Origin of the sequence: Paracoccus sp. PAR01 (assembly GCF_014851995.1) — a bacterium.
In the GTDB taxonomy this organism is placed as follows: Bacteria; Pseudomonadota; Alphaproteobacteria; order Rhodobacterales; family Rhodobacteraceae; genus Paracoccus; species Paracoccus litorisediminis.
In genome coordinates this window covers 394,092-449,133 of sequence record NZ_JACVAW010000002.1, presented here as the reverse complement: position 1 = coordinate 449,133, position 55,042 = coordinate 394,092, and the positions used below count along the sequence as shown (strand labels likewise).

The window sequence follows — 55,042 nt, the reverse complement described above, 5'->3', positions numbered from 1 at the left end:
GCAGCCCTTTGAATCGCTGGGCGTCGAGGTGATTCCGGGCAAGGATGGCTTCGTCAAGACCGGCGGCATGAGCATCGCCGTCCTGAATGCCGAGGCCCGGGTCCGTGTCCGCGAAAAAATCGGCGTGGTGGCCTTTGTCGATGCCGGGCGCGTCTGGGAGGAAAGCGGTTTTTCCGGTGGCAGCGGCTGGCATGCCGGGGCCGGGGCGGGCCTGCGCTACGACACGCCGATCGGCCCGATGCGCTTTGACATCGCCCATCCGCTGGGTGGCGGTTACAAAGACGACGATGCCGGCACTCAGCTTTACATCGGATTGGGGCAGGCCTTCTGATGAAACTGCATGATCTGATCCCCCGCCTTCTTGTCGTGATCTGGCTGGCTGCCATGACGCCGCTTGCGGCCATGGCGCAGGAGACCGGGACGACCGACGACAGCGCCGCCCAGATCTCGGAAGAGGTCGAGGATGACCGGGGCTTCATCACTCGCTTCCTTGAGGAAAAGCTGTCGGGCGCCGGGCGTCAGGTGGTGATCGAGGGATTCCAGGGGGCACTGTCCTCGCGCGCGACATTTACCCGGATGACCATCGCCGATGATAACGGCGTCTGGATCACGCTGGAAAATGGCGCGATGCAGTGGCACCGGGCGGCATTGCTGCGCGGGCGGGTCAATATCGACGAATTGTCCGCGGATCGCGTGATCCTGCCGCGTCTGCCCGCAGGCGGAGATGACGCCGCCCCCGCCCCCGAGGCGCGGGAATTCTCGCTGCCGCAACTGCCGGTGGGCGTGCATATCGCCAAGCTCAATATCGGTCGGGTCGAACTGGGCCAGCCGATCATCGGTCAGGAAGCGGTTCTGTCGGTCTCGGGCGCGATGAACCTTGAGGGCGGCGAGGGCGACACCAACCTGACCATCAACCGCGTCGACGGTCCGCGCGGCCAATTCGGGCTGGTCACCTCGTTTTCCAACGAAACCCGCATCCTGAAGCTGGACCTGAAGCTGGACGAGGATGCGAACGGGCTGTTCACCAATATCGTGCGGATGAACGGCCGTCCCGCCGTCCGGGCCGAGATCACCGGCAACGGCCCGGTGTCGAATTTCGACGCCGATATCAAGCTGGATACCGACGGCCAGCCGCGCGTGGCGGGCAAGGTCTCGACGCGCGAAGAGGCGCGCGGCGAAGCGCAGGGCATCGCCTTTCACGCCGAGTTGACCGGCGATGTCGCGCCGCTGATCGCGCCGGGCCGGCAGGAATTCTTTGCCGGGCAATCGGTGATCCGTGCCGATGGCTGGCGCGGGCAGGATGGACGGCTGGTCATCCCCGAGCTGAAGATCTCGACCGGGGCATTGGACCTGCAAGGCGCGGTCGAGATGAACAGCAAGGGCGCGCCACAAAGCGCCAACCTGACGCTGCTGCTGGGCAGCGATGCCGGGGCGACACAGCTGCCGGTGACCGTCCCCTTCGGTCAGGCGCAGACCACCGTCAGTTCGGGCAATATCCGCCTGCAATATGATGCGAAACAGGGCTCGGGCTGGAGCCTGAGCGGGCGTGTCGGCGACTTCAAGCGACCGGACCTGAGCCTGTCCGAGGTTCGGCTGGACGGGCGTGGGCGGGTGAACCTGACCCCCGAACAGGCGCTGCAAGAGGTGCGCGGCTGGGTTGCCTTTGGCGCGGATGACATCCAGCCCAGCAATCCCGGCCTAGCCGATGCGATCGGGGACACGCTGAACGGCGGTCTCAACTTTGCCTTCACCCCCGGCAATGCGATGAAGCTGTGGGGGATGAACATCAATGGCGATGAGTTCCGGCTGCAAGGCGCGCTGGACGTGTCCGGGCTGCGCACCGGGATCGCGCTTGCGGGCGACATCACCGCCCAGCATCTGAACATCACCACGCTGTCCAAGATCGCCGAACGCGATCTGGGCGGTAAGGCCGATGTGCATCTGAAGGGGCGCTATGTCCTGCTGAGCAAGGCTTTCGATGTCGATGCCAGCATCGAGGGCAACGATATCAGCGTCGGGCAGGAGCAGGCCGACCGGATGCTGGCTGGGGCGTCGCGCATCGAACTCAGCGCCAAGCGTGACGGTTCGGGCATCCAGCTGCGCCATCTGCGCGTCAATGCCCAGAACCTGACCGCCGAGGCACAGGGCTTTATCAGCAGCTGGGCCAGTGACGTGACCGCCCATGTGGTGATGCCGGACCTGTCGGTGGCCGATCCGAAATATGCGGGCGCGCTTAGTACCGATCTGAAGCTGACCGGCGCAGCGCGGCAGCGCCTGCTGAATGTGACCGGTCAGGGGCAGGACCTGATCCTTGGCATCCCCGAGGTGGACGGGCTGTTCAAGGGCCAGACCCAGCTGAACATCGACCTGATGCAGGTAAACGGCGCCTATGAGTTGCAGAAATTCGCCCTGTCGAACCCGCAGGCCACGGTCGAGGGCTCGGGCCGGTTCAGCCAGACGGCGCTGGACGGCAATCTGAAGCTGTCGATGCCCGATCTGGCGGTGCTGGGTCGCGGCTTCTCGGGCGGGTTCACCGCCGAGGGCACGGCCTCGCAGCAAGGGGATACAAGGCGGCTGGACCTGACCGGGCAGGGCAAGGACCTGCGCTTTGGCCAGCAGGATGTGGATGGCGCGCTGACCGGTGCGACCGACCTGAAGCTGACAGTTCAGCAGCGCGGCAAGGAAATCACCGTCGAGCGTTTCGATCTGTTGAACCAGCAGATGACTGCCAAGGTGCAGGGCAGGATCGCCGAGACCGGGACCAACATGACCGGGAATGTGGACATCAAGTCTTTGGCCAGCTTCGGGCGCGGCTGGCGCGGGTCGCTGGTGGCGCAGGGCAGTTTCAAGGATGATGGCACCGGGGCGCGGCTTCTGGACGTAACCGGGACCGGGCGCAACCTGTCCTTCGGGCAGGCGCAGGTCGATGGCGCGCTGGCCGGGGAAACCCGGCTTGCCGTTCGCGGTACCGAGCGCAATGGCGTCTTTGCGATTGAGACGGCGCGGGTGGAAAATCCCAGACTGAACATGGCGGCCACCGGCAGGGTGGGGGCGGGCGCGACCGATCTGCGCGCCGACCTCCGCGCCGATGATCTGCGCTTTCTGGGTCGCGGCTTCCGTGGCGCGGTGCGCATGCAGGCCACGGTGGCCGATCAGCAGGGCGGGGCGCGGGCGATCACCGCCAATGGCTCGGCGCGCGGGCTTGCCATCGGCAATCCCAAGGCCGATGCGGTTCTGGCGGGCGAGACACGCTTTGATCTGGCCGCCAACCAGCGTGCCGATGGCAGCTTCACCATCAACCGGTTGCAGGCCGATAACCCGCAACTGCGCATCACCGGCGATGGCAGCCCGACCGAGGGCGTGAACCTTGACGCAAGGCTGAGCGATCTTGGTCTGCTGGTCGCGGGTTTCCCCGGCCCGGCCGAGGTCAAGGGCCGCATTCGCAATACCGGCACCGGCTATGACGTGAACCTGAACGCCACCGCGCCGGGTGATACTACCGCCCGGATCAGCGGCACGGCGGCGGCGGATGGCTCGACCATGGATCTCCGGGTCGAGGGAACCAGCAACGCGGCGGCGGCGAACCCCTTCCTGCGCACCCGCAGCATCGAGGGACCGCTGAATTTCGATCTGCGCATGAATGGCGCGCCTTCGCTTGAGGCGCTGAGCGGGCGGGTCGGGCTGGCCAATGGCCGTCTGGCCGAGCCTCGGCTGGGGCTGGCTGTCGACAATCTGAATGCCAATGCCGATTTCAATGCGGGCCGGATCAATGTCGATATCAACGGCAATGTCGAGGCCGGAGGTTCGATCAGCGTGCGCGGTCCGATTACGCTGACCGGTGACCGCGCCATGGATCTGGACGTGCGCGTGATGGATGTCGTGCTGCGCGACCCGAACCTGTACCAGACGCAGGCCAGTGGCACGATCCATATCGGCGGCTCGCAAAGGGCGGGACCGCTGGTTCAGGGCCGCATCAACCTTGGCCATACCGAGTTCCGCATCCCCTCGACGGGGCTTGGCGGGGCAAGGGCCATTCCCATCATCATCCATCGCAGCGAGCGACCGCCGCAGCGTCAGACCCGCGCCAAGGCGGGGTTGCTGGAATTCCCCAGCGATGCTTCGCGCCAGGTGGGGATGAGCGCGCCGCCCGCGACGCCTCCGGCGGTGCCGGCCCGCTTTGATCTGGTGCTGTCGGCACCCGATCAGGTGTTTGTCCGCGGTCGTGGCGTCGATGCCGAGTTGGGCGGCGAGATCCGCCTGACCGGCAATGCCCGCCAGCCGATCCCGATCGGCTCACTGGAGCTGATCCGGGGACGGGTCGATCTGCTGGGCAAGCGCTTCGACCTGACCGAAGGGCTGATCGAGATGCAGGGCAGCCTGATCCCGGTGATCCGGTTGGTCGCCGAGTCCGAACAAGACACCATGACCGCCCGCATCATCATCGACGGCGATCTGCGCAATCCCGACATCACATTCGAATCCTCGCCGGAAATGCCCGAGGAGGAGGTGCTGTCGCAGCTGCTGTTCGGGCGGGGTCTGGACAATATCAGCGGGTTGCAGGCGGCGCAGCTGGCCAGTGCCATCGCCACGCTGGCGGGGCAGGGGGGTGACGGCATTGTTGCGCGGCTGAGGAAGTCGACGGGTCTGGACGATCTGGACCTGACCACCGACGATCAGGGTCGGGTCTCGGTCCGGGCGGGGAAATACCTGTCCGAGAACGTCTATACCGACGTGCAGGTGGGCGACGAGGGCAAGACCAAGCTGAACCTGAACCTCGACCTGTCGAAAAGCCTGACGGCGCGGGGGTCGGTGGCCAGCGATGGTGAAAGCACGCTGGGCCTGTTCTACGACCGCGATTACTGAGCCTGAGTGCAGGCAAGAAAAAGGCCGGGCATCGAGCCCGGCCTTTTTCTTTTGGCGCCTCTTACATCGGTCGGGGATCAGACCTCGGGGACGAGGACTTCGCGCTTGCCGACATGGTTCGCGGGGGTGACGACGCCCTGTTCCTCCATTTGTTCAACCAGTCGCGCGGCCTTGTTATAGCCGATGGCAAGCTTGCGCTGGATGTAGCTGGTCGAGCATTTGCGGTCCTTGGCGACGATCGCCACGGCCAGATCGTAAAGCTCGGCATCGCCACCTTCGCCCGAGGACAGGCCCAGCACTTGATCGATGCTGTCGGCGCGTTCCTCGTCCGGGCCTTCGACGACGCCGGACATGTAGCTGGGCGGGCCGAAGGATTTCAGGTGGTTCACGACCTCTTCGACTTCCTCGTCCGAAACGAAGGGGCCGTGGACGCGGGTGATTTTCGAGCCCCCGGCCATGTAGAGCATGTCGCCCTGGCCCAGAAGCTGTTCGGCCCCCTGTTCGCCCAGAATGGTGCGGCTGTCGATTTTCGAAGTGACCTGGAAGGAAATCCGGGTCGGGAAGTTTGCCTTGATCGTGCCGGTGATGACATCGACGGAGGGGCGCTGCGTCGCCATGATCAGGTGGATGCCCGAGGCCCGCGCCATCTGTGCCAGACGCTGGATGCAGGCCTCGATTTCTTTGCCCGCGACCATCATCAGATCGGCCATCTCGTCGACGATGACGACGATATAGGGGAAGGTCTCGGGCTGGAATTCCTCGGTCTCGAAGATCGGCTCGCCGGTATCCTCGTCGAAGCCGGTCTGGACGGTGCGCTTGAACATCTCGGACTTGTCCAGCGCCTCGCGGACGCGGCCATTATAGCCCTCGATATTGCGCACGCCCATCTTGGACATGCGGCGATAGCGTTCCTCCATCTCGCCGACGACCCATTTCAGCGCGACGACGGCCTTTTTCGGATCGGTAACGACGGGCGAGAGCAGATGGGGGATGCCGTCATAGACCGACAGTTCCAGCATCTTGGGGTCGATCATGATCAACCGGCATTCCTCGGGCGTGAGCTTGTAGAGAAGCGACAGGATCATGGTGTTGATCGCGACGGATTTCCCCGAGCCGGTGGTCCCTGCGATCAGCAGGTGGGGCATCTTGGCCAGGTTGGCCACGACCGGGCCGCCGCCGATATCCTTGCCAAGCGCCAAAGGCAGCGGCTGGGTGCCGTCGGCATAGGACGGGGCCGAGAGCAACTCGCGCAGCACGACTTTCTCGCGGCGGATGTTCGGCAATTCGATCCCGATGACCGAACGGCCCGGCACGGTCGACACCCGCGCCGACAGCGCCGACATCGAGCGCGCGATGTCATCGGCCAGACCGATCACGCGGCTGGCCTTCAGGCCCGGTGCCGGTTCCAGTTCATATAGCGTGACGACGGGACCGGGGCGAACATCGGTGATCTGTCCCTTGACGCCGTAATCATCCAGCACCTCCTCGAGCAGGCGGGCATTCTCGGCCAGCGCCTCGGGCGGAAGCTGGTGGCGCTCGACGGTCGAGGCCGAGGCCAGCAGCGACAGGGGCGGATGTTCGTAGTCATTCGCGGCGAAATCCGAGGGGCGGGATTGCGGACGCTTCTGTGGCGCTGCGGCGCGGGTGGGCGCGGGCGCGGGGATATAGGCGTCCTCGTCGTCCTCATCCTCATCGTCGGTCAGCGGCGGCTCGATACGCTCGGGCGCGGGGCGGGTCCCGGTCAGCTTGGCCGTCACCGCGGACAGGACCGAGCCCTTCTCGACCGGGTGTTCGGAACGCTGGCGCAGCACATCGGTGATGCGGGCCGAGATCTCGTCATCCGAGGGCGGCATGTCGTCATCGGCGTAATGGGTTTCGGGCTCGATCAACTCGGGCTCGGGCGCATAATCGCCATGGACCGGCGGCGGGGCACGGCGGCGCGGCGCGGGTGCGGCGCGGGAATCGGCAGGCAGGCTGGCGGAGCTTGCCTCGGCCAGACGGGCGCGGCGGGCCTCGGAGCGGGCCTTCATCTGATGCGCGGTGCCCATGCCAAAGCGCAGGGTCCGGTCGATCGCCAACAGCAGCAGCAGCCGCGCCGTCACCAGCCCGTCGCGCAGGAAGCGGGTGGTGACGGAAAGCTCGGCCCGGTTGAAGCCCAAGCCGTAAACGGTCAGCGCGATCATGCCGCCTGCGGTCAGCAGCGCAAGAATGCGGATCGAGATCGACGCCTTCAGCGGCATCATCGACAGCAAGCCGCCCATGACCGCATCGCCGGCATTGCCGCCCAGCCCGAAGGCATGCGGCCATGTGTCGGGCGGGGTTAGGGTGGCGGCATAGCTGCAGGTCAAAAGCAGCGCGGGCGCCAGATAGATCGCCCGCAGGCAGCGTTCGGCCCCGCGATGCAGCATCATGCGCAGACCCCAGCCCATGACGCCGATCGCCGGCAGGATCCACGTCCAGCCCAGCAGGGTGATCAGCGCCGAGGACAGCGTGGCCCCCGGACGGCCCAGCAGGTTCTGCGCGGGCTCATCCGTGGCGGAAAGGTAGCTGGGATCGTCGGGCGAATAGCTGGCGAACATCATCACGATCACCACGCCCAGCACGACCAGAAGCGCACCCATCAATTCGTTGCCGCGGCGCTTCAGGGCCGCCTGGGTGGATTGGTCGAAGAGCGGATCGCGGTGTTTCGCCTGCCAGCTCGCCATGCGGTTAACCCCCTTGGTACAAACAGTTCTTCAGCCGGTTCAATGCAGCCTCGGTCTGGTCGGCCGGATCGACCAACGCGACCCGGATATAGTCCCGGCCCGGATTTCCCGCCGCAGTATCGCGCGACAGATAGGCGCCGGGCAGGACCTGAATGCCTGCCTCGGACCACAGCTTCTTGGCCGCGTCCTCGCCGGTGCCGACATGTTCGGGCACCCGCAGCCACAGGAAGAATCCGCCCTGCGGCGCGGCATAGCCCGGCATATTGCCCAGCACACGGTCAGCCACGGCGAATTTCGCGTGGTAAAGTGCGCGGTTTTCTTCGACATGCGCCTCATCAGCCCAAGCGGCGGCGCTGACGCGCTGCACCGGCAGGGGCAGGGGGGCACCGGAATAGCTGCGCAGGCGGCGCAATTGCGCGATCTGCTCGCGCCCGCCCGCCGCAAAGCCCGAGCGCAGCCCCGGCAGGTTCGAGCGTTTCGACAGCGAGTTGAACATCACCACCCGATCGGCCAGCCCCATGCGGGTCGCCACGGCCAATGCGCCGGGCGGAGGGGCGTCGCGCCAGATCTCGGAATAGCATTCATCCGAGAAGATCAGGAAATCATGGCGGTCGGCCAAGGCGATCAGCCGCTCCAGATAGTCTTCTGAGGCAACGGAACCCTGCGGATTGGCGGGTGAGCACAGATAGGCAATCGCCACCCGGTCCAGCAGCTCCGGGGCCAGTTGGTCGAATTGCGGCAGGAAATCGGTTTCGGCGGTGGCCGGGACAAAGATCGGCTCGGCCCCGACGGCGGCGGCGGCCACGGCATAGACCTGATAGAAGGGATTCGGAATCAGGATCGCGGGGCGCTGACCCGCCTTGCTTTCCGGGCACAGCGCCAGCGCCGCGTTGAACAGCCCCTCGCGCGTGCCATTGACGGTGGTGATGCGGGCGGGCTCGACCTCGATCCCGTGGCGGCGGCCAATCCAGCCGGAAATCGCCGAGAGCAGTTCCGGAATACCCTCATTCGAGGGGTATTTGCCGAATTCGCGAATGCTTTCCGCCATGATCCGCCCGGTGAATTCGGGAACGGCGTGGCGGGGTTCGCCGATCGTCATCACGACCGGGTCCGCGGCGGGCGCGATGCCCGCAAGCAGCGTCCGCAGGCGCGGGAACGCGTATTCCGGCAGGTTCGAGAACCGCTCGGGTAGTGCCATGACTGCCTCTCATTCGGGGTCGTGCCGCCCCGTGTCCTGAAAAGGATACCGGCAAAGCCCCATTGCGTCCAGAGTTTCGGGCCGAAGCCCCCTTGTTTCGCGGGACATTCCCGCAGTTTGCGCAGATTAGTTCAGGCTGGCCTCGGCCGAGGCCGCTGCAACCAGAAGCTGCAGGTCCTTGCCCGCATGGCCCATCATCATCAGCCCGCAGGCCGGGTGGCCGGTGGGCAGGGTGATTGCGGGCAGACCCAGCAGGTTGCCGATCCGGGTATTGCGCAGCGCCAGCATGTTTTCGGTGGCGAAATAGGCCGGTTCGTTCAGCAGGCGCTGGGTATCGGGCGGCAGAATCGGCGAGGTCGGCAGGATCACCGCGTCATAGCCCGCGACCAGCCGCGCCCAATCGGCCCGCAGCCGGTCAAGCTTCTGCCAGCCCGCGACGAAATCGGCGGCGCTGGCCTCGCGCCCGCCGCGGAAGCGTTCGAGGATCGGCGGATACATCAGTTCCGGCGCGTCCTCGATCTGGTCGCGCCATGCGCCATAGGCCTCGGGGGCGAAAAGCGTGGGCGACAGCGCCATGGCATCGGTGACGCAAGGCGGCGTGGCATGGGTGATGCGCGCGCCTGCTGCGGCAAGGCGGGCCACCGCGTCCTCGAAGGCGGCGACCGGACCTTCGCGGGCGTCGTCAAAGGGCACGCCGTCCAGCACCAGAAGCCGCAGGCGGTGCGATGCGGCATCCGTCAGGTCGGGGACCGGTTGGCCGGACAGCAGGGCAAAGATTGCGGCGCAATCCTCGACCGTGCGGGCAATCGGACCGGCCACGTCGAAGCGCGAACACAGGGGCACGACGCCTCGGCTGTCGACCGCGCCATGCGTCGGCTTGAAACCCACCAGACCGTTCCACGCCGCAGGCAGGCGAATCGAGCCGCCGGTATCCGATCCGACCGCCGCTGCCGCCAGCCCCAGCGCCACCGAAACCGCCGCACCGGAACTGGAGCCGCCGGGCGCCAGCGCCGGGTCGATGCTGTTTGGCGGCGTGCGGGTCATCGGGTTCAGGCCAAGACCGGAAAAGGCCAACTCGGTCATATGGGTCTTGCCCAGACAGACCAGCCCTTGCAGCGTCGCCTCGGCCAGGATGGCCGCATCGGTTTCGGGGGTGCGCCCGGCCAGCAGACGCGAGCCTGCCTCGGTCGGGGTGCCGGCGCTGTCGATATTGTCCTTCCAGCTGATCGCCACACCGTCCAGCAGGCTGCGGCGCAGCCCGGCCTTGGCGCGATCATGGGCGGCGATCGCCTCGGCCCGCGCGCGGGCGGGCGTGGTGCGGGCATAGATGCTGCCGCCATAGGGATGGCGCGATGCGGCGTCCAGATAGGCCTCGGTCTGTTCCACGGGGCTGATCAGCCCGGCCAGAATCGCCCGGCCCTGTTCCGATGCCGATACCTTGAGCCAGTCCATTCCCGTTCCCCTTGCCGTTCAGATCCAAGGCGCACAGGCTAACCAGCCCGGCCCGGCGCTGCAATGGCGCGCAAGGGTCAGCAGCGCGCGTATCGCAATGCCGCATGGACAATACCCCGCCGGGGCGCATAGTGCGAAACCATGATTAAGGATTTCGACATCGTGATCGCGGGCGGCGGGCTGAACGGCCCGGCGCTGGCGCTGGCCTTGGCTGGCGCCGGACTGAACGTCGCCGTGGTGGACAACCGCCCCGCCGATGCCCGCGCGGGCGACACATTCGACGGTCGCGCCTATGCACTGGCCCTGGCCTCGCAGCGGCTGCTGGTGGCGCTGGGGCTGTGGAAAGGACTGGCGGACAAGGCCCAGCCGATCCTGAAGGTCGAGGCGTCGCAGGGTTTTGCCGGTGCGGGTGCAGGCCCCTTCGGCCTGCATTTCGACAGCGCCGAGATCGAGGAAGGCCGTCTGGGCTACATGCTGGAGGACCGCTTCCTGTATCGCGCGCTGCTGGCCGCGATGGAGGGGCGTGTGACGCATCTGTCCGGCGTCTCGGTCACCGGGCAGCAGCCGGGACAGACCGGCATCACCGTGGCGCTGTCGGACGGGCGCGAAGTCTTGGCCAGTCTGCTGGTCGGTGCCGATGGTCGCAAGTCAGGCGTGGCCGAGCGCGCGGGCATTCGGCGTCTGGGTCATGATTACGGCCAGATCGCGCTGGTGGCGGCGGTGGATCACGAATTGCCCCATAATGGCACGGCGCATCAGTTCTTCATGCCGTCCGGGCCGCTGGCGATCCTGCCCTTGCCGGGCAATCGCAGTTCGATCGTCTGGTCGGAAACCGCGGATGAGGCGCGGGCGATTCTGGATCTGGATGATGCGGAATTCCTGCAGGTGCTGCGCCCGCGTTTCGGAGATTTCCTTGGCGCGATCAGTCTGGCCGGGCCGCGATTCTCGTATCCGCTGAACCTGACCTTGGCCGAGCATTACATCGCCCCGCGCATCGCGCTGATCGGTGACGCCGCGCATGGCGTCCATCCGATCGCCGGGCAGGGGCTGAACCTTGGCCTGCGCGACGTGGCGTCACTGGCCGAGGTGCTGGTCGCCGCGCGTCGCCGCGGCGAGGACATCGGGACCGAGCCGGTTCTGACCCGCTATCAGGAATGGCGCAGGCCCGACGCCACCACGCTGGCCTTGGGCATGGACGGGGTGAACGCGCTGTTTTCCAACGGCAATCCATTGCTGCGTGCCGCGCGTGAACTGGGCATGGGGCTGGTCGATGCGCTGCCGCCCTTGCGGCGGGGTTTCATGCGGCAGGCGGCCGGGTTACGGCTGGACCCGATGCCGCGCCTGCTGGCAGGGCAGAAACTGTAGCGGGAACGGTCACGCCCCCGCGAGCGTTCCTGCCCCGCACATCCAAGCGAACGTGAATGTGCAACGCATTGGAGACACGGTATCATTCCGCACATGAACATCAGATCGCTCGCCCTCGCGCCCGTCCTCGCCCTCGCCATGGCTTTTCCGGCTTTGGCGGATAAGATCCCGCTGAACGAGATCTCGAATTATCTCAATAGCCTGAAGACCGCGCAGGCCGCGTTCACTCAGGTCAATCCCGATGGCAGCATCTCGACCGGGACGGTCTATATCCACCGCCCGAACCGCGTGCGCTTCGAATACAAGGGCAGCAAGAATCTGGTGCTGGCCTCGGCCGGGCAGGTGGCGGTCTATGACGGCAAGACCCGTGGCGGGCCGCAGCAATATCCGCTGTCGAAAACCCCGCTGTCGCTGATCCTTGGTCCCAATATCAATCTGGGCAAGGCGCGGATGGTCACCGGCTATGCCGAGAAGAAGAACACCACCGTGGTGACCGCGCAGGACCCGGCGCATCCCGAATACGGCAATATCCAGATGGTATTCACGGCCAACCCGACGCAATTGCGGCAATGGGTGGTCAAGGATGACGCGGGCAAGCGCACGACGGTCATCCTTGGCGACATGCGGACCGGTGTGTCGATCCCGCCTTCGAAATTCGCGATCAAGTAGAACTGGCCCGCCGCGATCCGGCGGGCCTGAATTTACCGGCAGGCGGTCAGCTGCATGCGGTAAAGTTCCGACCGCGCGCCGACCTTGTTCGCCACGCTCATCAGCCACGGCTTGCTGCGATGCGAGCCATTGTTAAAGCCCGACCGCCCCTCGTGATAGGCCAGATATTGCGAGGCGGCGTCCTGCTTCGATATCCCCAGAATCCGGGTGGTGTCGTTCATGTACCAACCCATGAAATCGGTGGCGTCGCGGATATTGTCGCGCTTGGCCCCGCGATTGCCGGTCTTGCGCCGGTAATCGTCCCAGGTGCCGTCCAGCGCCTGACTATAGCCATAGGCCGAGCTTTGCCGTCCCATCGGGATGATTCCCAGCGCATAGCGATGCGGCGTCTTGGCATCGCCGATGAATTTCGATTCCTGATGGATGGTCGCCATCTGCACATAGATCGGAATGCCCCAGCGCTTTTGGGTCGATTGCATCGCCCGGTAATAGGCGGGACGCTCGGCTGCCAGCAGGCAGGCATTTTCCAGATTGCGAGGCGCCTTGTAATTTCCACCGCCCCCACAAGAGGCGACCAGCCCGACGATCGCGAGCTTCAGAAACCTGTTCATACTGCCCTCATCCACGTTTTTGTCTGCGAGCATAACGGAATTCGCCCGCCGCGTGCAATTGACAATGGCTCGATTGGTCTAGCTGGGCAGGACCGAGACCGATTTCACGATGGCAAAACAGGCGGCTCCGGGGGCCAAGCCCAGCGTCTCGACCGAGCGGGGCGTGACCTGCGCCAGCATGCGTTGATCGCCAAGCGTCAGTTGCACCAGCCCGCCGCTGACCTGCACGACCGTCGCGGGCAGGACGTTCAGCGCCGACAGTCCTTGCGGTGGGTCGCGTGACAGGATGACCTCATGCGCAAGGACGCGCAGCCGCAATTCCTGACCGGTTGCGGCCTCGACTTCCTGCAGCAGCATCGGACCGGCGGCGGTCCTGACCCGCAGCATACCGTCGGGTTCATGACCTTCGACGGTGGCATGGATCAGCGCCCCCGCCTCGCGCGCGCCCAGTTCCGGGGCAAGCCGCGGATCGGCCAGAATCGCTTCCAGCGGGCCGGAATGGGTGACGCGGCCGCGCTGCATCAGCACCAGTGTCGTGGCAAGGCGCAGCACCTCGGGGACGGAATGGCTGACGTAAAGGATGGGCAGTCGGACCTCATCTCGCAGGCGCTCCAGCCAAGGCATGATCTCGGCCTTGCGGCTGTCGTCCAGCGCGGCAAGGGGTTCGTCCATGACCAGCAAGGCCGGATCGGACAGCAAGGCGCGACCGATCGCGGTGCGCTGCTTTTCGCCGCCCGACAGCGTGGCGGGGCGGCGCTGCAGCAGCGGCCCCAGCGCCAGCATCTCGACGGTGCGGTCGAAGTCGCGGCCCGCGCCGCGCCGCCAGCGGGCGGGGTAGCGCAGGTTCCGTTCCACCGTCAGATGTGGAAACAACCGCGCATCCTGAAAGACATAACCGATGCGGCGTTCCTGCGGCGCAAGATTGGTGCGGCCATCGAACAGCACCCGCCCATCCAGCGCGATACGCCCGGAATCAGGCCGCAGCAGCCCGGCAATCGCATTGATCGTGGTGCTTTTCCCGCAACCCGACGGTCCGAACAGCGCGGTGACGCCGACCGGGGCCTCAAAGGCCACATCCAGATCCAGCCCCGGAAAGCCATGGCGAAAGGCGACAGACAGGCTCATATCCGCTGCGCCGCCCGTCTTGCCAGCACTTCCGACAGCAACACCGCGCCCATGGCGACCACGACCGAGACCAGAACCAGCCGCAGCGCCGGTCCCTCGCCGCCCGGAGTTTCAAGAAAGGCGTAGATGGCCGAGGGCAGGGTCTGGGTCTGCCCCGGAATATTCGAGACAAAGGTAATGGTTGCCCCGAATTCGCCCATCGCCTTGGCAAAACCCAAGGTCGCCCCGGCAAGGATCGCCGGCATCATCAAGGGCAGGGTGACGGTGGCAAAGATCCAAGCGCGCGGTGCGCCCAAGGTCGCCGCGGCCTGTTCCAGCTTGGGATCGACCGCTTCAAAACCCAGCCGGATCGCACGCACCATCAACGGAAAGGCCATGATCGCTGCGGCCAGCGCAGCACCGGTCCAGCGAAAGGCGAAGACGATGCCCAAGGGCTTCAGCAGGCTGCCGACCGGCCCCTGTGTGCCAAAGGTGATCAGCAGCAGGTAGCCAGTGACCACGGGCGGCAGGATCAGCGGCAAATGGACGATGCCGCTGAGCAGCCCGTGTCCCGGAAAGCTGCGCCGCGCCAGCAGCCAGGCGAGGGCGGTGGCAAAAGGCAGGCTGGCCAGCGTCGCCACCAGCGAGACCCGCAGCGACAGGGCGACCGCCTGCCATTCCTGCGGGCCAAGCCAGTCCGCAAGACTCATGGCAGGACGGTAAAGCCCTGCGCCTCGAAGACCGACTTCGCGGGGTCGGCCTTGAGGCTTTGCAGGAAGGCCGCGGCTTGCGGCGTGTCGGCGTTCTTGGTCACCGCGCCGGGATAGATGATGGCGTCATGACTGTCGGCGGGGAAGGTTCCGACCACGCCGACCCCCGGCTCGGCCACGGCATCCGAGCCATAGACGATGCCCAAGGGTGCCTCGCCGGTCGCGACCAGCATCAGGGCGGCGCGGACATTGTCGGCTTGCGCGACTTGCGGTTCCACCTTGCTCCACAGCCCCAGTTTTTCCAGCGATTGCTTGCCATACTGCCCGGCAGGAACCGAGTTGACCAGCGCCATGGCCAGCTTGCCATCGCCCAGCAGCGCGGGCAGTTCAGTGACCTCGGCGCTTGCCGGTTTGCCGGTTCCGACCAGCACCAGCGTATTGCCCAAGATGTCGGTGCGGGTGGCTTCGTCTATATTGCCCGATTTCTGCACCTCATCCATCCAATCGGTCGAGGCCGAGATGAAGATGTCTGCGGGCGCACCGGCCTGAATCTGCTGGGCCAGTTTCGAGCTGCCCGCATAGGAAATCACCACCTTGTCGTCATGGGATTCCTGCCATTTCGCGGCAATCTCATCCAGCGCGGTCTTGAGGCTGGCGGCGGCGAAAATCGTGATCTCATCGGCATGGGCCGCGGGCGACAGGGCGATCAGGGCGGCGGCAATCAAGGGTAGGCGCATCGGAGCATTCCTTCCGTTATGTCCAGACTGACATAACCGTAAGCCCCGGATCGCTCAACCGTTATTTCGCGTCAGACATATCGGAGAGAGCGGCGCTCAGGCTGGCAAGCTCGGGCGCGGCGCGGACCAGTTCCTCGAGCCTGCGGTAATCAGCCAGCACCTTTCGGCCCAGTTCGGTCAGGGTGGCGCCTCCGCCCTTGGCGCCTCCCCGGCTGCTGTCGACAAGCGGCGTGCGGAAATGGCTGTTCATCTCTTCGACCAGCGCCCAGGCGCGGCGATAGCTCATCTTCAGCCGTCGCCCGCCGGCCGAGATTGAGCCTTCCTCGGCGATGGCCTGCAGCAAGTCGGCCTTGCCACGGCCAAAGGTCAGGCCTTGGTTGAAATGCAGCCTCAGGCTCAGACGGGGATCGTTTTCCATATGCGCATTCTCGGGAAGTAACGTGGCGTAGGCAAGCACCGGCGGGGGGTTCCGGCGCCCTGCGCAAGGCTTTAGCGTCACGGCAACAAAGGTTGGAGGACCATCATGTCACAGAATGAAATCGTCATCCTGTCCGGCGCACGGACGGCCATCGGCGGATTCGGCGGCAGTCTGGCCGCGATCACTCCGATCGATCTGGCGACGACCGTCACCCGCGCCGCGATCGAGCGCGCCGGGATTGACGCCGACCGGATCGGTACCGTCGTCTTTGGCCATGTCCTGAACACCGAGCCGCGCGACATGTACCTGTCCCGCGTCGCGATGCTGAATGCGGGCGTGCCGAACTCCACACCCGCGATGAACGTGAACCGGCTTTGCGGTTCGGGCGTGCAGGCCATCGTTTCGGCCGCGCAGGCGCTGATGCTGGGCGATGCGGATTTCGCCGTGGCCGGTGGCGCGGAATCGATGAGCCGCGCCCCTTATGCCGTCCCCGCCGCCCGCTTTGGGGCCAAGATGGGCGATGTGCAGATGCTGGACATGATGGTCGGCGCGCTGACCTGCCCGATGGGCACCGGCCATATGGGCGTGACGGCCGAGAATGTCGCGCGGGAATATGGAGTGACGCGCGAGGAGCAGGATGAGTTCGCGCTGGAAAGCCAGCGTCGTGCGGCACTGGCCATCGCCGAGGGGCGTTTCAAGGACCAGATCGTTCCGGTCGAGGTCAAGACCCGCAAGGGCCTCGTGGCATTCGATACCGATGAGCACCCCAAGGAAACCAGCCTCGACAAGCTTGCCAGCCTGAGGCCCGCTTTCCAGAAGGACGGGTCGGTGACGGCCGGCAACGCCTCGGGGATCAATGACGGGGCGGGGGCGCTGGTGCTGGCGCGGGGCGATGCTGCGCGGGCTGCGGGTCTGACGCCCGCTTTCCGGGTGCTGGGCTATGCGGTCGCGGGCGTGCGTCCCGACATCATGGGCATCGGCCCGATCCCGGCGGTTCAGGAACTGCTGCGCCGCACCGGGCTGAAGGCCGCCGATTTCGACGTGATCGAATCGAACGAAGCCTTTGCATCGCAGGCGCTTGCGGTCAGCAAGACGCTGGAGCTCGATCCCGCCAAGGTGAACCCGAATGGCGGGGCCATCGCCCTTGGCCATCCGGTCGGCGCGACGGGCGCGATCATCACCATCAAGACGATGCACGAGCTGATCCGCACCGGTGGCAGCAAGGGCCTGATCACCATGTGCATCGGCGGCGGTCAGGGCATCGCGCTGGCCATCGAACGGATCTGACCCTGATCACGGTCGGCCCTCCCTGGGCCGACCGGACGCGCCGATTGGCAGGGCGGGTTCAGCGGCTATCGTCGGACCCGCATCGCTTGGGGCCGTCAGATGAACCACAACCCATCCGCCATGATGAATTGCTCGGTCTGCGGCAGGGAGGTCGCGCGGCAGGATTTGACCGAAGCGGCGCATGTCCGTCCCTCGATCGCCGCATTGATCCGCGAAAACACAGTGGGATGGGGCGAAGACAGTCTGATCTGCCCCGACTGCATGCAGCAATACCGCCAGCTTTACCTGACCCGCCTGCTGGCCGATGAGACGGGCGAGTTGGGCGAGCTTGAGCAACAGGTGGCCGCCGCGCTGAACCGCAACGAACTGCTGACACTGCAATACGCCCCTGACGACGTAGACGAGGACCTGAGTTTTGGCGAACGCATGGCCGACCGGGTTGCCAGTTGGGGCGGCTCATGGGCCTTCATCCTGACCTTTCTGCTGGTTCTGCTGATCTGGATGGCCGCGAACTCGCTGGCCCTGCTGATGCGGCCCTTTGACCCCTATCCCTTTATCCTGCTGAATCTGGTCCTGTCCTGCGTCGCGGCGCTGCAGGCTCCGGTCATCATGATGAGCCAGCGTCGGCAAGAGGCCAAGGACCGCCGTCGCGCCGAAAACGATTATCAGATCAACCTCAAGACCGAACTGGAGCTGCGCCAGCTGCATGAAAAGATTGACCACCACCTGATGCATCAATGGCATCGCCTGCTGGAGATCCAGCGCATCCAGGTCGATCTGCTGCACGAAATGAAGCAGGGCTAGGCCGCGCGACTCGGGCAGCGATTGCCTGAAAAACAGGGCCTGAGATTCGGGCAAAAAAGCGGGCCCGGAAACCGGGCCCGCACAATGGGAACGGGCCGCTTCCTTGGGAAACGACCCGCGAGATCCACGGAGATGGTCCGGTTAGGGTTGGTGCCCACCGTCCCAGTCAGGGTTTACGACCCTTGGGGCTGCCCTCAGGCCACGGCCCCCCTGACTGTCCCGACACCTCTCTCCAATATCACTCTCGACACTGGACCACCTCCTTTCAATGTGTTGCCGTATGATCTTAGCGTGCCACAGATCAGGACTCAGTCAATGCATTTGAGCGCGCTTCTGGATCAAATTTCCGACGATGATACGGAAGGGCACCAGAGCCAGGATTGCCTGCGCCATTTTGACCATCCAATCGGCAACTGCCAAAGAAACCCACAACGGTTGCGCGGGACCATGCCCAAGCAGGGGGACCAGCTCATTTGCCCAGGAAACGTCATCAGCCGGAAACAAAGGTGTGAGCGTGGCCGAAAAGGCGATGGTGAAAAAGACGGCGGTATCGAACACCGAACCGGCAATCGTCGCGGCCAGTGGCGGCAACCACCAGTTGTATTTCCGCAACGAGTTGAAGACGGAAATATCCATCAGCTGCGCGGACAAGAACGCGGCACCGGATGCGATGGCAATCCGCAGCGTCGTCTTGTCCATGCCGGCGGCGATGATCGAACACAGCACCCCGGTCACGAAACCGGCGAAGACGACCTTGCGCGCAGCGGCCGGGCCATAAACGCGGTTCATGATGTCGGTGACAAGGAAGGCGACCGGATAGGTCAGCGCACCCCAGGTCAGCCAGCTACCCAAAAGGTGCTGGACCAGAATGTTCGAGGCCACCACGACGATGGCCATGGCGATGACGCCAGGAAGAATACGGGACATGTCGGATTCCGTTTTGACAAGGTAGCGGAGACTCGGCCCCGGCCTTCTGGGGCAGCGCCGAATACGCCCGCGTGGTTGGGCATGTCAACAGCGATGCCTATTCGGTCAGGCGGTATTCCACGATCTGGGTCTGCTGGAAGGCGTGGAAATTGTCGTCCGCGATCAGGGTCAGCCGGATCCCATTGCCATCGTCCCAGACCGACATCCCCTCAAGATTGTCATATTGCAGCGGGTATGAGGTCAGCAGCACCTGTTCCTGCGACAGCCCCTCGGCGGTCATGTCAAAGCGCCGGACGCGGCTGCGGAAACCCAGCAGCCCCATGAAATCGCGCTCAAGCAGATACAGTCGTCCATCCGGGCCGACATCGGCATCGACGGCAAGGAAGTCTCCGCGCCGGGGGATGCTGAAGGGCTGGTCCCATTTCCCGTCGCGAAAGCGCCAGACCGGGAAGGGGCGCTTCAAGCCGCCCGAGCGCTCCGGGATGGTCAGCAAGGTGTCATCCGCCATGATCGCCAGCGATTCCAGCGAGGAATTGCGCTGCAGCTTGCGAAACGCGTCGATACGGGGCAGCAGATGCGCGGGGCTGTCGGGGCTGTCGTGGCCCACCACGCGGGTCAGCCCCTCATAGCTGATCCAGATGCGACCGTCGCGGCCGATGGCCAGCCCCTCGCTGTCGCCTTTCAGGCCGGGCTGCAGTTTCTGGCCTTCGCTGTCCCGCAGCCGGGTATGGCCCTGAGTGATCAGATTGGTGATGCGACCCGCATCATCCCGCTCGATCCGGCCCCAGCGCAGGGTGGCACGGTCGGAAAGCGCGATGAAACCCGCCCCGTCATCATTGATGTGAAGGCCAGAAAAGCCGCCGAAATCGGCATCCGACATGCTCCAGCGATAGGTGCCGACATGCTCGACGCGGGGCAGGTTGCCGGTGCCCGGGCTGACCGAGCCCGCCGTGCAGGAATGCGAAAGCAGGACCGCGAGCCCCAGAAATGCAAGTGCGAGCCCGCTGAGGGCTCGCCTTGTCCATCCCCGGTGTGTCGCGCCTTGGCTTAACGTGCGGTGGCGACGGCCTGGCATTGGCGGGGCATCTCACTTAGTCGATAGCTGCGGGGGTGGCGATAATCGGGATCGGGCGGCACGGGCTTGACCCGGCTGGGATCGATGCGGTTCTTGATCCATTCGGCGGCCTCGGCGCAGCCGTCGCCTGCGGGCGGCGCATCCTGCTGCTGGCAGGCGGAACCCGCCGGGCAGCTGAGGCGGACGTGGAAATGGTACTGGTGGCCGTTGATCGGGCGCACCTTGCGCAGCCAGCTGCGGTTGCCCTTCTCCATCTGGCACATGGCGACCTTGGCCATCGGATCAATGAAGATGCGCTCGACCCGCGGATCGCGGGCGGCGGCGCGGATGATCTGCATATGTGAGGCCGACCAGTTCCCGGACAAGGCCGTGCCCTTGCCATTCGTCACCGAGACCGAGGAAATGCCTTCGCGCTGGCCGGGGGACAGTTGCAGGCTGGGCGGCGGCATCAGCCAGATATCGGCATCCAGCCCCATCTGATGGCTGGCATGGCCAGTGACCATCGGGCCCCCGCGAGGCTGGCTCATATCGCCGATATACAGCCCCTTCCAACCCGCCTGACGCGCGGCCTGCGACAGGCCGATCACGAAATTCACCAGCTCGGGATGGCCCCAGTTGCGATTGCGCGACAGGCGCATGGCCTGCCAGGTCGGGCCGGTTTCCGGCAATTGCACCGCGCCGGTGACGCAGCCCTTGGAATAGAAGCCGATGGCGGCGGGACGCCCGCCGGTCGGACCGCGGTTCGCGCCAAAGACATCCTTGGCAAGCGGATCTGCCGCAGCGGGCAGCGCAGCCGCCAGCGACAAGGCCAGCATGCTCAGGAATTTGCGGATCACTGCTCGGGTTCCCCTCTTGCTTTGACCCAGTGTAACAAAACCAGCGAAATAAGGAACATCACGATCAGCGGAGAGATGCCCAGCCGCAGGTTTCCGCTGAAATGCGTGACCAGCGCGATCAGGAAAGGTGCAAGGAAAGTCGTGGCCTTGCCAGACAGCGCGTAAAGGCCAAAGATCTCGGTCGCGCGTTCGGGGCTGGTATGCAGCACGACCAGGGTGCGCCCCGAGGCCTGCAGGACGCCGCCCGCGCCGCCGATCAGCGCCCCGCACAGGAAGAACAGCGCATCGGGCAGGCGCGAACCCTCGGGCAGGGGGAAGCCCATGATCTGGCTGCGATCCATGCCGATGACGATGGCGCAGACAAAGATCAGGGCCAGCGTGCAGATGATCGTCACCGGTTTCGGCCCCCAGCGCCGGTCGGCCCGTCCGCCCAGCCAGCAGATCACCGTGGCCGACATGGCCGCGACAATGCCGAAGATCCCCGACAGGATCACCGGCCAGCCCAGCACGGCGGCGGCGTAGATCCCGCCGAATGCATAAAGCCCGTTCAACGCATCGCGCGAGAACATCGAGGACAGCAGGAATGCCGCCAGCGAGCGGCGCTGGCCAAGGCTAAGGATCAGCTGCCACAGGTCGCGCATCGCGCCCCCGATCCGCAGCGGGCGTTTTGGTCCCGGCGTTTCGCGCACCCAAAGCGCAAAGGGGATCATGAAGACCAGAAACCAGATCGCGGTGAAGGGACCGACGGCGCGCGTTCCCTCGCGCAGCGCCGCGTCCAGCCCAAGGATCGGCGGAATGCCCAGCAGCGTCAGGCCGGTCTGCGCGTTTTCGGCCAGCAAAAGCAGCACCGCAAACAGCGACAGCACCCCGCCCAGATAGCCAAAGGCAAAGCCCGAGCCCGAGACCCGCCCGACCTCTTCCCTTGGTGCAAGGCCGGGTAGCAGGGCATTGGTGAAGATCGTCGCGAACTCCATCCCGATCAGGCCAAGGCCAAAGCAGATCAGAACCGGGATCAGGTTGGGCTGATCGGGGGCAAGGAACCACAGCCCCCAAGCACCGGCGACGTAAAGCGCCGAACAGGCCCAGACCCAGATCAGCCTGCGCCCGCTATTGTCGGCGACCGCGCCAAGGATCGGGGCCAGCACCGCGATGATGAAGCCCGAAATTGCCAGCCCGTAACCCCATAGCGATTGCGAGGCGGCGGCGGCGGCCTCGGGCGACAGGCCCTGTTGGGTGTAATGCGCCCGGGCGATTTCGGCGAAATAGACCGGAAAGATAAAGGTGGTCAGCAGGGTGGAATAGGGCTGGCTGGCCCAGTCAAAGAACCACCAGCCCCAGATCTTCTTGTGCTGCATGCCGGTCGTCCCGCCCTTGTGTCTTTGTGCGGGCATATGGCCAATGGCGGCTCAGGCTGGCAAGTCGTCTTTCGGATCGCCGGATGCCAGATCCGGCAGGACCGGAGGCCAGGGCCGCTGCGCATCCGCCGCGATCCATGCCTGCACCCAGTCGGGCAGTTCCGGGCTGGTCGTGTCGCGGCCAGCGGCCTCCATCAGCCGGGCGGGCGGGACGATCCCGTCGGCCGAGGTGATCGCGCCCCGCAGCAGCATGTGGTTGCAGCATTCGCCTTTGCGCCAGATGCTCTGCTCCATATACAGGAAGCGCGCGTCCCAGCCCAAGGTGCGCGAGACCATGGTGAAGCGGTCGAAACCTCTGACCCGGCGACGATAGCGCAGCGAGTTCCCGGCGACGGTGATGCCCCAGCCATTGTCGCGCATGGTGCCGATAATGCCGGTCCGCACCGCCATCGGCACCCGGCCAAGGTCGTAAAGCGTCAGGGTGCGGCCGTTGTTCAGCTCGATCCAGGGGTCCAGGTCCCAAGGCCAGCAACGATGGGTCGAGACATGCGGGTCAAGCACGCCAATGCGCGGTGCATTGCGGTATTTCAGCATCTCGGCGGCAAAGCGCAGGATCGGATACATCGCCCCTCCTTGTATGGAACCCCGGCTATGCGCTGGATCGGCCAAGGTCAATCGGGACGCAGCGGCGCGCAGGGTTGCGCAAGGGCGGGTGCTGCCTTACCTGTCGCTGGCATGGATTTGGCGAGGAAATGATGGGCACGCTGTTCGAAGCACTGATGCTGATACTTGACGTGGTGTGGTTCGTGATGATCGCCCATATCATCATGTCCTGGCTGATCAACTTTCAGGTGCTGAACCTGCGCCAGCCGCTTGTCTGGCAGATCTGGAACGGTCTGAACCGGGTGCTTGAGCCGCTCTATGCCCCGGTCCGCCGCATCCTGCCCAGCACCGGATCGCTGGATCTGGCGCCGCTGGTGGTCTTCATCGTGATCATCATCGCCCAGCGTGCCCTTATCAACAACGCCGGCTGGTTCTACGGGTTCTGAGCATGTCCGCAGCCCCTCTGCTGCGGCAGGTCTTCGGCTTTGACGGCTTCCGTCCGGGTCAGGAGGAGATCGTCGATGCCGTCGCCTCGGGTCGCGACGTGCTGGCGATCATGCCGACGGGCGGGGGGAAGTCGCTGTGCTACCAGCTGCCTGCGCTGATGCGGGACGGGCTGACGGTGGTGGTTTCACCGCTGATCGCCTTGATGCGCGATCAGGTCCGCGCGCTGACCGAGGCCGGGGTCGCTGCCGCAGCCCTGACCAGCGGAAATTCCGAGGATGAGAATTCCGAGGTGCTGCGCGCGCTGTCCGCCCGCGAATTGCGCCTGTTGTATATCGCACCGGAACGGCTGGCCTCGGGCGCGACCTTGCCCTTGCTGCGTCGCGCGGGCGTGCAGGCCATCGCTGTCGATGAGGCGCATTGCGTCAGTCAGTGGGGCCATGACTTCCGCCCCGACTACCTGCGTGTGGGCGAGCTGCGCCGCGCGCTTGCGGTGCCACTTGCCGCCTTCACCGCCACCGCAGATGCCGAAACCCGCGATGAGATCGTCGCCCGCCTGTTTGGCGACGCCGCGCCGCAGGTCTTCCTGCGCGGTTTCGACCGGCCGAACATCCATCTGGCTTTCCAGCCCAAGGACGGGCCGCGCCGCCAGATCCTTGATTTCGCCACGGCCCGACGCGGGCAATCGGGCATCGTCTATTGCGGCACCCGCGCCAAGACCGAAACCCTGGCACAGGCGTTGAACGAAACCGGACTGGCCGCCGTCGCCTATCACGGCGGGATGGAGCCGGATAACCGCCGCGCCGTCGAAACCCGTTTCCAGCGCGAGGACGGGCTGATCGTCACCGCCACCGTCGCCTTTGGCATGGGCATCGACAAACCCGATATCCGCTGGGTCGCCCATGCCGATCTGCCGAAATCCATCGAGGCCTATTATCAGGAAATCGGTCGCGGCGGCCGCGATGGTGCCCCCGCCGAGACCCTGACCCTTTACGGCCCCGACGACATCCGCCTGCGCCGCAGTCAGGTCGACGAAGGTCTTGCCCCGGTCGAGCGCAAGGCCGCCGACCACGCCCGGTTGAACGCGCTGTTGGGACTGGCCGAGTCCGCGACCTGTCGGCGGGTCGCGCTGCTGGGCTATTTCGGCGAAAGCGCCGAGGCCTGCGGCAATTGCGACATCTGCGATGCCCCGCCCGCGACATTCGATGGTACGCAGGCCGCGCAAAAGGTGCTCTCTGCCATTCTGCGCACCGGCGAAACCTATGGCGCGGGTCATATCATCGACCTGCTGATCGGCAACCCGACCGAGCGCATCAGCGCGCGCGGCCATGACCGGCTGCCGACTTTTGGCGTTGGCAAGGATCTGTCCCGCAGCGAATGGCAGGCCGTGGTTCGCCAGATGCTGGGCCGCGACCTGATCCGCCCTGATCCTGAGCGGCATGGCGGTCTTGCCATTACTGCGGCCGCTCATGCCGTTCTGCGCGGCGAGGAAACCGTCACCTTGCGCCGCGATCTGGTCAGCCGCACGCGACCCGCAGTCGTCGTGCGCACGCAGGTCGATGAGGAGGACGCGCCCCTTCTTTCCGCGCTCAAGGCCCGTCGCCGCGCCTTGGCCGAGGCGGCGCGCGTGCCCGCCTATGTCATCTTTCCCGACCGCACCCTGATCGAGATGGCTCAATCCCGCCCGATGACGCTGGACCAGATGGCGCGGGTGAATGGCGTCGGCGCCAAGAAACTGGAAAGCTATGGTGAGGCATTCCTGCGCGTCATCGCTGGCGAGGTGGCGCCCATGCATCCGGCCCGGAAAGCTTTGGCAGGTCGTCCCTCGGCAGAGCTGTTTGACCGGCTGTCCGCCGCGCAAATCCGCTTGCAACGTGGCGAGGACGGGACGGAAAAGCCGCTTTCCGTCGGAACCTCGACCCTGCGCCGGATCGCCGAGGATCGTCCCGATGATCTGTCTCGCTATCTCGACCTGGCAAGGCTTGACCGCTTCGGCGCGGCCTTCCGCACCGAGATTGACAGCGACTAGGCTGCCGTATTTGCCGCCCTGCTTTGCCGGGCAGGAATATCGCCCCTCGATATCGACAGATGACGCTCTGCGACATTGCTTCTGATCGCGACCGCTATTGGTAACTGCGCACCAGTGCCGTCGCCACCAGTTGCCATCCATCCACGACGACAAAGAATGCCAGCTTGAACGGCAGGGCGACCACGGCCGGCGGAACCATCATCATCCCCATCGACATCAGCACCGCCGAGACGACAAGATCGATGATGAGGAAGGGCAGCGAGACCAGAAAGCCGATCTCGAAGGCGCGCTGTATCTCGGTCAGCATGAAGGCCGGGACCAGGACTGACAGACGCGCAACGCCGCCCTTGGGTTCGGGCGACAGGTCGGCCAGCATTTCCAGCGTCTCGGGATCGGCGCGTGCCTCCATGAAGTTGCGGAATGGGACGATGCCGCGCTCAAAGGCCTGTTCGATGGTGATCTTGTTGTCGCGAAGCGGTGCCCCTGCAACATTCCACGCCTCGGTAAAAACCGGACTCATGACGAACCAGGTCAGGAACATCGCAAGCGAAACGATGACCATGTTGGGCGGCGCCTGAGAAAGGCCGATTGATTGCCGCAGGACCGACAGGACGGTTGCGATGAAGGGAAAGCAGGTCACCATGATCGCAATGCCGGGCGCCAAGGAAAGGGCGGTCATCGCGGCCAGAATCGTGATCGTATGCCGACCGACCCCGTTGCCGGCTGCCTGTGCTACCTCGCCCCAAGGCGCCGTTTCTTGTGCGATACCCACCTGGGGAAGCAGAACGGCAATCGTCAGCAGAAGCAGCCTGATCATGACCGTTGTGCGGTCCCAAGAATACGGACGCAAAGCCGGTTGTCGCTTTCCCCGCCCGAGGTCAACTCGCCATGGGCGATCACCTTTTCGCCCACGCAGATCTCGACCCCGTCCGAGATCTCCTGATCCAGAGTCACGATATCGTCACGCGTCAGGCGTGACAGTTCCGCGATGGTCATCCGGGTCCTGCCCAGACGGATCGTGATTTCGACCTGAATCTGGTCTGTTGCAATCATTCCGGCCAAATCGTCCATGGCTATTCCTTGTGTGTGAATTCCTGAATGATGGATCGGATGGATGAAATCATCCGATCCGGCTCGATCAGCACGCGACCGCCTGCGCCCTTCAGTTCCACAGTGCTGCCGTTATCCGCGCTCTCGATTACCACGATCGAATCACCACCGATTTGGGCGATACAGTCGCGGACCGGAACTGCTATGCCTGATGAACAGGTGATGTTGACGGTTGTGCCGGAACTGTCTTCGGTCAGGACCCGCAGGGCCTGCGAAAGCTGTTCGATCAGTTTTTCACGACCATAACGCGGGCCAAGCTGATCGACGATCGAGATCAGGACAGGAAGCATCGCCTGCAGCGTATCCTGCCGAATTTGCGCGAATTCAGACGCCTGTTGCGCAAGTTGCTCGCTGATCCTGCCGATCTGTGCGGACAGCTGGTCGATACTGCGCGCATGGGCGTCCTGACGGCCTTGCTCAAAGCCTTCCTGCAAGGCCCGCTCCAGATCGGCCTCGGTCAGGGATCGTGGTGTCACTGTCGGGCGAGCGAAGGATTCCAACCGTAGCGCCGGGCCAATCAAATCCGATCCTCCCGCGCCTCAATCCATCCCGAAAGCAGCTTTACGCTTTCCTCCTTGCGGGATTTCATCAGCTCTTTCAGCCGCTGCACCGGATCGCCATTGCCGATCGCAGCGGGATCGAAGTCGATTTCTGGGATGGCGGCCGAGGCCGGTGGCATTTCCGGATCTGCGGTGATCTCGCGCGCGGTCAGCGCAGGAATCTCGGTCGGTCGGGACATGTCCAGCAGGGCTTCATTCTGGCGATTCCGCCGGATCGGACGCAGGACGAAGGCCACACAGGCAAGGATGAAAAGGCCAGCCAAAACCAGACGCAACAGGCTGTTCAGATCAAGGCGAGAGAGCATCCCGGCCTCTGTCGCAAGCGTCCCAGCATCGGACAGCGTGGCAAAAGCCAGCGATTTAACCGTAAGTTGGTCTCCACGCGCCTCATCAAAGCCGACGGCCGAGGCGACCAGTTCGCGGATTGCATCAAGATCACCGGCTTCGCGGGGGACGAGTTGTGGGTTGCCACTCTCGTCGGGTTTGTTGATGCCGTTGACAAGGACGGCAACGGTCAGTCGGCGGATGGCGCCGGGTTGACGATTGACCTCGCGCGTCAGCTTGCTGACTTCGAAGTTGGACCTTTGCCGAGTCTCGGAGCGTGACGCACGGCTTTTGTCGCCGTCATCCTGCTGCCCTTCCGGTAGGTTCGATGCCGCGGTGACCGTTCCGGGCGCGGTATTCGAGCTTTGGTCCGCCAGTTCTTCGCTCTCTTGCGAAATCAAGGCGCGCTGCTGGGGATCGAAGCGCTGTTCGGTCAGGACCTCGGATTCGGTCACCACATCCAGGTTCAGCTCGACGACCGCGTTCCCGCTGCCGACATGGGCCTCGAGGATGCGCTCGACGTTGCGCTTCATTTCACCCGCGCGATCATCCATCGCAGCGTCATCGCCGGTCGAGATCACGCCCCGTTCACTGTCGATGACTGTGACCCGCTCTGCAGCCATCCCCGGAACGCCGGAAGACACCAGAAACTTCAGCGCTTTGGCCTGCGAACGACTGATCGGAGTGCCGTCCGTGGTCAGCGTGATCGAGGAACTTGCCTGCGCCTCGCGCCGGTAGCCACGGCCATTTGGAACCGCCAGATGCACTCGCGCCGATTTCACGTTGGGCAGAGCCAGAACGGTGCGGGCCAACTCGCCTTCCTTCGCGCGCCAATAGGCGGCGTCGAACATCTGCGACGTAGTGCCAAAGCCCGACATGCCGTCCAGTATCTCATACCCGGTCCCGCCCGAGGCAGGCAGCCCCTGACCCGCCAGCGTCATCCGCAGCGCGTCGCGACGGCCTTCCTCGACCCAGATGGTGTCGCCGCGAACCTCGAAGCGGATGCCCGAAGCCTCGATCGAGGAAACGATGGCACCGGATTGCTCGGGCGCCAGCCCCGAAAACAGCGGCGCCAGCGTCGGGCGCGAGGCCATCCATGACACGCCGGCAATCCCCAGAAACGTGAGGACGAAGGCCAGAACCAGGGTAACCCGCTGATTCAGACTTCTTTCACGCCAGTAATCCTGCAGCTTCAGCATGCGTGTCCTTCGAATCGGCCTGTGACATGACCAGACCCTTCTGACACGGCGCCGATTAAGAATTGGTTAGCCCGCAGGTGATATCCGATTGAGGCCAAGACGGAGAATCACCATGGCTGACGCCGCCCTTTCCCCGCCCGACACCGTTCAGAAAACCGGCCGCAAGCCGTTCCTGTTCATCGCTGTTATCGCCGTGATGCTGGGTGCGGGCTTTGCCTCGAGCTTCTTTGGGATCTGGTCTCCGATGGCACTGCTGCCCGCCGGAAAGGCGCAGCATGAGGTCAAGCCGCTGCCCGCGATCGAATTCGTCTCGATGCCGCAGATCGTGGTGACGCTGGCCGGGCCGCAGATGCGAACACTGATCATGGCGGTCGAGGTCGAGACCACGCCCGAGAAACGGGCGGAAATCCAGTTGCTGCTGCCGCGGCTGAGCGATGCCTTCAACACCTTTCTGGCCGAGATCGACCCGTCTGCCTTCGAAAAGCGCGGGATTCTTGAAATCGTCCGCGACGAGTTGGCGACGCGCGCGATCTACATCCTTGGAAAGGATGCTTTCACCGACATTCTCATTACGGAGTTCCGCATCCAATGACCGTTTCCCACCTTCTTCAGGCTGGATTTCTGCTGTTTTCCGTCGGTCTGGCCTTCTTCTGCTTCCTGCTCGCGCGGCGGTTGCGCAAGCTGAATGATCTGGAAACCGGGCTTGGCGGGGCCATCGCCGTCATGACCAGTGAGATCAGCCGCCTTGAGCGGTCGATTCAGGCCGCCAAGTCCGAGGCGATGGCCGCCACGCGGGGGCTGGCCGATGAGATCGAGCGCGCCAAAGAGGAACGCGCCTTCTGGGTGCTGCAAAAGAAATTCGCGGAAAACACCGCAGTAGGCTCGGGCCGGCTCCGGCGCAAACGCCGCGCTCCGGCCCGAGAGATGACCAATGCGTAGGCCGCTGCTTCAGGTTTTCGGTGCTGCTATGCTGCTTGCGGCAGCGGCGCAGGCCGTGTCCCTGCTTGGGGGAACCGGGCCACTACGCGCGAATGCCGAGCCTGCGGCGCTACTGAAGGGCTGCGACGATGTCCCCGAGGCTGTGGCTCTGGCCGAAACCCTTCAGCAGCGGGGTCTGCGGATCGAGAGCTATATCAAGGACATCGACCGTCGAAAGACCGAACTGGCCGAGGCCGAGAAACAGTTAACCGAAAAGCTGATCGAGTTGCGCAAGTTGCGTCAACGCATCAACGACCACAACCAGCAGGTTGATCAGACCCAGAACGACGAGATCACCCGCATCATCGCCATGTACGACCAGATGAAGCCGGAACAGGCCGCGCAGGTCCTGGCCAATCTGCCGCCCGATTTCGCGGCACAGATCTTGGTCCGGGTGCAGCCGGAAACCGGAGCAAGGATCATGGCCTCGGTCGAGCCGCATCAGGCCGCGGTTCTGACCTCGTTCATGGGCGTTGCTCGCGCAAATCAGAAACAGGAGTAGGCCATGTTTGGCATGATTGGGATCGTCCTGACCTTTGCAACGGTGTTTGGCGGCTACATCCTGGCAGGAGGAAAATTGGGGGTGATCCTGCATTCGCTGCCCTATGAGATGATGATGATCGGTGGCGCGGCGCTGGGGTCTTTCCTGCTGTCGAACGAAACCTCGGTGATCAAGCAGTCTCTGGGCGGGATTGGTCGTTCGCTGAAAGGGCCAAAATGGCGTGAATCTGATCTGCAGGACGTTCTGTGCCTGCTGTTTCAGCTGCTGCGGATTGCGCGCGTCAACCCGATCGAGCTGGAAAGCCATGTCGAGGACCCAGAAAACTCACCTATCTTTCAGGCATTTCCCCGTATTCTTGCCGATGGACATGCGGTCACCCTGATCACCGACACGCTGCGCTCGGCCAGCCTGAACTACGACGACCCCTATCAGGTCGAGGAGATGCTTTCCCAGCGTATCAATCTGATGAACGAAGAGGCACTGCACGCCCCGCATGCGCTACAGAACATGGCCGATGCGCTGCCTGCGCTGGGGATCGTGGCGGCGGTGCTGGGTGTGATCAAGACGATGAGCGCGATCGACCAGCCACCCGAGGTCCTGGGCAAGATGATCGGCGGTGCCTTGGTGGGGACGTTCCTGGGGGTGTTCCTGGCCTATGCGTTGGTCGCGCCATTCGCGCAGCGCCTGCAGGCGGTAACGAAACAGGATCAGTCCTTCTATGACGTGATCAAATCCGTGCTGGTGGCCGGTCTGCATCAACATGCGACCAACCTATGCGTCGAGGTCGGCCGTCAAACCGCGCCTGAACATGTTCGTCCCAGTTTCGGCGATGTTGAAAACGCGCTTCGAGACCTGAAGAGGGCTTCATGATCGCGGCGCTGACCCTTGCCGCGATCATCGCGGCAACCGATGCGGCGGCGGGCCTTTCTGTTCAGCAGGATTCGGCGACGGCACTGATCGCAGACGCACGTGGCTGGTTGCTGAGCGGTGAGCCCCTGCCCAAGGACATGGCCTTGCGTCTGCAGCGGTTGGACCCGGCCGCACGGATCACGGTGCTGGTGTTCCTGCGGCGCTCCGGGCTGATGACCGGCCCCGGCTGGAGCGCTGAGCAGATTCTGTCTCCCCCCGATGTACCGGAAACTGCCGAATGAGCGATGTGCAGGCCTCGTCGACCGGGCAGGGGTCGCTGCGTCCATTGCTGATCACGGCAGGGCTGGTCATTGTCGTTCTGTCCATGGTGCTGCCCTTGCCCGCGGCGGTCCTTGATGTCGGCATCGCCTTTTCCATCGCGACAGCAACCCTGATCCTGGTGATGGCGGCGCTGGTCGAGAAGCCGACCGACTTTCAGGCCTTCCCGGTGTTGCTGCTAGTGTCGCTGCTGATCCGGCTGTCCCTCAATGTTTCATCGACCCGGTTGATCCTGACCCATGGACAGAATGGCCCCGAGGCCGCGGGCCATGTCATCAACGGCTTTGCGGAATTCGTCGCAGGCGGTTCGCTTCTTGTCGGGTTGACGGTGTTCGCAGTCATCTCGATCGTGAACTTCATGGTCATCACCAAGGGTTCGGGCCGGATGGCCGAAGTGTCGGCACGGTTCGCACTGGATTCACTACCGGGTAAGCAACTGGCAATCGACGGAGACCTGAATTCGGGCGCGATCGATCATGAAGAGGCCAAGCGCCGTCGCATTCAGGAACAGAATGAAATCAGCTTCTTTGGCTCGCTCGACGGGGCGTCGAAATTCGTCAAGGGCGATGCGATTGCGGGTCTGCTGATTACCGTCGTCAATCTGTTCGTCGGGCTTGCGGCAGGCATCCTGGTCCATGATCTGCCTGTCTCCGAGGCCTTCTCGACCTATTCCCGGCTGACGATCGGCGATGGGCTGGTTTCGCAGATCCCGGCGCTGATTACCTCGATGGCTGCGGCGCTGCTTTTGTCGCGGGGCGGGGCGTCTGAGACGACGGCAGACCTGCTCTCGCGCCAGATGCTGTCTAACTGGCAAGTGCCTACTGTCGTGGCTGGCGGGATGCTCATCGTTGGCATGATCCCCGGCATGCCTGTCGGGGTGTTCGTGACGCTGGCCGCGGCCTGTGGGCTGGCTGGTTGGGTAATCCGCAAGCGCAGCCTGAATGCCCCTGCCAATGATGCTGCGCAAGACAATCTGCCTGCTCCGCTGCCGATCCAGAACAAGATCGGCGATGTTCTGGATACCGAGGAAATCAGCGTCGAGATTGGTCCCGGCCTGATTGCAAGCGCGCTCGATCAAGGACGGGGACTTGGTCAAAGGATTACCAATCTGCGGCTGCATATTGCCCGTGCCTTTGGGCTGATCCTGCCCGATGTCCGCATCACTGACGGGACAGATTTCGGACCGGGCGAATATGTCATCCGGCTGCAAGGTGTGGTGCGGGGTCGGGGAACGCTGCTGCCGGATCGCGTGCTGGCCTTGGGTGCCGAGAGCGTTCTTGGCCATATCCCCAGCGAGGAAATCAGAGAGCCGGTCTATGGCAGCCCCGCGAAATGGATCGATCCGGATGATCAGGATGAAGCCGCGATCGGCGGCGCAACGATCGTCACGCCCATGGAGGTGCTGTCCACCCACCTGATGGAGGTCGTGCGGACAAATCTGGCCCTGCTGATGACGATGACAACCATGCAGCGCATGATCCGAGAGCTCTGCGATGTCTCGGACACGCATCGGGCACAGGTCAACCAGCGTTTCTTTGATGGGATGGTCCCCGACAAGGTTTCGCCCGAATTGCTGTTGGCGGTGCTGCGGGCCATGCTCGAGGAACGGCTGTCCGTGCGAAATCTCGTGCTGATCACTGACGCCGTCTATGAGGCCCGCAATGCCGCCTCGCCCGAAGCTATCTATGAACAGGTGCGACGCCGCATGCGCGGCCAGATCTGCGAGCAATATGCCGCCATCGACGGCCAGCTAGAGATCCTGCAGTTGCATCCGATGTGGGAGGCCGAATTGACCCGCGCCGAAAGTGAGGCCGGGCGCTCGGGCAATGCCGCCCTGCCGCAGCTGCAGCAGAAGTTGACCGAGGCGCTGCGCAAACTGCTGGCGACCCTGCCACCCGCGCAAGAGTTCGTCCTGACCGTGCCCGACCATCGGCGGCGCCTGATCCGAATGATTCTGGGCAGCGCCGGGATCTCGATGCCGGTCATCGGGCTTGATGAGATCGATCCGGCGATCCGCGTCCGGCTGTGCGGAACGGTCGCCTCGTGACCGAGCTGCTGCATGATCCGCGCATGACGGCGATGTTCGGGGCGATGCTGCTGGTCTATTGCCGCGTGCAGGCATGCATTCTGGCGATGCCCGGATTCTCGTTGCCTGGCCTTCCGGCCCGCATCCGCATCGCGGTGGCCATGGCAATGACGCCGCTTCTGGCCGAGGGGGTCGCGATTCCGCCGGTGTTGAATTCGATCGCATGGTTCGGGGTGGCTTGCCTTGCCGAGCTGGTGACCGGACTGGCCCTGGGCATGCTGGTTCGGCTGTTTTCCGCGGCGCTGGACGTTGCGGCAGCGGCGATCGCGGCAACCGCCTCGCTTTCGCAGCTGATCGGCGCCGCGACGGAATATTCGCCCCATCCGATCGGCAATCTGCTGCATCTGGCCGGCCTTGCGGTGCTGATGGCCATGGGGTTCCCGCTGGCCGTTTGCGAGCTGCTGCGGGACAGTTTTGCCCTGCGCGCGGTGGGCGAATGGCCGCAGATCACGACTTTGCTGCCGGTGGCGATCGATATGCTTTGGCAGGGATTCTTGCTGGCGCTGATGCTGGCCGCGCCGTTCATCTTGGGTGGATACCTGTTTCAGGTGCTGTCCGGCATGATCAGCAAGGTGATGCCGGCATTGCCCGTCACATTCATCGCAGCACCCGGGGCGATCCTGCTTGCGCTGGTCGCTCTGGTCTTGCTTGCACCTGCCACGGTTTCGCTGTGGGCGCAGGCGGTGCTTTCCTCAATGCAGCAGGTGCTGGATTGAGCGGCTCTGAAGATGATGACGACAAGCAGTTCGATGCCAGCGAGCACAAGCTGCGCCGGGCACGCGAGGAAGGGGATATCCCCCGCTCGGCCGAGCTGTCATCGGCCCTGACCTATCTTGGTCTGTGGGGTGCGCTCAGCCTGGCGGTCGTCTGGCTGGTTCCCGACTGGACGGCAATGGCGGCGCGGGGACTTGGGGCCGAGCCTTGGCCGGATGGCCGCGGCAAATCGGTCATGGATCTGGCCCGAGCTATGACCGGGCAGGCAGGGCTGGGGATCCTTGCCATTCTTGCGATCATTGCGCTGCCGGTCCTGATCGGCCTGATTGTGCAGCGCGCGATCATCGTCACCCCAAAGAAGCTGTTGCCCGATATCAACCGGGTAAATCCGCTGAAGAATGCCGGTCAGAAGTTTGGTCGCTCAGGACTGGTCGGCTTTGCGATCTCATTGGGCAAGGTGTCGCTGGTCGCTGCCGGCGGGTGGTTTCTTTATCGTTCGCTTCTGGGCTGGATCCTGTCCACGAACGCCATGGCCGAAATGCAGTGGATCTCTGGTCTTGATGACGTGACCCGCAAGGCGCTTTACCTCGCGCTCGGCATTGGCGCGCTTTTCGCCGGGATCGACGTGCTGTGGAAACGGTTCGAGTTTCTGCGCCGCCAGAGGATGTCTCGAAAGGAAATGCAGGACGAATACAAGGACAGCGAGGGCGATCCCCATTTCAAGGCTGCACGCCGTCAGAAGGGTGTCGACATCGTGATGAACGCGATGCTGGCCGATGTCGAAAAGGCCGACGTGGTCATCGTCAACCCGACCCATTACGCCGTTGCTCTGGAATGGAAACGGGGCAGCGGTCGCGCTCCGGTCTGTCTTGCCAAGGGTGTGGATGAGGTTGCGCACCGCATCCGCGAGCGCGCGACCCAGCACAATGTCCCGATCTGGTCCGATCCACCATGCGCAAGGGCGCTGCACGCGACCGTGGAAATCGGACATGAAATCAGCACCGAGCAATTCGCCCCCGTCGCCGCCGCCATTCGCTTCGCCGAAGCCATGCGCCGCAAGGCACGCGGCGGCTGGACAAACCTGCCTGTCGGAGGACCACGCCCATGAGTCGTCAAACCCAAGGCCTGACCCGGCTTGAACGGTTGGCCCGCCTCAAGTCGGATATCGAGATGCGGCGCTTCTCGGCATTTCGGCAAACAGTCGAGGCCGCGCGCCTGCGCATCGCGGCGGTCGAGCAGGATCTGCAACGCCTCTACGATACCGAGACGGATTTCTCGGTCAGCGAAGCCAGACTGGCGAACGCCATTGCGCAAGAGCTCAGCCGGGCGCTTCTGAAAGCCGAGCGGGACCTGCAACAGATGCTTCCTGGTTTCGAGGCCGCTCGTATCCGTGCGCAACGCGAATTCGGTCGCGCAGAAGTTCTGAAGACGCTGCAGGTTCAATCTGGTTTGGAGGATCGGTTGATCGCGACGCGAAAACGTGAGCCGCAGGCTTAGTCGGCTGCTGTGCAGGCAATCCGGTTATTCGATGTTCCGGTGGCGATCGGTTCCAGAATGAAACCCTTCCGCAGATAAGCGAAGCCGACCTCTCGTCAGGGAAGTTCAGCCAAGCCCCCCAGATTCAGGCGTCTGGGCGTCAGTCCGCCGGGCGACTTACTCACCCAGAGGTCTCTCAACTCCAACCTGCCCTTTCGCACAGAAATGCAAAGGCCCATCACGTGGCTCTTTGCAACTTCAGGTAATCAGCCTACAAATGAACCATCTGGTTCGCTCCGGTGATTTTTCTGAGTGGAAGCCCCTGATCCCAAGGGCAGATTTTAAGGAGCTCCGGTTGATGGAGAAGGGTACTTCGGTCATGAAAGGGCGCAAGTTCCTTCAGGTGCTGGAGGGTGCGCGGACGATCTTTCTGAGGGATGGTTTCGAAGGCGCAAGCGTCGATGACATCGCGCATGAGGCAGGGGTCTCCAAGGCCACGCTTTACAGCTATTTCCCCGACAAGCGGATCATGTTCACCGAGGTCTTTCGCAACGAACTGGCCCGTGACACTGCCGATGCCGGCGCGCTGCTCGAGGTGGATCTGCCGGTGCGCCAGATCCTGCCCTTCATCGTGCAACTGATCTCGGCCCATATCGTCTCGGATTTCGGGCTGGCCATGTACCGGGTCAGCGTCGCCGAGGCGGACCGCTTCCCCTCGCTCGCCCGCGAATATTACGAATCGGGCCCGGTCCAGCTGCGGCTTCAACTGGTCCGCTACCTGCGCCATCGCGCCGCGCGCGGCGAGTTGGAGATCGCCGATTTCGATCTTGCCGCGGATCAGTTGATCGAACTGGCCAGCACAACCCTGCATGATCGCGCGCTGTTTGCCGGGCGCGAAGCCATCGATGCCGAGCTTTTGCGCAAAGTCTGCGACGGGGCGGTGCGCATGTTCCTGGCCTGCTATGGTACCAGCCTGTCCGAATTCAGGGGGCAGGGCGCGTAGAAAGGTCACGCCCTCGGGGGAATGCGTCGCAACGGCTTCATTTTTCTGGCTCGTCTTCCTATGATGCGGCCACCAAATTTCAGCACCCTTGGATGAACTTGATGAACCGAGCCCTTCTGCTTCTTGCAGCTCTTTCTCCGCTGGCCGCTTGCGCACCTGCGCCCGCGCCTGAGCCCATCCCGCAGGTTGCGCCTGCGCCCATCGCCCCGGTTGCCGGCGTGTCGGGCCTTCAATCGCGCGAGCCCGATGCCTGTCACGCCAAGGACTATGTCTCGGCGCTTGGCCAGCCCGGCACCGTGATCCCGTCGCTGGGCATCACTCGCGAACTCCGCGTGGTCGAATATCGCGGCATCGAGCCGCAGGAATACAACCCGCTGCGCATCGTGTTCCGCCTCGATGCTTCGGGCAAGATCTACAACATCGACTGCGGCTGATCCGGCCAATGCGATTCCCGCTGCCGGCAAGGCTGGCAGCGGGTCTCAGCGACCTACCGACAGTTGTCGGTCTGGAACAGTTTACCGTCCGAGAAGAACTCCATCTTCTTGTAAGGATGTAGATAAAGTCGATATGTCGGGCCACCGTCGGTTGTAAGGCCGACCACGGCGGTTGTCTCTGCAGTTTCTTCCATAGCGAGGACGCTATATTGAGTGTCGTTAGCTGAAACCGACCGAAGGTCAGTGTCGAATTCCACCCGATATTCCCGTTTGGGGTTTTCACAGATCAGGGAGACCGGGTCGCCCAGCGATATCTGTGGGATGATGACGGCGGTGGACAGAGCAACAGCCAGAAGTTTCACGAAATGATCTCTCCGCATGGTATCGGTGCATTGCCGATGCCGTCGCATGGGATCGCATTCAAGCGCAAATCAGTTGGTGAGGCTTTGGGCAAATCGACCCACGTGCTGCCATGAAACTGCAGCGACATCCTGTGCTTGATCGGGAAGTGGAGGCGGGTACCGGAATCGAACCGGTCTTCACGGATTTGCAATCCGCTGCGTAACCTCTCCGCCAACCCGCCGCTGTCGTAGGATGGGACGGGGTTTAGCTGCTTCGGCGGCGGGGCGCAAGACGGCGTTTTGCTTTGCTGCGCTTAGATTGGGCGTTGGCCCCGGATGTAACGGCGCCGGAGCGGATAGGCCGCATCGGGACCGGGCAGATCGGGCGCGCGCGGGAAAGCCGCGCCGGATCAGCAGGATCTGGAAAAACGAGGTTCAGCCCGGTTCAAAGGCAAGGGCGCAGCCGGGCAGATACAGCCGGAACGCGCGCAGCACCTCGGCGGCGCGGCCAGGGGGCTGGGTCGGGCGCAGCATGGCCTTGGCCTGCTCCAAATGGGCCTCAAGCCGATCCGACCATTTCCGCGGCGCGCGCGATGCGGGTGCAGGTTTTCGGTATCGACCATTTCCAGCCGTCCGCCGACGGTGCGTCGTCTAACCGGTCAAGGTGACGCCTTGAATCAGCGCCATGCCTTTGGGACGCAGCAGGTCGAGGATTCGCGCACAATAGGTCGGCATATTGGCGCGGTCGACATGTGCGAACATGCCGACCGAGGCCGGTTTGTCGAAGGGGGCGGTTGGAAATCGCGATAGTCGGATAGCTCGATCCGGACTCGGCCCTGCAACCCGTGTTCTGCGATCTAGTCTGACGCACCTACCTGATCCGGGTCCACAGATGCTGCCGCAGAGGCGGGATCTGGCATAGCCCGTGCATGGCGGCGAGGGCCGCGACCACCTGCATCAGGTCGCGCATCCCGCGCGATACCGAGATATTGCCGTCAACAATCTCTCCGGCAGGGCGCACAGATTGCCCGAAGCGAGTCGGGCAAGGGCGGCAGAGTTGTGAAAGAGGATCTCGACCGGGGCGGCGTCAGGGCCCAGCGTCCGGCCCGTTGGCAGTCGCAGCCGCGGTGCTAGGCTTAGCTGTTCCAGCTTACTTGAAGTCACCTGATCCGTGGCGGTCATGTCCCAACCTCGTCAGCGGGCGTCGAAGGTCAGCGGCGCTGCCATGCGAGGGGTCAGCATACGCTTTTCCCCATGGCGCGGGTCAAGCGCCTGATCCGTCACAAATCGATGTCCGGAAAAAACAAAAGCGGCCCGAAGGCCGCTTTTTGCTTTCTTCCTTTCGGAAGATTTTTTGGAGCGGGCGATGAGATTCGAACTCACGACCCTAACCTTGGCAAGGTTATGCTCTACCCCTGAGCTACGCCCGCACTCCATTCCGTCGGTTGCTTCCGGCTTCGTCTGCCGTCGTCCCCTTCGGTGAGCGGTGATTTACGGAAGGTAGCGGGGGGGCGCAAGAGCAAAAAACGAAATTCTTAAAAAAAACTTCAAGAAACTTTGTAGATCATTGTTTTTGATATGTTTTCATTTCGTTTTTGATGATGCGCCCGGATCAGGCCGGTTCAGCATGGCGGCTCAGGGCACCGATCGGGCGGTCCTGGGATTCGTTGCGCAGTGCCTCTCGCAGGAATTCCGGCAGCGAGATACGATGCTCGTGGAAGTCCTTTGGCGGGGTCAGGGACGGATCGCCGTCCATGCGCAGTTCCAGCCCCTGCGCGGTGCTGTCGGCGCGGATGGTGATGTTGAATCCGTCGCCCGGTCCGTTCGACAGGACATGGCGCTGGGTCTGGCATCCGGGCAAACTGGCCTGATCGAAGGGCAGGACGTTGATCAGCGGAGAGAAGAAGAATCGCTCCTGCGTTCCCAACCCGTGATCGAATCCGATCTGCTCGATCCGGTAGCGGCCATGGCGGCGCAGCTTGCGCAACCGCGCTGCCAGCCGGGTGAAGGTGGCGCGGACCGTCTCATCCGCCTCGACGGAAACATCGAAGGGCAGGATATTGACCACCAGCGCCGGGATCGAGATCGCGACGCTGCCCATCCGGCTCAGATAGGGCAGCCAGACCGGCAGCGCGGCGCGCGTCCCGTCATCATGCCGCGCGACCGAGCCGTCCTTCAAATGCAGCGCTGCCCATGCCGCGCAAAGCGCGGTCAGCAGATCCGGCCAGCCGATGCCCAGTTCGGCGCTGCGGGCCAGCAGCGGTGCGCGCAGGTCCGAGAGCGATTCCTCATGGGACATCTCTTCGGCCGGGTAATCCTCGGAGCCCTTGGTCAGCGTCATTGGTGCTGGCGGGGCGGACAGGACCTGACGCCAATGCGCGCCGTCGGTGTCGTGGCGCGGACTGGCGCGATAGGCATCCTCCTCGGCCAGATAGGCGGGGAAGTGGCCAAAGGGCGCACCAGCATCCGTTCCGCCGACCTCGGCCGCGTAAAGCCGGGCGCAACGCGATTCGATCAGGCCCATCGCATAGCCGTCCAGTACGATGTGATGGCCGCGATTGTACCAAATCGCATGATCCGACCCCAGATGGATCAGCCATTCCGCCGCGATGGGTTGGGTCAGCAGGTCCAGAGGTGCCTCCAGATCGGCCTGCATCATGGCCATGGCGCAGGCCCGAGGGTCGGCATCCGCCGACAGGTCGATCCGGCGCAGGACCGGGCGGCGGCCCTCGTCCAGACGCTGACGGGGCTGGTCATCGCCTGTGGCGGTGAAGCGCAGGGCCAGCACATCCGTTTCAAGGATGGTGCGGGTGATGGCGCGGGCAAGGGCCTCGATGTCCACAGCGCCGCTGAATTCGATGGCATGGGCCACGGTGGAAACCGCCTCGCCCGGATGTGCGCGGAATTCCTCCCAGAAATCCAACTGTGCGAGGGTCAGCGCGAAATCGCGTTCAATATATTGATTGTTTTGCATGATTCTGTCCGCCCGGCGGGCGTGGCCCGGAAATGTGGCTTCGGGGTTCTGGCTGGCTGACCCGCGGCGAACCGCGGGCCAGCTTGCTTCGAGAGAGAAAGCCATATAAAAATACTCGACTATTACACCGCGTCAAGCGGGGATCGCGGCGCAGGCAGTCTTTCGCCGCTCAATGGACAGGAATTTTCGCGATGATCGAATTCACGCCCTGGCCCGACAATCTGGCCCGTCGCTATCGCGAGGCCGGTTACTGGATCGGCCAGCCCCTGACCCGCATGCTGGACCAGCAGGTCGCGACCCGCCCGGATGCGACCGCGATCGTCTGTGGGTCCCGACGGCTGAGCTATGCCGATCTGGACCGGCAGTCGCGTCATCTGGCCGGGCGCCTGGCCGCAAAGGGCTTCGGTCATGGCGATACGGCACTGGTGCAACTGCCCAATCTGGCCGAGTTCTACGTCACCTTCTTTGCCCTGCTGCGGATCGGGGTCGCGCCGGTCAATGCGCTGTTCAGTCACCGTCGGTTGGAAGTGGCGGATTATGCCCGCCAGATCGCGCCCGCCGTGGTGATCGGTGCCCGCGCGCATGAACTGTTTCGCGACGATGCCTTTGCCGATGAGCTGTGCGCGGGCGGCACCCGCCTGATCCTGCTGCTGGGCGAGGATGACCCAGCCCGCAGCCTGTCCGATTGGCTGGCCTCGGGTCCGGCTCTGCCCGAAGGCGCGGGGCCGACCCCTGCCGATCAGGTCGCCTTCTTTCAGCTTTCGGGCGGCAGCACCGGCACGCCCAAGCTGATCCCGCGCACCCATGACGATTACGATTACAGCGTCCGGGCCAGCGTCGAGATTTGCGGCGTGACCGCGGACACCCGTTTCCTGTGCGCGCTGCCGGCGGCGCATAACTTCTCGCTCAGCTCGCCCGGCGCGCTGGGGGTGTTCTATGCCGGGGGCACCGTGGTCATGGCAGCCAGCCCCGAGCCGCTGGCCTGTTTCGACCTGATCGCGCGTGAAGGCGTGACCATGGTCCCGCTGGTGCCCCCGGCTGTGGCGCTGTGGCTGCGCGCCGTCGAGGATGATCCGGCCCGCCGCGCCCAGCTTGCGACGCTGGATCTGATGCTGGTCGGCGGCGCAAGCTTTGCCGAGGCCACGGCCCGCCGCGTTCCCGACACCCTTGGTTGCCGGTTGCAGCAGGTCTTTGGCATGGCTGAGGGGCTGGTGAACTACACCCGGCTGGACGATCCTTCGCAGATCGTCTTTGCCACGCAGGGCCGCCCGATCAGCCCCGATGACGAAATCCGCATCCTTGATGAGGGTGGCAACCCGGTTCCTGACGGCCAGCCCGGTGCATTGGCCACGCGCGGCCCCTATACGTTCCGCGGCTATTACCGCAGCCCCGATCACAACGCCCGCGCCTTCGATGCCGACGGCTTCTATCATTCCGGCGACGTCGTGGTCCGCGAAAACGGCTATCTGCGCGTCGTCGGGCGGATCAAGGACCAGATCAACCGGGGCGGGGAAAAGATCGCCGCCGAGGAGATCGAGAACCTGCTGCTGCGCCATCCCGACATCACCCACGCCGCACTGGTGGCGATCCCCGATCCGCATCTGGGCGAGAAAAGCTGCGCCTTCCTTGTCCTGCGCGATGGGGTGGAAAAGCTGTCCCCGCCCGCGCTGCGCCGGGCGCTGCTGGAACAGGGCGTGGCCGAATACAAGCTGCCCGACCGTTTCCGCATCCTTGCCCAGCTGCCGCTGACCGCAGTGGGTAAAATCGACAAGCGCCGCCTGCGCGACAGCTTGACCCCTGAGACCGCCTGAAAGGACGACCATGACCACCCTGACCGAAACCGCCGAGCTTTCCCCGGAATGGCTGGCCGCCCGTGTCCTGTCCCTGATCGAGGACGAGACCGAGATCGACCCGACCGAAAATCTGGTGCTTTACGGGCTCGATTCCATCTCGGTGATGACGCTGTCCTCCGAGTTGAAGCAGCGCGGCATCGAGGCCAGCTTCGATGAGCTGGCCCGCGAGCCGACGCTGAACGCATGGTGGGCGCTGATCGCGGCGCGACGTTAAGCGCGCAGCGTCGCACCCCCATCGACATAAAGGTCGGCCATGGTGACATGGCCGGCCTGATCCGACAGCAGATACATGACCGCGCCGGCAATATCCTCGGGGGTGGCCAGCTTCTTCAGTGGGATGCCGGTGCGATAGGCGTTCAGACTGCCCTCGATCACCGCGCGTTCGCCCGCGCCGCCATCCTCGGTCCACATGCCGGTCTGCATCGGTGTCAGGGTCGAACCCGGCGCGACGATATTGCAGCGCACGCCTGACCCCGCCAGTTCCAGCCCCAGACAGCGCACCAGCATCGTCGCCGCCGCCTTGGACGCCGCATAGGCGCCCATGTTCTGGCGCGGGATGCCTGCCGCGTTGGAACTGACCGCAACCAGTGCGCCGCCACCGTTCCCGGCCATCGCCCGACCAAAGGTGCGGGTGACGTTGAAGGTTCCGGTCAGGTTGGTGCCGATCACCCGATCCCATTCGGTCTGGGGCAGATCGACCAGCGGCCCGATGGCCAGCACCCCCGCCGCATGGACGCCCAGCTTCAGCGGACCATGCGCAGCCTCGGCCTCGGCCACCAATGCCTCGACCGCAGCGCCGTCGCGGACATCCAGCGCGCGCGGGATCGCGCTTTGCGGCAGCGGAGCCGCGAGCGCGGCGGCGGTATCGGTCGCCACCACCGTCGCGCCCGCGTCCAGCAGGGCGCGGGTCACGGCCAGACCGATCCCCCCCGCCGCACCGGTGACAATGGCCAGATGCCCTTCGAACCCGCTCAGGCGCATGTCGCGACCTCGCCTGCAAACACATCCAGCGCCTGTTCGGTCAGCAGCGGCACGCCGCAGGTCGCCGCGATCCAGCCCATCGCCAGATCATGCTTCTCGCGCGAGAAATCGGCCTGTGCATCGGCTATGGCAAAGGCCTCGATATCGCGCTGGAACGCCTCGACCGCGGTGGCGAGGCAGCCGATATGGGCATAGATCCCGCAGATCATCAGCTGATCGCGCCCACGCGCCCGCATCAGCGTTTCCAGATTCGAGCGCTGGAAGGCGCTGTAGCGGTGCTTGTGCAGCACGATGTCGCCCTGCTCGGGGGCAAGCTGGGGCAGGATCTCCTCATGCTCGGGGGTGGCGCTCATTCCCGGCCCCCACAGGTCGGCCTGAAGGCCGCGGTCGGGGCGGAACTGGTTGCCTTTCTGCGCGGTGTAGAACACCGGAACGCCCGCCGCGCGGGCCGCAGCGATCAGCCGGGCGATATTGGCAACCATCGGGGCCAGAGGCGCACCCTCGGGATAGGGGCGGCAGAAATAACGCTGCATGTCATGGACCAGCAGGGCCAGACGGTCGCGTTGCGGCTGCCACGGCCCGCGCGGCTGCGGCAGGTCAGCGGCGCGGGGCAGGGCATAGGGGGCAATGCCGGGAAGGGCCATGGTCGGGGTCTTTCGCGTTATTGGATCAGTCCGGCCAGCCCGGCATCCGCGGGCAGGCCAAGGGCAGCAAGGAAGGCACCGAATTTCGCGCCGGTCTCATGGGCTTCGGCCAGGGGGTCCGAGCCGGGCACGATCCCGGCCCCGGCATAAAGCCGTGCCTCGGCGCCGCAGATCTCGGCGCAGCGGATGGCGACATGCCACGCGCCGTCGCCCTGCGCGTCGCACCAGCCGACCGCGCCGGCATAGAAATCGCGCGGCGCGGGTTCCAGTTCGCGGATCAGCGACTCGGCCCGGCCCATCGGCAGACCGCAGACCGCCGGGGTCGGGTGCAGCAGGGACGCGAGCACCACCGAGGGCGTATCCATGTCCCGCAGCCGCCCTTCGATCCGGGTGCCCAGATGCCACATGCTGCGGGTCGAGGTCAGGGTCGTGCCCTGCGGGATCGCCAGCTCGCGGCAAAGCGGCGACAGGCTGTCCATGATGTATTCGACCACGATGGCATGTTCGCGGTGATCCTTGTCCGACCCCATCAGCGCCTCGGCCGCCGCCCGGTCAATGGCCGGATCGACCTCGCGCCGGGCCGAACCGGCCAAGGGATGCGAGGCGATCTCGGCACCGGATTTCGACAGCAGCAGTTCGGGCGTCGCACCACACAGGACCACGGGACGGCCATCCCGCGGCGGCAGCGCCACCCGGAACGCGGTGACCGCCGGGTCCTGACCCAACCGGCGCAGCAGGGCGTCGACCGGGATGTCATGTCCGGCCCGGACCAGCAGGCTGCGGGCCAGGACGATCTTGTGCAGGGCGTCGGTTTGCCCGGATTCGTCCTGCATCAACTGCAGGGCGCGACCGACCGATTGGGCATAATCGGACGCAGGGGGCTGGGCCTTGATCTGCCAGTCCTGCAGCGGCAGGCCCATGGTCGATACGGCTTCGGCCGCAGCGGGTTCGGCGCGGCATTGCCACAGGCAATCCTGATCGGCACGGTCAAAGGGCAGGGCCCCACCGATCAGGCTGTCCGGCGGCGCGTCGGCAAAGGCGCGGCTGATACGTTCGGCCAGATCATGGCGGGTGCCACGCGGCAGGGGCGTCGCCGCCCCCCCGCCCGAGGCATTGTCCCTGCCACGAAAGACAAAGGCCGGGGACGGGTTTCGGGTCAGTCCGGCCACATCGGAAGCATCGGTAATACGGATGTTCATGCGTGATCTCATCGAATGAAAATGCGCGCTGCCGCGGCGACAAAGGCGCACGGCAGGGGGCGGCGAATAGGTCGCAAATTGGCTGGCTCCAGCCGGGTCTGCGGGGCGGAACTCTCTCCTGCTCGTGACATTCCCGGGTGGCGGATACGCCGTTTCGCCCGTGTTTCAGGCGAATGGCGAACAGAGGGCGCATGACCCCTGCTGGCTTCCCGCGCGGAACATGTCTGAGGCGATCTGAAAGGGCAAGTAAAATCGTCAGGATTGTAAGGGGTGGCGGAACCCCGCCCATCCATCGGCGGGAACCCCCGGCGGATAGCGGTGTTGGCCCTGACATGTCCCAACGCCCGAGGTTCCGATGCCCCCATCCGACAGCGCCTTCGATCTGGCCAAGGCGCATGTCTGCGTGATCGTGAATCAGGGTTCGGGGCGCAAGGCGGGGGACAGCATCGCCGACCAGATCCGCGAGCGTTTGCAGGGTCGCGTGGCGCGGCTGGATTTTCGCCGCACACCAAAGGGCGGCGATCTGACCGGCATCGCCCGTCATGCGATCGGTCAGGGCTTCGACCTGATCGTGGCGGCAGGTGGCGATGGCACGCAGGCCGCCATTGCCAGCGCGGTCGCGGGCAGTCCCGCCGCGATGGTGGTGATCCCCGGCGGCACCTTCAACTATTTCGCCCGTGATCTGGGCGTCGGCGAGACGGTCGAGCAGGCGCTGGCGGTCCTTGACGCCCCCCATCTTCGCCGCATCCATGTCGGCGAGATCAACGGGCTGCTGTTTCTGAACAATGTCAGTTTCGGCGCCTATCCCGAGATCCTGAAACGGCGCGAGGACATCTACAAACGCTGGGGCCGCTCCCGTGTCGCGGCCTATTGGTCGGCGGTGGTGGCGATGTGGAACCTGCGCCACCCGATCCGGCTGGTGGTGCGCGCGAACGGGACCGAACGGCGCTTCAAGACCGCGCTCGCCTTCGTCGCCAAAAGTGCCTACCAGCTGGACAGTTTCGGTCTGGACGGGGCCGAGGACATCCGGCAGGGGCGGCTGGCGCTGCTGGTGGCGCGGGCGCGCAGGCCGTGGCCGCTGATCCGCTCGGCCCTGCGGCTGGCCTTTGGCAAATCCGCCCGCTACCAGGATTTTGACCTGATCAGCGCCGAGGAATTCACGTTGGAAACCGAACCGCGCCACGAATATGTCGCCCATGATGGCGAAAAGCTGTGGATGGATTCGCCGTTTTCGGTGCGCGTCCTTCCCCAGGCCTTGGCGGTCCTTGTGCCCTCGGGGTCCAACGGACGGGATGCGACATGACCCGGCTGGTGCATCTGTCAGATCTGCATTTCGGCCTTGAGCGCGCCGCCCTGATCGAACCGCTGTTGGAGCGGGTCAACGAGGCCCGCGCCGATCTGGTCGTGGTGACCGGCGATCTGACCCATCGTGGCCGATCGGCCCAATTCGCCCATGCGGCGGCCTTTCTGCGCCGGATCGAGGCACCGCTTTTCGCCGTGCCCGGCAACCATGACATCCCGCTTTACCGCCTCGACGACCGGGTGATGCAGCCCTATCTGCGTTATCGTCGCGACATTTCCGAGAATCTCGAACCCGTCGGCCATGTCGGGCGGCTGCGGGTGCAGGGCGTGAACAGTGTCGATCCGATGGCATGGCAGCGCGGCCAGATCACCGCCGCCCAGATGCGCCGCGTCACCGATCGGATCGAGCCTGACTGCATCAATATCGTCGCCCTCCACCACCCGCTTCAGCAACGCCCCGAGATCGACAAGGCCCTGATGCGCGGTGCCCCCGAGGCGCTGGCCCTGTTCGAACTGAAGGGCGTCGATCTGGTGCTGAGCGGGCATCTGCATATCTGGGCGGCGGGGGCGTTTTTGCCGCCGGACGGGCGCGGGATGCTGCAGATTCAGGCCGGGACGGCGCTTTGCGCGCGCGAAACCGACCTTCAGAACGAATTCGCGGTGCTGGATTTCGACGGGTCGGATCTGCTGATCGAACGCCATGTCGCGCCGATGGACCAGCCGGGTTTTTTGCCGCCCCAGTTCCTGCGCTTCACCCGCGCCAACCGGCGCTGGCGTGCGGCCTAGGCGGAAATCCGACAGTTTCACTTTGTTTTGGCTGGACCTGATCCTGACCAGAGGCTAGCTAAGCCGCGACTCCGCGGTCACGCGGTGGCCAGAAGCATCAGAGGTCCAGACATGCGCGCCTTCGCCCTTTCGACTTTCCTTGCATTCTCTCTTGGATCCGCGGCCTTTGCTGCCGATCTGTCGGTGCCGACCGCACAGGGCGATGTGGCCCTGAAGGGCGTTCCGCAAAAAGTCGCGGTCTATGACCTGCCTTCGCTGGATACGCTGACGGCGCTTGGCGTCGATGCGGCGGGCGTGCCGGAAAAGCTGTACGTCAAGCACCTGCAGCCGCTGGCCGACAAGGCCGCGCCGGTCGGCACGCTGTTTGAGCCGAACCTTGAGGCGCTGGCCGGGCTGGGTCCCGATCTGGTCGTCGTCGGCGGCCGCTCTGCCGCGCAAAAGGCTGCGGTCGAGCAGGTGGCCCCGGCCATCGACATGACCATTGGCGAGGATCTGCTGGGCGACGCGAAAGCCCGCATCACCGCCTTTGGCACGCTGTTTGACCGTCAGGACAAGGCCGCCGAGCTGACCGCCAGCCTTGACGCCAAGGTCGCCGCCGCCACTGCTGCCGGCAAGGACAAGGGCAGCGCGCTGATCGTCATGACCAACGGGCCGAAACTGGCCGCCTATGGCAAGGCCTCGCGCTTTGGCTGGATCCATCAGGCGACCGGCCTGCCCGAGGCGGTCGAGACGATCAAGGACGCCAATCACGGCGACGCCATCAGCCACGAATTCATCGCTCAGGCCAATCCCGACTGGCTGATCGTCATCGACCGCGGTGCCGCCATCGGCGAAGAAGGTCAATCCGCCGAGGCCGTGCTGAAAAACCCGCTGGTCGAGGGCACCAATGCCTGGAAATCCGGCCATGTCGTCTATCTGGACGCGGCTGACGCCTATATCTCGGCCGGGGGTTATACCTCGACCACCACCCTGCTGGATGAGTTGACCGCAGCGCTGACCAAGGGATGAGGCTTCTGCCAGCCGCGATGCTGGTTCTGGCTGGCCTGAGCGTGGCCAGCCTGACCATCGGCGCCGCCAGCGTCAGCATCCTTGAAGCAACCCGCGACCCTTGGGCGGCACTGGTCCTGATGGAATCGCGCCTGCCCCGGACGCTGGCCGTGATCCTGACCGGCGCGGCGCTGGCGGTGGCGGGTGTGGTCCTGCAAGCCCTTGTCCGCAACCGCTTCGTCGGCCCCGAAACCACGGGGACCGCCGAAAGCGCGACATTGGGCCTGCTGGCTGTCACCATCCTGTTCCCGGCCTCCCCGCTATGGGTCAAGATGGTGGCGGCCAGCCTTGCCGCCATGCTGGGCACGGCGCTGTTCGTCGCCGTCATCCGCCGCCTGCCGGTGCGCGAGGTGATGCTGGTCCCGATCGCAGGGCTGGTGCTGTCGGGGGTGATCGGTGCGATCGCCACCTTCATCGGCTGGCAGACCGACCTGCTGCAATATGTGAATGGCTGGCTGATGTCGGGCGAGTTCTCGGGCGTGCTGGCCGGGCGGTATGAGCTGCTTTGGGTCGCGGCCGTGGCGGCGGGTCTGGCATGGTTCGCCGCTGATCGCTTTGCCATCCTCGGGCTTGGCGACAGCGTGGCCACGGGGCTTGGCCTGTCGCCGGGCGCGGTGATGCGGCTGGGGCTGGCGGTGGTCGCGGTAGTGACGGCTATGGTCATCACCACGGTCGGGCTGATCCCCTTTGTCGGGCTGGTCGTCCCGAATATCGTCGCCCGGATCATGGGCGACAATCTGCGCGCCTCGATTCCGGTGGTGGCGGTGTTCGGCGCGGTGCTGCTGCTGACCTGCGACCTGATCGGGCGGCTGATCCGTTTCCCCTATGAGATCCCCGTCGGCACCATCCTTGGCGTGGTCGGAGCGGCCATCTTCCTGTGGCTGCTCTACCGCAGGCCCGCGCATGGATAGGCGGCCCGCATATGAATAAACGGCTCGTGCTTTGGGTGCTGGCCGGAGTGCTGGTGCTGTCAGCGGCAATCTGGCTGCTGCAGGGCCTGCCCGATGGTCAGGCGCGGGCATTCGTGCTGAAGCTGCGGACCGAGCGGCTGGTCGGACTGCTGCTGGTCGGGATTTCGACCGGGATGGCGACGATCCTGTTCCAGACGGTCGCCGCGAACCGGGTGCTGACGCCGCAGATCATGGGCTTTGATGCGCTTTACATGCTGATGCAGACGCTGTTGGTTGCAGCCTTCGGCATTGCCGGTTTCGCCGGGCTGCCCGCAGGAGTGAAGTTCACGGGAGAGGTCGCGGTGATGGTGCTGCTGGCGGCGGCCCTGTTCGGCACGCTGTTGGGGCAGGGGGTGCGCGACATCCCCCGCACGATCCTGACCGGGGTGATCCTTGGCATTCTGTTCCGCTCTCTCAACACCTTTGTCGGGCGGGTGCTGGACCCCAATGAATATGCGGTGGTCCAGCAGGCCAGCTTCGCCAGCTTCAGCAAGATCGACGCGGCGCTGCTGCCTGCTGCTGGGGCGCTGACGCTGATCGGCGCGGCGGCGGCAATGCTGATGGCGTCACGGCTGGATGTGCTGGGACTGGGCCGCGATCCGGCGGTCTCGCTGGGACTTCATCATCGCCGGGTGGTGCTGGCGGCGCTGGCAATTGTCGCGTTGCTGGTTTCGGTCTCGACGGCGCTGATCGGTCCGGTCACCTTCTTTGGTCTGATCGTCGCTGGGCTGACCCACGGGTTGACCCACAGCGCGCGTCACCGGGTCCTGCTGCCCGCCTCCGCGATGATCGCCGCGATCACGCTGATCCTGGGCCAGACCGTGTTCGAGCGGGTGCTGGGTCAGGCCGCCTTCCTCTCGGTGGTGATCGAATTCGCCGGAGGCCTGTTCTTCCTGCTTCTGCTGATCAAGGGACGCATCCGATGATCCGTATCTCCGGCCTTTCGCATCGCATCGGCAAATCGGCGATCCTTCATGACATCAGCGCCGACCTGCCAAAGGGCAAGCTGACCGCGCTGATCGGCCCGAATGGCGCGGGCAAGTCGACGCTGCTGCGGCTGATCGGGCGGCTGGAACCGCTACAATCGGGCAGCGTCACCTTGGATGGCGAGGATCTAAGCCGGACGCCCACCGATCAACTGGCGCTGAGGATGGCGGTGCTGGGCCAGCAGACGGCGATCGCCAGCCGTCTGCGCCTGCGTGAACTGGTCGGTTTCGGTCGCTGGCCCCATCACAAGGGCCGTCCGCGTCCCCGCGACCTTGAGGTCGTCAATCAGGCGCTGGCGGCGTTTTCGCTGGATGATCTGGCCGACCGATTCATTGACGAGATTTCGGGCGGGCAGGCGCAGCGTGCCTATCTGGCGATGACCGTGGCGCAGGAAACCGACTGGCTGCTGCTGGATGAGCCGCTGAACAACCTCGACATGGCCCATGCGCGTTCGCTGATGGCGCGGCTGGGTGAATTGGTCAGGGTCGGCGGCAAAAGCGTCGTGACCGTCATCCACGAGGTGAACTACGCCGCTGCTTGGGCCGATCATGTCGTGGCGATGAAACAGGGCCGGATCGTGGCACAGGGCAGCCCCTATGAGGTGCTGACCAGCGAAACGCTGTCGATGCTTTATGACACGCCGGTCGGGGTCGGCAGCCATCGGGGACGGCCGCTGGTCCTGCATCACGTCTGAATTTTTTCTTGTGAAAGTATCCCGGGGACGCCTGCCCGACCCCATTGAGGGGTCGGGCAGGCGGGGGGCAGAGCCCCCAGGCGCCCTTAGCCCTTGGCCGCGACCGTGATCCGCGTACCCCAGGGGTCGGTGAAGCTGTTCGCCCCCAGACCCGCCAGCACGCCCGGATCGGCCTCCAGCACCAGTTCCGCCAGCCCGGTCGCATTCGCGCTGCGTTTCCCCGCGCCGCGGCTGTTCCAGATATTCCCCGCCAGATGGTGGTGATAGCCACCGCTGGAGAAGAAGCTGGCCCCGAAGCGATGCGAGGTGCGGTCCAGACCAAGGCTGTTCATGTAGAAGTCCTCGGCCTCGGCCACATCGCCGACTTGCAGATGGACATGGCCAACCACGGTGCCGTTCGGCGCGGTCTGCCAATCATCGGCACCGATGCCCAGAAGGCCGGGCACGTCCAGCGCCACCGTGTCCATCAACACCTCTTCGCCGCGCCGCGTCCAGCTGTCGCGGGGGCGGTCGACATAGACCTCGATTCCGTTGCCTTCGGGATCGTGCAGATAAACTGCCTCGCTGACCAGATGGTCCGAAGCCCCGTCCAGCTTCATCCCGCCCGCCGCGATATGGCGCAGCCAGCTTCCCAGCGCGGCGCGGTCGGGCAAAAGGAAGGCGGTGTGGAACAACCCCGCCTCATTCGGGCGATGGCGCGCGGTCTTGTCGGCGCGCAGTTCCAGCAGTGCCTGTCCATCCACGCCCAGCAGGACCTGCTCGGCATCGCCCGACAGGCGTTGCAGGCCGATCACCCGCTGATAGAAGTCCCCGACCTTGCCAAGGTCGTTTACGGTCAGGGCCACCCGGCCGATCTGAAGGGGGGCATCGCTCGTCGCCATGACTGTCTCCTTTCCCAATGCTTGCAGACAATCTAGCCCTTGGCATTCTTCCGGAAAATGGCGAAGGCAGGGGAATACTGTCACCCAATTGGCGACAATGACGGATCATTGCCTTTGCCGCCCTCAAAGGGCATGATGCAGGCCCTTTTTTCGCAGGCGCTCACCCATGACGACCCGACCCAGATCCCCGCGCCGTCAGGCCGCGCCCCGCCCGTCCGCCCAGACCCCCAAGCCATCCGCCAAGGCGACCCCCAAACCCGCCCCGGACCGGCCCGAACCTGCGCCCCTCGCTGCCGACCAGTCGCGGATGGAGATCTTCCTTGTCGCCACCCCCGGCCTTGAGGAACCCTTGGCGCAAGAGGCCCGCGACCGTGGTTTCACCCCGGAAATCCAGCCCGGCGGCGTCACCTTCACCGGCAGCTGGCCCGAGGTCTGGCGCGCCAATCTGGAAATTCGTGGCGCCACCCGCGTCCTGGTCCGCATCGGCAGCTTCCGGGCGATGCACCCGGCCCAGCTCGACAAGCGCGCCCGCCGCTTCCCCTGGGCTGATTTCCTGCGCCCCGACATCCCCGTCCGGGTCGAAGCCACCGCGCGCCAATCCCGCATCTATCACGCCGGGGCCATCACCCAGCGGATCGAGACCGCCCTGCGCGAAAGCCTTGGCGCGACCATCGCCGATGACGCGCCGGTCACGATCAAGGTCCGCATCGAGGACGACCTGTGCACCATCAGCCTCGACAGTTCGGGCGAGTCGCTGCACAAGCGCGGCCATAAGCAGGCCGTCGGCAAGGCCCCCATGCGCGAGACCATGGCGGCGATGTTCCTGCGCCAATGCGGCTACGACGGGCGAGAGCCGGTGCTGGACCCGATGTGCGGCTCGGGGACGTTCGTGATCGAGGCGGCCGAGATGGCGGCAAACCTGCGCCCCGGTCGGTTGCGCAGCTTCGCATTCGAACATTTCACCAGCTTCGACCCGCAGGTCTGGGAAAAGCTGCGCAGCGCCCCGGCGCGGCCCGCGCCCGACGCGCCGCGCTTTTACGGCAGCGACCGCGACCCCGGCGCCATCCGCATGAGCACCGAGAATGCCGAACGCGCCGGCGTTTCCGCACTGACCGAGTTCCGAAACCTGTCGATCGGCGATATCGAGCCACCCGAAGGCCCGCCCGGCCTTGTCATCATCAACCCGCCCTACGGCGCGCGGATCGGCAACAAGGGTCCGCTTTTCGGCCTGCACGCCGCCATGGGCGAGGCCCTGCGCAGCCGCTTCAAGGGCTGGCGAGTCGCCATCGTCACCACCGACGCGCAACTCGCCCGCGCCACCGGCCTGCCGCTCCTTGAGCCCGGCCCCTTCGTCGCCCATGGCGGGCTGAAGATCCGGCTATGGCAGACCGGGCCGCTGTGAGGCATAGGACGGGGTCATTCCGGAAGTGGGGTGACCTCCAGCATCTTTTCTTTCCGTTCGGCTTGCGCATTCGTTTCGAAGGTTGAAGCGCCTATGATCTTGCCTTTGTGAAAGGTCGCCTCGACCGTCGCTTCATATGGACGATTTGTCGGATCGAGTGCCTTGATTGTGAAGGCGTAAACATCGCTGTCGGTCAATTTCTCCTTTTCGATGAAGGCTGCGGTTACCCTAAACAGCTTGGAGTGAGGGCCCAATATCGGCAGGTCAGCTGGAAAGGTGTCATAGCGGTCCTGCAAGGTCTCCAGCTCGCCCAGTGCGCGTTCGCCATGCATCTGGTATTCGCAGCCGCTGCCACGGTACCTGATCTTGAAGGTGCGCAACTGCCCCGGAACGGGTTTGGTGGTGATGACGGCATAGTCTCCGACGAGGTAAATTCGGTCGCCGGGCGTGCGCGTCAGATGGCAGTTGATGTGGATGTCAAGCAGCCGGCTTAGTTCAGCGGCGGAATAATCCGACGCCAAAGCCGGGCTTGAGGGCGAACTGGCCAAAAACACCAAGGCGATGCTTGCGATATGCAGGGCGTGTCTGAACATGCGGCGCTGTGTCCCTTTGGATATTGGGGCGATGCCATTGATCATGAGTCAGGCCCCAATCTTGCCAATAGCGCGCCGAAAATCCACCAGTTCCTGACTGGGTTGCATTGACGAAAGGCTCAGGTTGAGCCGACGAGAGGTGCTGCCGTGCTGGACGGATTAGCCCGCTGCGTCGGTCAGCAGCGGCATCAAGATTGCCTGATCGGGGAATGCCGGGGATTGCCTTGGCGGCGCAATCGGCATCTATAGCGGTCCGCGCCGGAATGCTCGAAGATCACCGAGCTTCTGAAAAGAACGAAAGAGATACCTATGCCGAAACTGCCCGCCATCCTCATCTGTGCCTTGGCGCTCACCGTCGGTGCCTGCGGGCCAAACACCGCGACACGCGCCACGACCGGCGCAGCGGCGGGAGCTCTGGTTGCAGGGCCGATCGGCGCGGTCGCCGGGGCGGCTATCGGGGGCAGTGGCGCGGTGCATATCAAGTAAGGCTTTACCTCACCGCCCCGGTTCGGATCGCGGCGGAGTGAGTAATCCGTTGCAGGCCACCGGGAACGCTGCTGCCTTGTCATCAGGCCGAAGCGGATGGCCGGCTGCGGGCTTATCGTCGCTCAATCCTTGCCGAAACGTACCCCGGCCCGCCGCGTCGGCCAGCGAGGCAGGGCCGGAATGTCCAGAACCTCACCGGGTTCGATCACTCCGGCCAGCCAGATCAGATCGCGCCGCGCCATGGCAATGCAGCCTGCGGTCGGAAATCCCGGCCTGCGCCATTGATGCAGGAAAATGGCCGAGCCGAGCCCCGCCTGCGCATGCGGCCAGTTCCAATCGGTAATCAGCACGATGTCGTAAAGCGGATCGGCGCGGCGCATAGCCTCGTGACTGGGCGCAAAGGGCGCGCGGACGAACTGGTTGTAATCGGCGTGACCCGAGGCATCGCACCACAGATCGCCCGGCAGGATCGGTTGCGCCCAACCCGCAGGCCGCGCCACCCGGTCGGGGCGGTAAAGCAACCCGACAATGCGATGTTCGCCCAAGGGGGTGGCGCCGTCGCCCTCGCACTTGGCGTCGGTCAGGCCGCCGCGCCCGACCGAACAGGGCAGAACCCGGCCCCGCGCCATCAGCCCCATGGGCGTCAGCCGGATCACAGCAGATGCCCCGATTTTTCCGCCTTCACGTCCAGATAGCCGGTGTTGTGGCGATTGCGCGGGGTGATCAGCGGCACGCGCTCGGTCACGGCGATGCAATGGCCCTCCAGCATTGAGACCTTGCGCGGGTTGTTGGTCATCAGACGCACCTTGCTGAAACCCATGCGCCGCAGGATGCCGGCACCGATGCGGAAGTCGCGCTCGTCATCTTCAAAGCCAAGACGGTGATTGGCCTCGACCGTGTCAAAGCCCTGTGCCTGCAGGGCATAGGCCCGCATCTTGTTGGCCAGACCGATGCCGCGTCCCTCCTGGTTCAGATAGATCAGCACGCCCTCGCCCGCCTGACCCATCGCCCCCAGCGCGGCATGCAGTTGCGGACCGCAGTCGCATTTCAGACTGCCAAGCACGTCGCCGGTGAAGCACGCCGAATGCAGCCGCGCCAAAACCGGCTTGTCGCGGGACGGTGCGCCGATCTCGACCGCGTAATGCTCGGCCTCGCC

57 protein-coding genes and 2 tRNA genes (2 of these 59 only partly in view) are annotated in these 55,042 nt (G+C 64.7%); 29 read left to right on the top strand and 30 right to left on the bottom strand.

Annotated elements, in window-relative coordinates:
* Both IB235_RS07360 and IB235_RS07355 read left to right on the top strand, forming a co-directional pair.
* Window positions 1-331, top strand: the 3' end of a protein-coding gene (locus IB235_RS07360) for an autotransporter assembly complex family protein (protein ID WP_192336208.1). Its footprint begins 1,583 nt before the window's first position; the window shows 331 of its 1,914 coding nt (coding positions 1,584-1,914); the start codon falls outside the window, past its left edge; the stop codon is at window positions 329-331.
* Window positions 331-4,863: a translocation/assembly module TamB domain-containing protein gene (locus IB235_RS07355; protein WP_225612095.1), complete on the top strand. Its 4,533-nt coding sequence runs from the start codon at window positions 331-333 to the stop codon at window positions 4,861-4,863. Before IB235_RS07360 ends, IB235_RS07355 begins: the two co-directional genes overlap by 1 nt.
* 77 nt (window positions 4,864-4,940) lie before the next feature.
* Here IB235_RS07355 and IB235_RS07350 read toward each other — a convergent pair whose 3' ends face one another.
* The 3 genes from IB235_RS07350 to IB235_RS07340 form a co-directional block, all read right to left on the bottom strand.
* Window positions 4,941-7,568 (bottom strand): DNA translocase FtsK, encoded by a 2,628-nt coding sequence (locus IB235_RS07350; RefSeq protein WP_192336207.1) that lies wholly within the window; start codon window positions 7,566-7,568, stop codon window positions 4,941-4,943.
* 4 nt (window positions 7,569-7,572) lie between these two features.
* Complete coding sequence (locus tag IB235_RS07345) at window positions 7,573-8,766, bottom strand: aminotransferase class I/II-fold pyridoxal phosphate-dependent enzyme (protein WP_155038963.1); 1,194 nt, start codon at window positions 8,764-8,766, stop codon at window positions 7,573-7,575.
* Window positions 8,767-8,892: 126 nt separating this feature from the next.
* Window positions 8,893-10,218 carry an amidase gene (locus tag IB235_RS07340; RefSeq protein ID WP_192336206.1) on the bottom strand — a complete coding sequence of 442 codons (1,326 nt, stop codon included), beginning with the start codon at window positions 10,216-10,218 and terminating at the stop codon, window positions 8,893-8,895.
* A 141-nt stretch (window positions 10,219-10,359) separates the two neighbouring features.
* Between IB235_RS07340 and IB235_RS07335 the strand changes: the two genes are divergently transcribed.
* Together IB235_RS07335 and IB235_RS07330 are read left to right on the top strand one after the other, a co-directional pair.
* Window positions 10,360-11,583 (top strand): UbiH/UbiF/VisC/COQ6 family ubiquinone biosynthesis hydroxylase, encoded by a 1,224-nt coding sequence (locus IB235_RS07335; RefSeq protein ID WP_192336205.1) that lies wholly within the window; start codon window positions 10,360-10,362, stop codon window positions 11,581-11,583.
* A gap of 93 nt (window positions 11,584-11,676) precedes the next feature.
* A complete protein-coding gene (locus IB235_RS07330) occupies window positions 11,677-12,252 on the top strand; it encodes an outer membrane lipoprotein carrier protein LolA (RefSeq protein ID WP_192336204.1) in 576 nt (191 codons plus the stop codon).
* A gap of 32 nt (window positions 12,253-12,284) precedes the next feature.
* On the opposite strand, the gene IB235_RS07325 is transcribed toward IB235_RS07330, so the two are convergent.
* The 5 genes from IB235_RS07325 to IB235_RS07305 all read right to left on the bottom strand — a co-directional run bounded on the left by IB235_RS07325 (window position 12,285) and on the right by IB235_RS07305 (window position 15,832).
* Window positions 12,285-12,863, bottom strand: coding sequence for a lytic transglycosylase (locus IB235_RS07325; RefSeq protein ID WP_155038959.1), 579 nt, complete (start codon window positions 12,861-12,863; stop codon window positions 12,285-12,287).
* Between the two features lie 78 nt (window positions 12,864-12,941).
* The gene (gene modC / locus IB235_RS07320; protein WP_192336203.1) at window positions 12,942-13,988 is read right to left on the bottom strand and encodes a molybdenum ABC transporter ATP-binding protein; all 1,047 of its coding nucleotides are present in this window, start codon (window positions 13,986-13,988) and stop codon (window positions 12,942-12,944) included.
* On the bottom strand, window positions 13,985-14,677 hold the full coding sequence (modB, locus tag IB235_RS07315) for a molybdate ABC transporter permease subunit (RefSeq protein WP_192336202.1): 693 nt from the start codon (window positions 14,675-14,677) through the stop codon (window positions 13,985-13,987). The genes modC and modB overlap by 4 nt, the downstream gene beginning before the upstream one ends.
* Window positions 14,674-15,414, bottom strand: a complete 741-nt coding sequence (gene modA, locus IB235_RS07310) for a molybdate ABC transporter substrate-binding protein (protein WP_192336201.1) — start codon at window positions 15,412-15,414, stop codon at window positions 14,674-14,676. Before modA ends, modB begins: the two co-directional genes overlap by 4 nt.
* Window positions 15,415-15,475: 61 nt before the next feature.
* The gene (locus tag IB235_RS07305) at window positions 15,476-15,832 is read right to left on the bottom strand and encodes a winged helix-turn-helix domain-containing protein (RefSeq protein WP_155038955.1); all 357 of its coding nucleotides are present in this window, start codon (window positions 15,830-15,832) and stop codon (window positions 15,476-15,478) included.
* A gap of 105 nt (window positions 15,833-15,937) precedes the next feature.
* On the opposite strand from IB235_RS07305, the gene IB235_RS07300 reads away from it, so the two are divergent.
* Window positions 15,938-17,119: an acetyl-CoA C-acyltransferase family protein gene (locus IB235_RS07300; protein ID WP_192336200.1), complete on the top strand. Its 1,182-nt coding sequence runs from the start codon at window positions 15,938-15,940 to the stop codon at window positions 17,117-17,119.
* Between the two features lie 99 nt (window positions 17,120-17,218).
* Window positions 17,219-17,923, top strand: a complete 705-nt coding sequence (locus IB235_RS07295; RefSeq protein WP_225612094.1) for a DUF1003 domain-containing protein — start codon at window positions 17,219-17,221, stop codon at window positions 17,921-17,923.
* A 312-nt stretch (window positions 17,924-18,235) separates the two neighbouring features.
* On the opposite strand, the gene IB235_RS07290 is transcribed toward IB235_RS07295, so the two are convergent.
* From IB235_RS07290 to IB235_RS07270, 5 genes are all read right to left on the bottom strand, one after another.
* Window positions 18,236-18,850: a queuosine precursor transporter gene (locus IB235_RS07290; protein ID WP_155038952.1), complete on the bottom strand. Its 615-nt coding sequence runs from the start codon at window positions 18,848-18,850 to the stop codon at window positions 18,236-18,238.
* 97 nt (window positions 18,851-18,947) lie between these two features.
* A complete protein-coding gene (locus IB235_RS07285) occupies window positions 18,948-19,925 on the bottom strand; it encodes an esterase-like activity of phytase family protein (RefSeq protein ID WP_192336199.1) in 978 nt (325 codons plus the stop codon).
* The gene (gene mepA, locus IB235_RS07280; protein WP_192336198.1) at window positions 19,898-20,761 is read right to left on the bottom strand and encodes a penicillin-insensitive murein endopeptidase; all 864 of its coding nucleotides are present in this window, start codon (window positions 20,759-20,761) and stop codon (window positions 19,898-19,900) included. Before mepA ends, IB235_RS07285 begins: the two co-directional genes overlap by 28 nt.
* On the bottom strand, window positions 20,758-22,116 hold the full coding sequence (locus tag IB235_RS07275) for an MFS transporter (protein WP_192336197.1): 1,359 nt from the start codon (window positions 22,114-22,116) through the stop codon (window positions 20,758-20,760). Before IB235_RS07275 ends, mepA begins: the two co-directional genes overlap by 4 nt.
* Before the next feature lie 51 nt (window positions 22,117-22,167).
* A complete protein-coding gene (locus IB235_RS07270; RefSeq protein WP_192336196.1) occupies window positions 22,168-22,740 on the bottom strand; it encodes an acyl-CoA thioesterase in 573 nt (190 codons plus the stop codon).
* A gap of 131 nt (window positions 22,741-22,871) precedes the next feature.
* Here IB235_RS07270 and IB235_RS07265 point away from each other — a divergent pair, with 131 nt between their 5' ends.
* Together IB235_RS07265 and recQ are read left to right on the top strand one after the other, a co-directional pair.
* Window positions 22,872-23,165: a YggT family protein gene (locus tag IB235_RS07265; protein ID WP_155038948.1), complete on the top strand. Its 294-nt coding sequence runs from the start codon at window positions 22,872-22,874 to the stop codon at window positions 23,163-23,165.
* Between the two features lie 2 nt (window positions 23,166-23,167).
* A complete protein-coding gene (gene recQ / locus IB235_RS07260) occupies window positions 23,168-25,192 on the top strand; it encodes a DNA helicase RecQ (RefSeq protein ID WP_192336195.1) in 2,025 nt (674 codons plus the stop codon).
* Window positions 25,193-25,286: 94 nt separating this feature from the next.
* Here the strand turns inward: recQ and fliP are convergent, their stop codons facing one another.
* From fliP to fliF, 4 genes are read right to left on the bottom strand one after another with little or no spacing between them, the layout of a single operon-like run.
* Window positions 25,287-26,009: a flagellar type III secretion system pore protein FliP gene (gene fliP / locus IB235_RS07255; protein ID WP_192336194.1), complete on the bottom strand. Its 723-nt coding sequence runs from the start codon at window positions 26,007-26,009 to the stop codon at window positions 25,287-25,289.
* Window positions 26,006-26,263 carry a FliM/FliN family flagellar motor C-terminal domain-containing protein gene (locus IB235_RS07250; protein WP_192336193.1) on the bottom strand — a complete coding sequence of 86 codons (258 nt, stop codon included), beginning with the start codon at window positions 26,261-26,263 and terminating at the stop codon, window positions 26,006-26,008. Before IB235_RS07250 ends, fliP begins: the two co-directional genes overlap by 4 nt.
* Window positions 26,264-26,265: 2 nt before the next feature.
* A complete protein-coding gene (locus IB235_RS07245) occupies window positions 26,266-26,823 on the bottom strand; it encodes a hypothetical protein (protein WP_192336192.1) in 558 nt (185 codons plus the stop codon).
* On the bottom strand, window positions 26,820-28,385 hold the full coding sequence (fliF, locus tag IB235_RS07240) for a flagellar basal-body MS-ring/collar protein FliF (RefSeq protein ID WP_192336191.1): 1,566 nt from the start codon (window positions 28,383-28,385) through the stop codon (window positions 26,820-26,822). Before fliF ends, IB235_RS07245 begins: the two co-directional genes overlap by 4 nt.
* Before the next feature lie 112 nt (window positions 28,386-28,497).
* Between fliF and fliL the strand changes: the two genes are divergently transcribed.
* The 11 genes from fliL (at window position 28,498) to IB235_RS07185 (ending at window position 36,766) form a co-directional block, all read left to right on the top strand.
* Window positions 28,498-28,977, top strand: coding sequence for a flagellar basal body-associated protein FliL (fliL, locus tag IB235_RS07235; protein ID WP_155038942.1), 480 nt, complete (start codon window positions 28,498-28,500; stop codon window positions 28,975-28,977).
* Window positions 28,974-29,324, top strand: a complete 351-nt coding sequence (locus IB235_RS07230; RefSeq protein ID WP_192336190.1) for a hypothetical protein — start codon at window positions 28,974-28,976, stop codon at window positions 29,322-29,324. The genes fliL and IB235_RS07230 overlap by 4 nt, the downstream gene beginning before the upstream one ends.
* A complete protein-coding gene (locus tag IB235_RS07225; RefSeq protein ID WP_192336189.1) occupies window positions 29,317-29,865 on the top strand; it encodes a MotE family protein in 549 nt (182 codons plus the stop codon). The genes IB235_RS07230 and IB235_RS07225 overlap by 8 nt, the downstream gene beginning before the upstream one ends.
* A 3-nt stretch (window positions 29,866-29,868) precedes the next feature.
* Window positions 29,869-30,735: a flagellar motor stator protein MotA gene (gene motA, locus IB235_RS07220; RefSeq protein WP_192336188.1), complete on the top strand. Its 867-nt coding sequence runs from the start codon at window positions 29,869-29,871 to the stop codon at window positions 30,733-30,735.
* On the top strand, window positions 30,732-31,016 hold the full coding sequence (locus IB235_RS07215; protein ID WP_192336187.1) for a hypothetical protein: 285 nt from the start codon (window positions 30,732-30,734) through the stop codon (window positions 31,014-31,016). The genes motA and IB235_RS07215 overlap by 4 nt, the downstream gene beginning before the upstream one ends.
* The gene (locus IB235_RS07210; protein WP_192336186.1) at window positions 31,013-33,100 is read left to right on the top strand and encodes a flagellar biosynthesis protein FlhA; all 2,088 of its coding nucleotides are present in this window, start codon (window positions 31,013-31,015) and stop codon (window positions 33,098-33,100) included. Before IB235_RS07215 ends, IB235_RS07210 begins: the two co-directional genes overlap by 4 nt.
* Window positions 33,097-33,855, top strand: a complete 759-nt coding sequence (locus IB235_RS07205; RefSeq protein ID WP_192336185.1) for a flagellar biosynthetic protein FliR — start codon at window positions 33,097-33,099, stop codon at window positions 33,853-33,855. Before IB235_RS07210 ends, IB235_RS07205 begins: the two co-directional genes overlap by 4 nt.
* Complete coding sequence (flhB, locus tag IB235_RS07200; protein WP_192336184.1) at window positions 33,852-34,961, top strand: flagellar type III secretion system protein FlhB; 1,110 nt, start codon at window positions 33,852-33,854, stop codon at window positions 34,959-34,961. The genes IB235_RS07205 and flhB overlap by 4 nt, the downstream gene beginning before the upstream one ends.
* A complete protein-coding gene (locus IB235_RS07195) occupies window positions 34,958-35,350 on the top strand; it encodes a hypothetical protein (protein ID WP_192336183.1) in 393 nt (130 codons plus the stop codon). The genes flhB and IB235_RS07195 overlap by 4 nt, the downstream gene beginning before the upstream one ends.
* A gap of 337 nt (window positions 35,351-35,687) precedes the next feature.
* Window positions 35,688-36,332 carry a TetR/AcrR family transcriptional regulator gene (locus tag IB235_RS07190; protein ID WP_155038934.1) on the top strand — a complete coding sequence of 215 codons (645 nt, stop codon included), beginning with the start codon at window positions 35,688-35,690 and terminating at the stop codon, window positions 36,330-36,332.
* Window positions 36,333-36,433: 101 nt separating this feature from the next.
* The gene (locus IB235_RS07185) at window positions 36,434-36,766 is read left to right on the top strand and encodes a hypothetical protein (protein WP_155038933.1); all 333 of its coding nucleotides are present in this window, start codon (window positions 36,434-36,436) and stop codon (window positions 36,764-36,766) included.
* A gap of 53 nt (window positions 36,767-36,819) precedes the next feature.
* On the opposite strand, the gene IB235_RS07180 is transcribed toward IB235_RS07185, so the two are convergent.
* The 6 genes from IB235_RS07180 to IB235_RS07155 form a co-directional block, all read right to left on the bottom strand.
* Window positions 36,820-37,128, bottom strand: a complete 309-nt coding sequence (locus tag IB235_RS07180; protein ID WP_192336182.1) for a hypothetical protein — start codon at window positions 37,126-37,128, stop codon at window positions 36,820-36,822.
* Between the two features lie 147 nt (window positions 37,129-37,275).
* Window positions 37,276-37,349, bottom strand: a tRNA-Cys gene (locus IB235_RS07175).
* A gap of 409 nt (window positions 37,350-37,758) precedes the next feature.
* Window positions 37,759-37,842 carry a hypothetical protein gene (locus IB235_RS25795; RefSeq protein WP_370576845.1) on the bottom strand — a complete coding sequence of 28 codons (84 nt, stop codon included), beginning with the start codon at window positions 37,840-37,842 and terminating at the stop codon, window positions 37,759-37,761.
* Window positions 37,843-38,301: 459 nt separating this feature from the next.
* The gene (locus tag IB235_RS07165; protein WP_192336180.1) at window positions 38,302-38,490 is read right to left on the bottom strand and encodes a hypothetical protein; all 189 of its coding nucleotides are present in this window, start codon (window positions 38,488-38,490) and stop codon (window positions 38,302-38,304) included.
* A tRNA-Gly gene (locus tag IB235_RS07160) sits at window positions 38,463-38,537 on the bottom strand. The genes IB235_RS07165 and IB235_RS07160 overlap by 28 nt, the downstream gene beginning before the upstream one ends.
* A 182-nt stretch (window positions 38,538-38,719) precedes the next feature.
* The gene (locus tag IB235_RS07155) at window positions 38,720-40,081 is read right to left on the bottom strand and encodes a condensation domain-containing protein (RefSeq protein WP_192336179.1); all 1,362 of its coding nucleotides are present in this window, start codon (window positions 40,079-40,081) and stop codon (window positions 38,720-38,722) included.
* 191 nt (window positions 40,082-40,272) lie between these two features.
* On the opposite strand from IB235_RS07155, the gene IB235_RS07150 reads away from it, so the two are divergent.
* A complete protein-coding gene (locus IB235_RS07150) occupies window positions 40,273-41,892 on the top strand; it encodes a (2,3-dihydroxybenzoyl)adenylate synthase (protein WP_192336178.1) in 1,620 nt (539 codons plus the stop codon).
* Window positions 41,893-41,902: 10 nt separating this feature from the next.
* Window positions 41,903-42,148, top strand: coding sequence for a phosphopantetheine-binding protein (locus IB235_RS07145; protein WP_192336177.1), 246 nt, complete (start codon window positions 41,903-41,905; stop codon window positions 42,146-42,148).
* Here IB235_RS07145 and IB235_RS07140 read toward each other — a convergent pair.
* Genes IB235_RS07140 through IB235_RS07130 form a run of 3 tightly spaced genes read right to left on the bottom strand, consistent with a single transcriptional unit; the run spans window position 42,145 to window position 44,758 of the window.
* On the bottom strand, window positions 42,145-42,915 hold the full coding sequence (locus tag IB235_RS07140) for an SDR family oxidoreductase (protein WP_192336176.1): 771 nt from the start codon (window positions 42,913-42,915) through the stop codon (window positions 42,145-42,147). The genes IB235_RS07145 and IB235_RS07140 overlap by 4 nt on opposite strands.
* Entirely contained in the window at window positions 42,906-43,559 is a 654-nt protein-coding gene (locus IB235_RS07135) for an isochorismatase family protein (protein ID WP_155038912.1), read from the bottom strand. Before IB235_RS07135 ends, IB235_RS07140 begins: the two co-directional genes overlap by 10 nt.
* Before the next feature lie 17 nt (window positions 43,560-43,576).
* On the bottom strand, window positions 43,577-44,758 hold the full coding sequence (locus IB235_RS07130; RefSeq protein ID WP_225612093.1) for an isochorismate synthase MenF: 1,182 nt from the start codon (window positions 44,756-44,758) through the stop codon (window positions 43,577-43,579).
* Between the two features lie 355 nt (window positions 44,759-45,113).
* Between IB235_RS07130 and IB235_RS07125 the strand changes: the two genes are divergently transcribed.
* The 6 genes from IB235_RS07125 to IB235_RS07100 all read left to right on the top strand — a co-directional run bounded on the left by IB235_RS07125 (window position 45,114) and on the right by IB235_RS07100 (window position 50,524).
* On the top strand, window positions 45,114-46,061 hold the full coding sequence (locus tag IB235_RS07125) for a diacylglycerol kinase family protein (RefSeq protein WP_192336174.1): 948 nt from the start codon (window positions 45,114-45,116) through the stop codon (window positions 46,059-46,061).
* Window positions 46,058-46,846: a metallophosphoesterase gene (locus IB235_RS07120; protein ID WP_192336173.1), complete on the top strand. Its 789-nt coding sequence runs from the start codon at window positions 46,058-46,060 to the stop codon at window positions 46,844-46,846. Before IB235_RS07125 ends, IB235_RS07120 begins: the two co-directional genes overlap by 4 nt.
* Before the next feature lie 111 nt (window positions 46,847-46,957).
* Entirely contained in the window at window positions 46,958-47,854 is an 897-nt protein-coding gene (locus IB235_RS07115) for a siderophore ABC transporter substrate-binding protein (RefSeq protein WP_192336172.1), read from the top strand.
* The gene (locus tag IB235_RS07110; protein ID WP_192336171.1) at window positions 47,851-48,804 is read left to right on the top strand and encodes an ABC transporter permease; all 954 of its coding nucleotides are present in this window, start codon (window positions 47,851-47,853) and stop codon (window positions 48,802-48,804) included. The genes IB235_RS07115 and IB235_RS07110 overlap by 4 nt, the downstream gene beginning before the upstream one ends.
* Before the next feature lie 11 nt (window positions 48,805-48,815).
* The gene (locus IB235_RS07105) at window positions 48,816-49,769 is read left to right on the top strand and encodes an iron chelate uptake ABC transporter family permease subunit (protein ID WP_192336170.1); all 954 of its coding nucleotides are present in this window, start codon (window positions 48,816-48,818) and stop codon (window positions 49,767-49,769) included.
* Entirely contained in the window at window positions 49,766-50,524 is a 759-nt protein-coding gene (locus tag IB235_RS07100) for an ABC transporter ATP-binding protein (RefSeq protein WP_192336169.1), read from the top strand. Before IB235_RS07105 ends, IB235_RS07100 begins: the two co-directional genes overlap by 4 nt.
* Before the next feature lie 86 nt (window positions 50,525-50,610).
* Here the strand turns inward: IB235_RS07100 and IB235_RS07095 are convergent, their stop codons facing one another.
* Entirely contained in the window at window positions 50,611-51,405 is a 795-nt protein-coding gene (locus IB235_RS07095; protein ID WP_192336168.1) for a VOC family protein, read from the bottom strand.
* Between the two features lie 166 nt (window positions 51,406-51,571).
* Between IB235_RS07095 and IB235_RS07090 the strand changes: the two genes are divergently transcribed.
* A complete protein-coding gene (locus tag IB235_RS07090; RefSeq protein WP_192336167.1) occupies window positions 51,572-52,807 on the top strand; it encodes a class I SAM-dependent RNA methyltransferase in 1,236 nt (411 codons plus the stop codon).
* A 14-nt stretch (window positions 52,808-52,821) separates the two neighbouring features.
* On the opposite strand, the gene IB235_RS07085 is transcribed toward IB235_RS07090, so the two are convergent.
* Entirely contained in the window at window positions 52,822-53,445 is a 624-nt protein-coding gene (locus tag IB235_RS07085) for a hypothetical protein (protein WP_192336166.1), read from the bottom strand.
* A 264-nt stretch (window positions 53,446-53,709) separates the two neighbouring features.
* Here IB235_RS07085 and IB235_RS07080 point away from each other — a divergent pair, with 264 nt between their 5' ends.
* Window positions 53,710-53,886: a hypothetical protein gene (locus IB235_RS07080; protein WP_170297617.1), complete on the top strand. Its 177-nt coding sequence runs from the start codon at window positions 53,710-53,712 to the stop codon at window positions 53,884-53,886.
* 122 nt (window positions 53,887-54,008) lie between these two features.
* Here the strand turns inward: IB235_RS07080 and IB235_RS07075 are convergent, their stop codons facing one another.
* Together IB235_RS07075 and ribA are read right to left on the bottom strand one after the other, a co-directional pair.
* Window positions 54,009-54,524, bottom strand: a complete 516-nt coding sequence (locus IB235_RS07075; RefSeq protein ID WP_192336241.1) for a L,D-transpeptidase — start codon at window positions 54,522-54,524, stop codon at window positions 54,009-54,011.
* Window positions 54,525-54,538: 14 nt separating this feature from the next.
* Window positions 54,539-55,042, bottom strand: the end of a protein-coding gene (gene ribA, locus IB235_RS07070; RefSeq protein WP_192336165.1) for a GTP cyclohydrolase II. It continues 558 nt past the right edge of the window; 504 of the gene's 1,062 nt are visible here — the last part of the coding sequence; its start codon lies off the right edge, out of view; its stop codon occupies window positions 54,539-54,541.

Bases quoted from the DNA above. Each gene is read 5' to 3' on its own strand.
- IB235_RS07290 (WP_155038952.1), bottom strand. From the start codon at position 18,850: ATGTCCCGTATTCTTCCTGGCGTCATCGCCATGGCCATCGTCGTGGTG.
- IB235_RS07295 (WP_225612094.1), top strand. From the start codon at position 17,219: ATGAACCACAACCCATCCGCCATGATGAATTGCTCGGTCTGCGGCAGG.
- IB235_RS07135 (WP_155038912.1), bottom strand. From the start codon at position 43,559: ATGGCCCTTCCCGGCATTGCCCCCTATGCCCTGCCCCGCGCCGCTGAC.
- IB235_RS07325 (WP_155038959.1), bottom strand. From the start codon at position 12,863: ATGAACAGGTTTCTGAAGCTCGCGATCGTCGGGCTGGTCGCCTCTTGT.
- IB235_RS07285 (WP_192336199.1), bottom strand. From the start codon at position 19,925: ATGCCAGGCCGTCGCCACCGCACGTTAAGCCAAGGCGCGACACACCGG.
- IB235_RS07115 (WP_192336172.1), top strand. From the start codon at position 46,958: ATGCGCGCCTTCGCCCTTTCGACTTTCCTTGCATTCTCTCTTGGATCC.
- motA (WP_192336188.1), top strand. From the start codon at position 29,869: ATGTTTGGCATGATTGGGATCGTCCTGACCTTTGCAACGGTGTTTGGC.
- IB235_RS07215 (WP_192336187.1), top strand. From the start codon at position 30,732: ATGATCGCGGCGCTGACCCTTGCCGCGATCATCGCGGCAACCGATGCG.
- IB235_RS07105 (WP_192336170.1), top strand. From the start codon at position 48,816: ATGAATAAACGGCTCGTGCTTTGGGTGCTGGCCGGAGTGCTGGTGCTG.
- IB235_RS07190 (WP_155038934.1), top strand. From the start codon at position 35,688: ATGGAGAAGGGTACTTCGGTCATGAAAGGGCGCAAGTTCCTTCAGGTG.
- modB (WP_192336202.1), bottom strand. From the start codon at position 14,677: ATGAGTCTTGCGGACTGGCTTGGCCCGCAGGAATGGCAGGCGGTCGCC.
- IB235_RS07145 (WP_192336177.1), top strand. From the start codon at position 41,903: ATGACCACCCTGACCGAAACCGCCGAGCTTTCCCCGGAATGGCTGGCC.
- IB235_RS07340 (WP_192336206.1), bottom strand. From the start codon at position 10,218: ATGGACTGGCTCAAGGTATCGGCATCGGAACAGGGCCGGGCGATTCTG.
- IB235_RS07270 (WP_192336196.1), bottom strand. From the start codon at position 22,740: ATGTATCCGATCCTGCGCTTTGCCGCCGAGATGCTGAAATACCGCAAT.
- IB235_RS07085 (WP_192336166.1), bottom strand. From the start codon at position 53,445: ATGATCAATGGCATCGCCCCAATATCCAAAGGGACACAGCGCCGCATG.
- IB235_RS25795 (WP_370576845.1), bottom strand. From the start codon at position 37,842: ATGCCGACCTATTGTGCGCGAATCCTCGACCTGCTGCGTCCCAAAGGC.
- IB235_RS07275 (WP_192336197.1), bottom strand. From the start codon at position 22,116: ATGCAGCACAAGAAGATCTGGGGCTGGTGGTTCTTTGACTGGGCCAGC.
- fliL (WP_155038942.1), top strand. From the start codon at position 28,498: ATGGCTGACGCCGCCCTTTCCCCGCCCGACACCGTTCAGAAAACCGGC.
- IB235_RS07300 (WP_192336200.1), top strand. From the start codon at position 15,938: ATGTCACAGAATGAAATCGTCATCCTGTCCGGCGCACGGACGGCCATC.
- IB235_RS07150 (WP_192336178.1), top strand. From the start codon at position 40,273: ATGATCGAATTCACGCCCTGGCCCGACAATCTGGCCCGTCGCTATCGC.
- IB235_RS07080 (WP_170297617.1), top strand. From the start codon at position 53,710: ATGCCGAAACTGCCCGCCATCCTCATCTGTGCCTTGGCGCTCACCGTC.
- modC (WP_192336203.1), bottom strand. From the start codon at position 13,988: ATGAGCCTGTCTGTCGCCTTTCGCCATGGCTTTCCGGGGCTGGATCTG.
- IB235_RS07140 (WP_192336176.1), bottom strand. From the start codon at position 42,915: ATGCGCCTGAGCGGGTTCGAAGGGCATCTGGCCATTGTCACCGGTGCG.
- IB235_RS07130 (WP_225612093.1), bottom strand. From the start codon at position 44,758: ATGAACATCCGTATTACCGATGCTTCCGATGTGGCCGGACTGACCCGA.
- IB235_RS07110 (WP_192336171.1), top strand. From the start codon at position 47,851: ATGAGGCTTCTGCCAGCCGCGATGCTGGTTCTGGCTGGCCTGAGCGTG.
- fliF (WP_192336191.1), bottom strand. From the start codon at position 28,385: ATGCTGAAGCTGCAGGATTACTGGCGTGAAAGAAGTCTGAATCAGCGG.
- modA (WP_192336201.1), bottom strand. From the start codon at position 15,414: ATGCGCCTACCCTTGATTGCCGCCGCCCTGATCGCCCTGTCGCCCGCG.
- IB235_RS07125 (WP_192336174.1), top strand. From the start codon at position 45,114: ATGCCCCCATCCGACAGCGCCTTCGATCTGGCCAAGGCGCATGTCTGC.
- IB235_RS07120 (WP_192336173.1), top strand. From the start codon at position 46,058: ATGACCCGGCTGGTGCATCTGTCAGATCTGCATTTCGGCCTTGAGCGC.
- IB235_RS07090 (WP_192336167.1), top strand. From the start codon at position 51,572: ATGACGACCCGACCCAGATCCCCGCGCCGTCAGGCCGCGCCCCGCCCG.
- IB235_RS07345 (WP_155038963.1), bottom strand. From the start codon at position 8,766: ATGGCACTACCCGAGCGGTTCTCGAACCTGCCGGAATACGCGTTCCCG.
- IB235_RS07355 (WP_225612095.1), top strand. From the start codon at position 331: ATGAAACTGCATGATCTGATCCCCCGCCTTCTTGTCGTGATCTGGCTG.
- IB235_RS07185 (WP_155038933.1), top strand. From the start codon at position 36,434: ATGAACCGAGCCCTTCTGCTTCTTGCAGCTCTTTCTCCGCTGGCCGCT.
- IB235_RS07250 (WP_192336193.1), bottom strand. From the start codon at position 26,263: ATGGACGATTTGGCCGGAATGATTGCAACAGACCAGATTCAGGTCGAA.
- IB235_RS07335 (WP_192336205.1), top strand. From the start codon at position 10,360: ATGATTAAGGATTTCGACATCGTGATCGCGGGCGGCGGGCTGAACGGC.
- IB235_RS07095 (WP_192336168.1), bottom strand. From the start codon at position 51,405: ATGGCGACGAGCGATGCCCCCCTTCAGATCGGCCGGGTGGCCCTGACC.
- IB235_RS07305 (WP_155038955.1), bottom strand. From the start codon at position 15,832: ATGGAAAACGATCCCCGTCTGAGCCTGAGGCTGCATTTCAACCAAGGC.
- IB235_RS07330 (WP_192336204.1), top strand. From the start codon at position 11,677: ATGAACATCAGATCGCTCGCCCTCGCGCCCGTCCTCGCCCTCGCCATG.
- fliP (WP_192336194.1), bottom strand. From the start codon at position 26,009: ATGATCAGGCTGCTTCTGCTGACGATTGCCGTTCTGCTTCCCCAGGTG.
- IB235_RS07210 (WP_192336186.1), top strand. From the start codon at position 31,013: ATGAGCGATGTGCAGGCCTCGTCGACCGGGCAGGGGTCGCTGCGTCCA.
- IB235_RS07230 (WP_192336190.1), top strand. From the start codon at position 28,974: ATGACCGTTTCCCACCTTCTTCAGGCTGGATTTCTGCTGTTTTCCGTC.
- IB235_RS07265 (WP_155038948.1), top strand. From the start codon at position 22,872: ATGGGCACGCTGTTCGAAGCACTGATGCTGATACTTGACGTGGTGTGG.
- IB235_RS07155 (WP_192336179.1), bottom strand. From the start codon at position 40,081: ATGCAAAACAATCAATATATTGAACGCGATTTCGCGCTGACCCTCGCA.
- IB235_RS07075 (WP_192336241.1), bottom strand. From the start codon at position 54,524: ATGGGGCTGATGGCGCGGGGCCGGGTTCTGCCCTGTTCGGTCGGGCGC.
- IB235_RS07195 (WP_192336183.1), top strand. From the start codon at position 34,958: ATGAGTCGTCAAACCCAAGGCCTGACCCGGCTTGAACGGTTGGCCCGC.
- recQ (WP_192336195.1), top strand. From the start codon at position 23,168: ATGTCCGCAGCCCCTCTGCTGCGGCAGGTCTTCGGCTTTGACGGCTTC.
- IB235_RS07100 (WP_192336169.1), top strand. From the start codon at position 49,766: ATGATCCGTATCTCCGGCCTTTCGCATCGCATCGGCAAATCGGCGATC.
- IB235_RS07350 (WP_192336207.1), bottom strand. From the start codon at position 7,568: ATGGCGAGCTGGCAGGCGAAACACCGCGATCCGCTCTTCGACCAATCC.
- IB235_RS07225 (WP_192336189.1), top strand. From the start codon at position 29,317: ATGCGTAGGCCGCTGCTTCAGGTTTTCGGTGCTGCTATGCTGCTTGCG.